The 56,387-nt window shown below is 63.3% G+C and carries 51 protein-coding genes (2 of these 51 cut by a window edge); 32 read left to right on the plus strand and 19 right to left on the minus strand.

Annotated elements, in window-relative coordinates; translation table 11 throughout:
• The 7 genes from ACFSJC_RS03415 to ACFSJC_RS03445 form a co-directional block, all read left to right on the plus strand.
• Positions 1 to 377 carry the 3' portion of an HAD hydrolase-like protein gene (locus ACFSJC_RS03415; RefSeq protein ID WP_386023241.1) on the plus strand. The gene continues 268 nt to the left of window position 1, outside the view, so 377 of the gene's 645 nt are visible here — the last part of the coding sequence; its start codon lies off the left edge, out of view; it ends in the stop codon at positions 375 to 377.
• Positions 378 to 580: 203 nt separating this feature from the next.
• Positions 581 to 1,606, plus strand: coding sequence for an AAA family ATPase (locus tag ACFSJC_RS03420; RefSeq protein ID WP_465324674.1), 1,026 nt, complete (start codon positions 581 to 583; stop codon positions 1,604 to 1,606).
• A 13-nt stretch (positions 1,607 to 1,619) separates the two neighbouring features.
• Positions 1,620 to 2,600: a DUF58 domain-containing protein gene (locus ACFSJC_RS03425; RefSeq protein ID WP_386023244.1), complete on the plus strand. Its 981-nt coding sequence runs from the start codon at positions 1,620 to 1,622 to the stop codon at positions 2,598 to 2,600.
• Positions 2,597 to 3,085, plus strand: coding sequence for a DUF4381 domain-containing protein (locus ACFSJC_RS03430; protein ID WP_386023246.1), 489 nt, complete (start codon positions 2,597 to 2,599; stop codon positions 3,083 to 3,085). Before ACFSJC_RS03425 ends, ACFSJC_RS03430 begins: the two co-directional genes overlap by 4 nt.
• The gene (locus tag ACFSJC_RS03435; RefSeq protein WP_386023249.1) at positions 3,082 to 4,062 is read left to right on the plus strand and encodes a VWA domain-containing protein; all 981 of its coding nucleotides are present in this window, start codon (positions 3,082 to 3,084) and stop codon (positions 4,060 to 4,062) included. The genes ACFSJC_RS03430 and ACFSJC_RS03435 overlap by 4 nt, the downstream gene beginning before the upstream one ends.
• 24 nt (positions 4,063 to 4,086) lie before the next feature.
• A complete protein-coding gene (locus ACFSJC_RS03440) occupies positions 4,087 to 6,162 on the plus strand; it encodes a VWA domain-containing protein (RefSeq protein WP_386023252.1) in 2,076 nt (691 codons plus the stop codon).
• Complete coding sequence (locus tag ACFSJC_RS03445) at positions 6,162 to 7,997, plus strand: BatD family protein (protein ID WP_386023255.1); 1,836 nt, start codon at positions 6,162 to 6,164, stop codon at positions 7,995 to 7,997. Before ACFSJC_RS03440 ends, ACFSJC_RS03445 begins: the two co-directional genes overlap by 1 nt.
• Here the strand turns inward: ACFSJC_RS03445 and folK are convergent.
• Positions 7,945 to 8,481: a 2-amino-4-hydroxy-6-hydroxymethyldihydropteridine diphosphokinase gene (gene folK, locus ACFSJC_RS03450; RefSeq protein WP_386023258.1), complete on the minus strand. Its 537-nt coding sequence runs from the start codon at positions 8,479 to 8,481 to the stop codon at positions 7,945 to 7,947. The genes ACFSJC_RS03445 and folK overlap by 53 nt on opposite strands.
• Positions 8,482 to 8,660: 179 nt before the next feature.
• On the opposite strand from folK, the gene ACFSJC_RS03455 reads away from it, so the two are divergent.
• The 15 genes from ACFSJC_RS03455 (at position 8,661) to ACFSJC_RS03525 (ending at position 21,141) form a co-directional block, all read left to right on the plus strand.
• A complete protein-coding gene (locus tag ACFSJC_RS03455; RefSeq protein ID WP_386023261.1) occupies positions 8,661 to 9,278 on the plus strand; it encodes a response regulator transcription factor in 618 nt (205 codons plus the stop codon).
• Between the two features lie 681 nt (positions 9,279 to 9,959).
• On the plus strand, positions 9,960 to 10,538 hold the full coding sequence (locus tag ACFSJC_RS03460) for a YceD family protein (protein ID WP_386023264.1): 579 nt from the start codon (positions 9,960 to 9,962) through the stop codon (positions 10,536 to 10,538).
• Between the two features lie 116 nt (positions 10,539 to 10,654).
• Complete coding sequence (gene rpmF / locus ACFSJC_RS03465; RefSeq protein ID WP_007039117.1) at positions 10,655 to 10,831, plus strand: 50S ribosomal protein L32; 177 nt, start codon at positions 10,655 to 10,657, stop codon at positions 10,829 to 10,831.
• Positions 10,832 to 10,890: 59 nt separating this feature from the next.
• A complete protein-coding gene (gene plsX, locus ACFSJC_RS03470; protein ID WP_386023268.1) occupies positions 10,891 to 11,919 on the plus strand; it encodes a phosphate acyltransferase PlsX in 1,029 nt (342 codons plus the stop codon).
• The gene (locus ACFSJC_RS03475; RefSeq protein ID WP_386023271.1) at positions 11,919 to 12,875 is read left to right on the plus strand and encodes a beta-ketoacyl-ACP synthase III; all 957 of its coding nucleotides are present in this window, start codon (positions 11,919 to 11,921) and stop codon (positions 12,873 to 12,875) included. Before plsX ends, ACFSJC_RS03475 begins: the two co-directional genes overlap by 1 nt.
• Before the next feature lie 56 nt (positions 12,876 to 12,931).
• On the plus strand, positions 12,932 to 13,876 hold the full coding sequence (fabD, locus tag ACFSJC_RS03480) for an ACP S-malonyltransferase (RefSeq protein ID WP_386023274.1): 945 nt from the start codon (positions 12,932 to 12,934) through the stop codon (positions 13,874 to 13,876).
• Positions 13,869 to 14,609 carry a 3-oxoacyl-ACP reductase FabG gene (gene fabG, locus ACFSJC_RS03485; protein ID WP_386023277.1) on the plus strand — a complete coding sequence of 247 codons (741 nt, stop codon included), beginning with the start codon at positions 13,869 to 13,871 and terminating at the stop codon, positions 14,607 to 14,609. Before fabD ends, fabG begins: the two co-directional genes overlap by 8 nt.
• A gap of 153 nt (positions 14,610 to 14,762) precedes the next feature.
• On the plus strand, positions 14,763 to 14,999 hold the full coding sequence (gene acpP, locus ACFSJC_RS03490; RefSeq protein ID WP_007039112.1) for an acyl carrier protein: 237 nt from the start codon (positions 14,763 to 14,765) through the stop codon (positions 14,997 to 14,999).
• Positions 15,000 to 15,099: 100 nt separating this feature from the next.
• Entirely contained in the window at positions 15,100 to 16,338 is a 1,239-nt protein-coding gene (gene fabF, locus ACFSJC_RS03495; RefSeq protein ID WP_386023280.1) for a beta-ketoacyl-ACP synthase II, read from the plus strand.
• Between the two features lie 33 nt (positions 16,339 to 16,371).
• Positions 16,372 to 17,256: an aminodeoxychorismate lyase gene (pabC, locus tag ACFSJC_RS03500; RefSeq protein ID WP_386023283.1), complete on the plus strand. Its 885-nt coding sequence runs from the start codon at positions 16,372 to 16,374 to the stop codon at positions 17,254 to 17,256.
• A gap of 13 nt (positions 17,257 to 17,269) precedes the next feature.
• The gene (gene mltG / locus ACFSJC_RS03505) at positions 17,270 to 18,277 is read left to right on the plus strand and encodes an endolytic transglycosylase MltG (RefSeq protein ID WP_386023286.1); all 1,008 of its coding nucleotides are present in this window, start codon (positions 17,270 to 17,272) and stop codon (positions 18,275 to 18,277) included.
• On the plus strand, positions 18,274 to 18,936 hold the full coding sequence (gene tmk / locus ACFSJC_RS03510; RefSeq protein ID WP_386023289.1) for a dTMP kinase: 663 nt from the start codon (positions 18,274 to 18,276) through the stop codon (positions 18,934 to 18,936). Before mltG ends, tmk begins: the two co-directional genes overlap by 4 nt.
• A 9-nt stretch (positions 18,937 to 18,945) precedes the next feature.
• The gene (gene holB / locus ACFSJC_RS03515; protein WP_386023292.1) at positions 18,946 to 19,980 is read left to right on the plus strand and encodes a DNA polymerase III subunit delta'; all 1,035 of its coding nucleotides are present in this window, start codon (positions 18,946 to 18,948) and stop codon (positions 19,978 to 19,980) included.
• 3 nt (positions 19,981 to 19,983) lie between these two features.
• On the plus strand, positions 19,984 to 20,355 hold the full coding sequence (locus tag ACFSJC_RS03520; protein WP_386023295.1) for a PilZ domain-containing protein: 372 nt from the start codon (positions 19,984 to 19,986) through the stop codon (positions 20,353 to 20,355).
• Positions 20,356 to 20,364: 9 nt separating this feature from the next.
• Positions 20,365 to 21,141, plus strand: a complete 777-nt coding sequence (locus ACFSJC_RS03525; RefSeq protein WP_386023298.1) for a TatD family hydrolase — start codon at positions 20,365 to 20,367, stop codon at positions 21,139 to 21,141.
• 80 nt (positions 21,142 to 21,221) lie between these two features.
• Here the strand turns inward: ACFSJC_RS03525 and ACFSJC_RS03530 are convergent, their stop codons facing one another.
• Entirely contained in the window at positions 21,222 to 22,088 is an 867-nt protein-coding gene (locus tag ACFSJC_RS03530; RefSeq protein WP_386023301.1) for an ATP-binding protein, read from the minus strand.
• Positions 22,089 to 22,184: 96 nt separating this feature from the next.
• Positions 22,185 to 23,852, minus strand: coding sequence for an energy-dependent translational throttle protein EttA (gene ettA, locus ACFSJC_RS03535; RefSeq protein ID WP_386023304.1), 1,668 nt, complete (start codon positions 23,850 to 23,852; stop codon positions 22,185 to 22,187).
• 239 nt (positions 23,853 to 24,091) lie between these two features.
• Between ettA and ACFSJC_RS03540 the strand changes: the two genes are divergently transcribed.
• On the plus strand, positions 24,092 to 25,324 hold the full coding sequence (locus ACFSJC_RS03540; RefSeq protein WP_386023307.1) for an HDOD domain-containing protein: 1,233 nt from the start codon (positions 24,092 to 24,094) through the stop codon (positions 25,322 to 25,324).
• Between the two features lie 51 nt (positions 25,325 to 25,375).
• Positions 25,376 to 25,909 carry a molybdopterin-guanine dinucleotide biosynthesis protein B gene (gene mobB / locus ACFSJC_RS03545; RefSeq protein WP_386023311.1) on the plus strand — a complete coding sequence of 178 codons (534 nt, stop codon included), beginning with the start codon at positions 25,376 to 25,378 and terminating at the stop codon, positions 25,907 to 25,909.
• A 65-nt stretch (positions 25,910 to 25,974) separates the two neighbouring features.
• Here the strand turns inward: mobB and ACFSJC_RS03550 are convergent, their stop codons facing one another.
• The 10 genes from ACFSJC_RS03550 to def form a co-directional block, all read right to left on the minus strand.
• Positions 25,975 to 28,845, minus strand: a complete 2,871-nt coding sequence (locus ACFSJC_RS03550; protein ID WP_386023314.1) for an EAL domain-containing protein — start codon at positions 28,843 to 28,845, stop codon at positions 25,975 to 25,977.
• Positions 28,846 to 29,164: 319 nt separating this feature from the next.
• Positions 29,165 to 30,805 carry a methyl-accepting chemotaxis protein gene (locus tag ACFSJC_RS03555; protein ID WP_386023317.1) on the minus strand — a complete coding sequence of 547 codons (1,641 nt, stop codon included), beginning with the start codon at positions 30,803 to 30,805 and terminating at the stop codon, positions 29,165 to 29,167.
• Positions 30,806 to 31,000: 195 nt separating this feature from the next.
• A complete protein-coding gene (locus tag ACFSJC_RS03560; protein WP_386023320.1) occupies positions 31,001 to 32,452 on the minus strand; it encodes a TrkH family potassium uptake protein in 1,452 nt (483 codons plus the stop codon).
• 31 nt (positions 32,453 to 32,483) lie between these two features.
• On the minus strand, positions 32,484 to 33,857 hold the full coding sequence (gene trkA, locus ACFSJC_RS03565) for a Trk system potassium transporter TrkA (RefSeq protein WP_386023323.1): 1,374 nt from the start codon (positions 33,855 to 33,857) through the stop codon (positions 32,484 to 32,486).
• Positions 33,858 to 34,017: 160 nt separating this feature from the next.
• The gene (locus ACFSJC_RS03570) at positions 34,018 to 35,385 is read right to left on the minus strand and encodes a sigma-54-dependent transcriptional regulator (RefSeq protein ID WP_007039096.1); all 1,368 of its coding nucleotides are present in this window, start codon (positions 35,383 to 35,385) and stop codon (positions 34,018 to 34,020) included.
• The gene (locus tag ACFSJC_RS03575) at positions 35,382 to 37,583 is read right to left on the minus strand and encodes a sensor histidine kinase (RefSeq protein ID WP_386023326.1); all 2,202 of its coding nucleotides are present in this window, start codon (positions 37,581 to 37,583) and stop codon (positions 35,382 to 35,384) included. The genes ACFSJC_RS03570 and ACFSJC_RS03575 overlap by 4 nt, the downstream gene beginning before the upstream one ends.
• On the minus strand, positions 37,565 to 38,149 hold the full coding sequence (locus ACFSJC_RS03580; protein WP_386023329.1) for a DUF4390 domain-containing protein: 585 nt from the start codon (positions 38,147 to 38,149) through the stop codon (positions 37,565 to 37,567). The genes ACFSJC_RS03575 and ACFSJC_RS03580 overlap by 19 nt, the downstream gene beginning before the upstream one ends.
• Entirely contained in the window at positions 38,146 to 39,513 is a 1,368-nt protein-coding gene (gene rsmB / locus ACFSJC_RS03585; RefSeq protein WP_386023332.1) for a 16S rRNA (cytosine(967)-C(5))-methyltransferase RsmB, read from the minus strand. Before rsmB ends, ACFSJC_RS03580 begins: the two co-directional genes overlap by 4 nt.
• The gene (gene fmt / locus ACFSJC_RS03590; RefSeq protein WP_386023335.1) at positions 39,479 to 40,417 is read right to left on the minus strand and encodes a methionyl-tRNA formyltransferase; all 939 of its coding nucleotides are present in this window, start codon (positions 40,415 to 40,417) and stop codon (positions 39,479 to 39,481) included. The genes rsmB and fmt overlap by 35 nt, the downstream gene beginning before the upstream one ends.
• A 97-nt stretch (positions 40,418 to 40,514) precedes the next feature.
• On the minus strand, positions 40,515 to 41,045 hold the full coding sequence (gene def, locus ACFSJC_RS03595; protein WP_386023338.1) for a peptide deformylase: 531 nt from the start codon (positions 41,043 to 41,045) through the stop codon (positions 40,515 to 40,517).
• Positions 41,046 to 41,243: 198 nt separating this feature from the next.
• Here def and ACFSJC_RS03600 point away from each other — a divergent pair, with 198 nt between their 5' ends.
• The 4 genes from ACFSJC_RS03600 (at position 41,244) to topA (ending at position 46,647) form a co-directional block, all read left to right on the plus strand.
• Positions 41,244 to 42,437 (plus strand): LysM peptidoglycan-binding domain-containing protein, encoded by a 1,194-nt coding sequence (locus ACFSJC_RS03600; protein WP_386023341.1) that lies wholly within the window; start codon positions 41,244 to 41,246, stop codon positions 42,435 to 42,437.
• A gap of 19 nt (positions 42,438 to 42,456) precedes the next feature.
• Positions 42,457 to 43,581: a DNA-processing protein DprA gene (gene dprA, locus ACFSJC_RS03605; protein WP_386023344.1), complete on the plus strand. Its 1,125-nt coding sequence runs from the start codon at positions 42,457 to 42,459 to the stop codon at positions 43,579 to 43,581.
• A 75-nt stretch (positions 43,582 to 43,656) separates the two neighbouring features.
• Positions 43,657 to 44,133, plus strand: coding sequence for a Smg family protein (locus ACFSJC_RS03610; RefSeq protein WP_386023347.1), 477 nt, complete (start codon positions 43,657 to 43,659; stop codon positions 44,131 to 44,133).
• A 204-nt stretch (positions 44,134 to 44,337) separates the two neighbouring features.
• Positions 44,338 to 46,647: a type I DNA topoisomerase gene (gene topA, locus ACFSJC_RS03615; RefSeq protein WP_386023350.1), complete on the plus strand. Its 2,310-nt coding sequence runs from the start codon at positions 44,338 to 44,340 to the stop codon at positions 46,645 to 46,647.
• A 30-nt stretch (positions 46,648 to 46,677) separates the two neighbouring features.
• Here the strand turns inward: topA and ACFSJC_RS03620 are convergent, their stop codons facing one another.
• Together ACFSJC_RS03620 and ACFSJC_RS03625 are read right to left on the minus strand one after the other, a co-directional pair.
• Positions 46,678 to 47,196, minus strand: a complete 519-nt coding sequence (locus tag ACFSJC_RS03620; RefSeq protein WP_386023352.1) for an N-acetylmuramoyl-L-alanine amidase — start codon at positions 47,194 to 47,196, stop codon at positions 46,678 to 46,680.
• A 52-nt stretch (positions 47,197 to 47,248) separates the two neighbouring features.
• Positions 47,249 to 48,754 carry an HDOD domain-containing protein gene (locus ACFSJC_RS03625; RefSeq protein ID WP_386023355.1) on the minus strand — a complete coding sequence of 502 codons (1,506 nt, stop codon included), beginning with the start codon at positions 48,752 to 48,754 and terminating at the stop codon, positions 47,249 to 47,251.
• A 265-nt stretch (positions 48,755 to 49,019) separates the two neighbouring features.
• On the opposite strand from ACFSJC_RS03625, the gene tsaC reads away from it, so the two are divergent.
• Positions 49,020 to 49,583, plus strand: a complete 564-nt coding sequence (gene tsaC / locus ACFSJC_RS03630; protein ID WP_386023358.1) for an L-threonylcarbamoyladenylate synthase type 1 TsaC — start codon at positions 49,020 to 49,022, stop codon at positions 49,581 to 49,583.
• On the opposite strand, the gene ACFSJC_RS03635 is transcribed toward tsaC, so the two are convergent.
• Together ACFSJC_RS03635 and nhaD are read right to left on the minus strand one after the other, a co-directional pair.
• Entirely contained in the window at positions 49,569 to 49,979 is a 411-nt protein-coding gene (locus ACFSJC_RS03635; RefSeq protein WP_386023361.1) for a thermonuclease family protein, read from the minus strand. The two genes, tsaC and ACFSJC_RS03635, sit on opposite strands and share 15 nt — an antisense overlap.
• Positions 49,980 to 50,119: 140 nt before the next feature.
• A complete protein-coding gene (gene nhaD, locus ACFSJC_RS03640; protein WP_386023364.1) occupies positions 50,120 to 51,523 on the minus strand; it encodes a sodium:proton antiporter NhaD in 1,404 nt (467 codons plus the stop codon).
• 619 nt (positions 51,524 to 52,142) lie between these two features.
• On the opposite strand from nhaD, the gene cobD reads away from it, so the two are divergent.
• Both cobD and ACFSJC_RS03650 read left to right on the plus strand, forming a co-directional pair.
• Positions 52,143 to 53,117: a threonine-phosphate decarboxylase CobD gene (gene cobD, locus ACFSJC_RS03645; RefSeq protein WP_386023367.1), complete on the plus strand. Its 975-nt coding sequence runs from the start codon at positions 52,143 to 52,145 to the stop codon at positions 53,115 to 53,117.
• 503 nt (positions 53,118 to 53,620) lie between these two features.
• A complete protein-coding gene (locus tag ACFSJC_RS03650) occupies positions 53,621 to 53,935 on the plus strand; it encodes a nicotinate-nucleotide--dimethylbenzimidazole phosphoribosyltransferase (RefSeq protein ID WP_386023821.1) in 315 nt (104 codons plus the stop codon).
• On the opposite strand, the gene ACFSJC_RS03655 is transcribed toward ACFSJC_RS03650, so the two are convergent.
• Together ACFSJC_RS03655 and ACFSJC_RS03660 are read right to left on the minus strand one after the other, a co-directional pair.
• On the minus strand, positions 53,875 to 54,183 hold the full coding sequence (locus ACFSJC_RS03655) for a hypothetical protein (RefSeq protein ID WP_386023369.1): 309 nt from the start codon (positions 54,181 to 54,183) through the stop codon (positions 53,875 to 53,877). The genes ACFSJC_RS03650 and ACFSJC_RS03655 overlap by 61 nt on opposite strands.
• 257 nt (positions 54,184 to 54,440) lie before the next feature.
• Complete coding sequence (locus ACFSJC_RS03660; RefSeq protein WP_386023372.1) at positions 54,441 to 55,700, minus strand: ATP-binding protein; 1,260 nt, start codon at positions 55,698 to 55,700, stop codon at positions 54,441 to 54,443.
• 376 nt (positions 55,701 to 56,076) lie between these two features.
• Here ACFSJC_RS03660 and ACFSJC_RS03665 point away from each other — a divergent pair, with 376 nt between their 5' ends.
• A protein-coding gene (locus ACFSJC_RS03665) for a retropepsin-like aspartic protease family protein (protein WP_386023375.1) crosses the window boundary here: on the plus strand, positions 56,077 to 56,387 show its start. The gene runs 457 nt beyond the window's last position; the window shows 311 of its 768 coding nt (coding positions 1-311); the start codon lies at positions 56,077 to 56,079; the stop codon falls past the right edge of the window.

Consider the following 56,387-nt stretch of genomic DNA (forward strand, 5'->3'; position numbering starts at 1 on the left):
TCCGCGAGCTTGATCGACGTGGCTACCGGCTCGGGTTGCTCTCTTCCAACGCCGAATCCAGCCTGCGCGACTATGTCGCCCGTTATGGTCTGAATCAGTTCGATTGCGTCATCGGCGGCACCGGACTCTTCAGCAAGGCGCGGGCCTTGCGTGGCCTGATCCGGCGCGAGGGAATCCAGCCCGCCGATCTGATCTATGTCGGCGATGAGCTGCGCGACCTGGATGCCGCGCGTGATATCGGCGCCGGATTCGTCGCCGTCTCATGGGGCTACACCGCGCCCGAGGGACTCGCCTCGGCAGGGCCTGATCGTTTGCTGGAGCGTCCGGACGACCTGCTCGAACACCTCCTGCGCGTTTGGCCAAGTCCTCACGATTAACAAGATTTAACGGAAATCCGCCGCCGAATCTGGAACTGTATTCCCAGCCGACGGCCGAAGGCGTCGAGTTCGAAATCGGCAATAGACGAGCAGTCATCGGCTTCCAGTCGTCAGCCTTCAGCGAGACTGGAAGGCCCTGCCGCCGCAAGGCTGGCGGCCGGTTGCTGGAGGCTGATAGCTCTTTTGGTACAACGGAGATCGACTTGACCTTGGACGAGACACAGACGACGCAGCCGAATCCCTCGCTGCGGAAACAGACCGGGGCGAGCGGGTTGGCTGAAACCTTTTCCGCGCTACGCGAGCAGATCGGGCGCAACATCCTCGGCCAGCGCGCGCTGGTTGATCGCCTGCTGATCGCGCTGCTGGCCGACGGGCACCTCCTGGTGGAAGGCGCGCCCGGTCTGGCCAAGACGACCGCCGTCAAGCAGTTGGCGCTGGGGTTGGAGGGCGATTTTCACCGCATCCAATTCACCCCGGATCTGCTGCCGGCCGACCTGACCGGGACCGAGATCTACCGTCCAAACGACGGCAGTTTCCGTTTCGATCGCGGCCCCATTTTCCACAACCTGCTGCTGGCGGACGAGGTCAACCGCGCGCCGGCCAAGGTGCAGTCTGCCTTGCTTGAGGCGATGGGCGAGCGTCAGGTCACCGTGGGGCGCGAGACCTATGCCTTGCCGCCGCTCTTCCTGGTGATGGCGACCCAGAACCCGATCGAACAGGAGGGGACCTATCCCTTGCCCGAGGCGCAGCTCGATCGGTTCTTGCTGCATGTGCGGGTCGACTATCCCGATCTCGCGACCGAGCGTGCCATCCTGCATCTGACCCGGGATGAGGCGCGTGGCGAGCCGCCCGAAACGCCCCGGATCGAGGTCTCGCAGTCCGACGTCTTCGCGGCGCGCCAGGCCATTCTGGGGCTCTATATGGCGCCGGAGGTCGAGGACTATCTGGTCCATCTGGTGATGGCGACCCGCAATCCGGGTGCCTATGCGCAGGATCTCGACGGTTGGCTGCGCTTCGGTGCCAGTCCGCGCGCCACCATTGCGCTCGATCGCTGCTCGCGGGCGTTGGCCTGGCTGAGCGGGCGCGACTATGTGTCGCCCGAGGACGTGCAGACGCTGGCGCCCGATGTGCTGCGTCACCGCGTATTGCTGTCCTACGAGGCGGAGGCGGCCGGTCACACCCCGGATGCCTTCATCACCGCGCTCCTGGCGCGGGTCCCGGCCCCTTGATCGATCGCGTCTGATGAGTCTCTTCAGCAGCAATCGTTCCGGTGGCGAGTTCGCGCCGCGCGGGATCCGTATCGGACTCCAAGAGCTGATCGCGCTGCGTGGTCAGGCCCGGCGTTTGGATCTGGCCCCACGTGGCCGGGTGCTCGCCACCCGTAGCGGCGGCCATCTCTCGCGCTTTCGCGGACGCGGGATGGAGTTCGACGAGTCGCGCCGCTATCAGCCCGGAGACGATCCGCGCAACATGGACTGGCGTGTGACGGCACGTGCCGGCGTCCCTCATGTGAAGCTTTTTCGCGAGGAGCGCGAGCGTCCCGTGTGGTTGCTGGTCGACCAGGGGCCGAGCATGCGTTTTGGCACCCGCGTCGCCTTCAAGTCGGTGATCGCCGCCCAGGTCGCCGCATTGCTCGGCTGGGCCGCGTCCGATCGCGGCGACCGGATCGGTGGTCTGGTGTTCGACGAATCGAGCCATCTGGAGCGCCGCCCGGCCGCACGTGGCACTGCGCTGCTGCCGCTGCTCGACCGCCTCGCCGCAACGCCCTGCGTCTCGACTGGTGTCGGGAGTGGTGGCGGCCATGCATCGATCGAATTGGCCGCCGGGCAACTGGTGCGACTGGTGCGTCCAGGCAGCCTGGTGGTCGTCGTCAGCGACTTCGCCGAGCTTTCGGCCGAGGGTGGCGGTTGGGCATCCCAGATCACCGCTGGCAGCGAGCTCATCCTGGTCCAGGTTCAGGATCCGATCGAGTCGAGCGTGCCGCCCCCCGGCCGCTATCCGGTGTGGACCGAGCATGAGCGCGGCATGTTGGATCTGACTGGCGCTGCCGCACGACGCGCCTACGAGGACTATTTCGCCCAGCAGCGCGATCGTTTGGAACGATTGGCACGACGTGAGCGGGTCCATCTCGTCTCGCTCACGACCGAGGATTCGGTCGGTCCGGCATTGGCGCTGGCGTTGGGGGCCGGTCGAGTGGCTGGATCCACAGGGGGGCGGAGATGAATGCCGATCCATTGGCCGGTCTGAGCGACTGGCATCTGCCCGATCCGGTGAGCTGGTGGCCGCCCGCGCCCGGTTGGTGGGCCTTGCTCGTTCTGCTGGTTGCGGTGCTTGCGGTCGTCTCGATCGGGTGGAGGCGCTGGCGGCGAGGTCGCGCCATGCCGCGCGCGGCCCTGGCGCAACTGGCCGAGCTGCGCGCGAACCTGGAGCGTGACGGCGACGAGCGTCGTTTCGTCGCCGAGCTATCGCGTCTGCTTCGGCGTGTGGCACTGGCGCGTTTCCCGCGTGAGCGGGTCGCCGGGCTCAGTGGGCGCGACTGGCTGGGTTTTCTCGACACCACGGGCGGTGAAGGCGGATTCGGCGATGGACCGGGGCGTGCCCTGGTCGAGGTCTCGTTTCGCGGCCGGGGCTTGGAGAAGACCGATTCGGATGCGCTGATTCAGGTCGCCGAGCGCTGGATTCGCGCCAACGCGGAGGCGGCGTCATGATTCAACTGGACTGGCCCTGGGTGCTTGCAGCACTGCCGCTGCCTCTGCTGGCGCGATTTCTGCCGCGCGCGACCGAGGAGGCGGGCGCCGCATTGCGTCTGCCCTTCTATCGTCGGCTCGCCCTGGAGACGGCGCACCGGCCTGGCCGGATGTCGCGCTGGCGGGTTGCTGTCGCCGCATTCGCCTGGGTCTTTCTGGTGCTGGCGGCGGCGCGGCCGCAGTGGGTCGGCGATCCGATCGGTCTGCCGATCGCCGGGCGCGACCTGATGTTGGCGGTCGACATCTCGGGCAGCATGGAGCAGGACGACTATGAGCTGAATGGGCACGCCGTTTCGCGACTGGCGGCGGTCCAGGCGGTGGCCTCGCGCTTCATCGAGCGTCGGGCCGAGGATCGGCTCGGGCTCATCCTCTTCGGTTCCCAGGCCTATCTGCAGACGCCCATGACCTTCGACGCCGAGACGGTCGCCACCATGCTGCGCGAGGCCGTGGTCGGATTGGCGGGTCGCGAGACGGCGATCGGGGATGCCATCGCGCTGGCGGTGAAGCGTCTGCGCGATCAGCCCGAGGGCAATCGCGTGCTGATTCTGCTCACTGACGGCGAGAACACGGCGGGTGCGCTCGACCCGATCGCGGCGGCGAAGCTGGCCGCCCAGGCTGGGGTACGCATCTACACCATCGGCATCGGCGGTGGCGATGTCGGCATCCGCACGCCCTTCGGTATGCGCCTGGTGCGCCAAGGATCGGACTTCGATCCGAGCACGCTCAAGGAGATCGCCAAGATTGGCGGAGGCCGCTTCTTTGCCGCGACCAATCGCGAGCAGTTGGAGTCCATCTATGCCGAACTCGACCGGCTCGAACCCAACCAGCGAGACGAGCGGACCTATCGGCCTCAGCGCGCGCTCTTCGTCTGGCCGGCGGCGCTTGCCCTCATGCTGGCGACCGGGCTGGCGCTGAACGCGGCCGTTCGTCGTGTCTGATTTCTAGGGAGGTCATCGATCCTGATGCCCGACATTCATCTATTGCGACCCGTCTGGCTCCTGGCCTTGGTGCCGATCCTGCTGATCGCCGTTGTGGCCTGGCGCCGCCGATCCGGCGACTCGGTCTGGAGAGGTCTGGTCGACGCCCATCTGTTGCCGCACCTCCTGGTCGGCGCGACGTCGGGTGCGGGACGGCGGCTGCCGCTGCTCTTGTTCATGCTCGCCAGCGCCCTGGTGGTGCTCGCGCTCGCCGGCCCGGTCTGGGAGCGACTGCCTCAGCCGGTCTTCACCACCTCCGCGCAGCGGATCATCTTGCTGGACCTGTCGACGACGATGAACGCGGCCGACCTTGCGCCCTCGCGTCTGGCTCGGGCGCGCTTTGAGATCCAGGATCTGCTCAAGGCGAGCAAGGAGGGGCAGGTGGGTCTGATCGCCTTCGGCCCCGAGCCCTTCGTGGTGTCCCCTCTGACGACGGATGCGCGGACCATCGCCGCTCAGGTGCCCCAGTTGACTACGGACCTGATTCCGGTGCCTGGACCGCGCCGGACCGATCTGGCCCTGAAGCTGGCGGGCGAGATGCTCGATCGCGCCAAGTCGAACGGCGGAACGCTCATCTTGGTGACGGATGACGTGGGGTCGATGGCCGGCGCGCTGGAGCAGGCGCGCGCTCAGGCGGCCAAGGGTCGTCATCTGTCCGTGCTTGCGGTCGGCACCGCCAAGGGCGCGCCGGTGCCGGATCCTCAGGGTGGTTTTCTCAAGGCGTCCGACGGGCGGATCCGCATGGCGAAGCTCGATGCTCAGCGGTTGAAGGAGCTGGCGCGTACCGGTGCCGGACGCTTCCTGGTTGCCAAGGTTGGTGAAGGGGATACGGCGGCACTCATCGACTCTACGCCCGCCTTGAACGCGACGGTGGAGAAGACCGATCTGCTTGCCGACCGTTGGCGCGAGGAGGGGCCTTGGCTGCTGCTGCTCGTCTTGCCGTTGGCGGCGCTGGCCTTCCGTCGCGGTTGGCTGTTGCCGGCGGTGATGCTCGTCTGTTTCCTGCCGCCACAGTCGAGCTACGCCTTCGGCTGGTCGGATCTCTGGTCGCGCCCGGATCAGCAGGCTGCGCACAGGCTCGATGCGGGTGACGCCGCTGGTGCGGCGGAGCGTTTCTCCGACCCGTCCTGGCGCGCGGCGGCGCACTATCGTGCTGGGCACTACGATCAGTCGCTGGAATCGCTGACCGGTCTGCAAGGTCCCGAGGCGGATTACAATCGGGGCAATGCGCTGGCGCGGCTCGGCCGGCTCGACGAGGCGATGAAGTCCTACGAGCGCGCGCTAAAACAGAACCCGGATCACGCCGACGCCAAGCATAATCTCGAACTGGTCAAGCAGCTCCTGAAACAGCGCCAAGATCAGGATTCGAGCCAGCAGGATTCTCAGCAGAAGCAAGACCAGCCGCAGAAGGATCAGTCGCAGAAGGGCGAGTCCAAACAGGATTCCGGCTCTTCTGGAGGCCAGGGGGGCGAAGACGCGCAAGACCAGTCGCAATCGAATCAGTCCGACTCGGGCGAGTCTGGATCGGACCAGAATGCTGGCCAGCATCAGGCTCGGGACGGGAGTGACGGACAGGCTGGGAGTCAGGCACAGACCCAGGAGCCGTCCAAGACTCCGGGGCAGGCTCCACAACCTCCGAATGCGGGCGAGCAGTCCGGTCCGTCGCAACAGGCCGAAGCGGGGCAATCTGGATCGGATGGCGAGAACGCGGCGGATGGCGCCCAGTCTCAGGGTTTCGATCGGCCTGCTGGATCCAAGCCTGGCGCCGAGGATTTCTCTCAGGGCGCGCTGGGTGCGTCGTCGGATGAGTCGGGCGATTCGGATCAAGCCTCGGACGCGAATTCAGCACTCCAGCGCCGATTGCATGCGGCGCAATCCGACCCGGAGTCCGAGCAGGACGCGGCCAAGTCAGGGTCTGGTCTGGATGATCTGACGCCCGCCGAGCGCGAGCGTCAGCAGGCGATGGAGGCTCAACTGCGCAGCGTTCCAGACGATCCGGCCGGATTGTTGCGCCAGCGTTTCTTGTTACAACATCTTCGTCGAGAGGGGCGTTTACCCTGATGCTGAACACACCGCTTTTGCGCGCGGCGTTAGGCGTGCTGCTGCTGTCGATCGGGCTGGCCGTTCAGGCCGCCGATCTGACGGCGCGGGTCGATCGCACGCGGATCAATGCCAACGAGACCCTCAGTCTGCAACTGGTGGCCGAGGGCGATGCCCAGGGCGAGCCGGATCTTTCGCCCCTGAGTGGCGATTTCGACATCCTGAGCCGTGGACAGAGCAAGACGACCAGTATCGTCAACGGCCGGATATCGAGCACGCGTGAGTGGACGATCGAGCTGGCGCCCAAGCATTCGGGCGTGCTGCGGATCCCGTCGCTCGCCCTGGGGCAACGCCAGAGTCAGCCGCTTACGGTCGAGGTGGTGTCGGGCTCGACGGCGACCGCGAGCGCGGGAGACAAACCGCTGTTCCTCAAGGAAGAGGTGAGCGAACGCACGCCCTATGTTCAGCAGATGGTCGATTATCGGATCAAGATCTATTTCCGTCAGCCACCGCAACGCGCCGCGCTGTCCGATCCGAGCGTCGAGGGTGCCACCATCCAACGGGTCGGCGACGACCGCAGCTACGACGAATACGTCGACGGCGTGCTCTATCGGGTGATCGAACGCCGCTACCGGGTTACGCCGCTACAGAGCGGAACCCTGACCATCGCCTCGCCGCGATTGGAGGCCATGGTGCCCGATACAAGTCGCAGTGCGCGGCGCGATCCGTTCGCCGATCTGGACGAGGCCTTCGGCGGAAGCATGTTTCAGGGCTTCCCCAATATCGCCGGGTTCGGTCAGCCGACCCGTCGGATCATCGAGCGGGCGGACGACGTGACGCTCCAGGTGCGCCCCCAGCCTGCGGAGTCGGGCTCCACCTGGTTGCCTGCGACCTCGGTGCAGATCGCCGACGAATGGACGCCGAATCCGCCGGTCTTCAAGGTCGGCGAGCCGGTGACGCGCACCCTGACCTTGACGGTCGAGGGCGCCACCTCGGCCCAGTTGCCCAATCTGGATACTGGAACCCTGGAGGGCGCTCAGGTCTATCCCGACCAGCCCAAGAGCGAGGATTTGGCAGGGACGGCGGCGCCGACCGCCGTCAAGACCTTCAAGACCGCCATCGTGCCGACCCGTGCTGGTACTCTGACCCTACCCGAGATCCGTCTGCCCTGGTGGGATACCAAGGCCGACCTGCCGCGCGTGGCCGTGGTTCCAGCGCGCACGGTCGAGGTCGCCGGCGGGCCGGCTCCCAGCCCGGCGCCAGATGTGCAACCGCCGTCGGCCAGCAGGTCTCAGACGTCCGAGCCGACCACCGCTCCGCCCGAGGCCCAGTCTCCAGCAGCGATGGTTCCGGTTCCGACGCAGCCGTCTGGCTCGGGGATGGGGGCTGGAATCTGGGCCTGGTTGGCCGGAGGTTTTGGTCTCGCCTGGCTCGTAACCCTGGTCTGGTGGCTGCGCGAACGGCGCACCAGGCGGGACTCCGTTCGGGATTCCGCCAAGTTGAGTCCGAGCATCGGTGGGCTGCGCGGTCTCGATCGCTCCGCCGCTCGGCGTCGGATCGAGAAGGCCTGTCTCGACAATGACCCGCGCGCGGCGCGTCAGGCGCTCATACTCTGGGGGCAGGCGATGTGGGGCGATGAGTCGCCGAACGGATTGAATGCGCTCGCGCTACGGCTCGACGACGAGGGCGCGCTCGATGTGCTGACCGAGATCGATCGCGCCATCTATGCGCCGCCCGGTTCGAGCTGGGATGGGAGCGCCGTTTGGAGTCGTCTTGGCCCGCTGCTCGATCGGGCTGGCGCGCTCATGGATGAAGAGGGCGAAGGTCCGCTTCCGGAGCTCTACCCCCGGTCCTGATCGATCCCAGTATCTGGCGATAGACGACCTCGTCGGTCAGCGCGCTCACCTTGCATCCCTGGACCGGGTGCAGGGTGTCCGGGGCGATCTCGATCAGTGGGATCAACATGAAGTCCCGTTGCGCAAGCCCAGGATGCGGAATGCGCAGATCGGCTTCCTCGATCACCCTATCGCCGAAGATCAGAATATCCAGATCGATGGTTCTCGGGCCATTCCTCAGATGACGCACGCGGCCGAGGTCGGACTCGATCCCTTGCGTCTCGTTCAGCAGGGCGCTGGGGCTCAGTTGCGTGCTCAATTCGACCACGAGGTTGACGAAATCCGGCTGCTCCTCGATACCCCAGGCCTTGGTTCGATACCATGAAGAACTGCGCTCGACCCGCGTGCCTGGGAGCGCATTCAGTCGCACGAGGCTCTGCTCGATATGGCGCTCCGGCTCGATGTTCGAGCCGATCGCGATGAAAGCTGTGGTTTGGGATTTCATGGCGCTTCTTATCGTCTGGGGCAACTTTAGATTGGATCGTTCGCTGGTGCGATCATCCTGGCCGCTGGCCGTGTCGAGGGTCACAAGCGTAGCAGTGTTTGCGACAATAGCAGGATGTTTCGATCTTCCTTGCGATAGGATGTGCTTCGCTTGCAGTTTCGCGTCCAGGGGCCAATGGAATGACAGATGTACAGACCGTTTTCATCGTGGATGACGATCAGGGCATGCGCGATTCGCTGACGCTCATTCTCGATCTTGCCGGGTATCGGACCAGGAGCTTCGCCTCCGCCGCCGCCTTCCTCGATGCCTTTTCTCCACAAGACCAAGGCTGTCTGCTGCTCGATCAGCGTATGCCCGAGATGACTGGGCTCGATCTGCAGGGAGCCTTGGTGGAACGCGGCAGCCTGCTGCCCATTATCTTTCTTTCCGCCTTCGGTGACGTGCCGACGACGGTGCGCGCCATCCAGGGTGGCGCCATCGATTTCCTCGAAAAGCCGGCCAGTACCGATATCCTCTTGAAGCGGGTCGAAGCGGCCTTTGCCGAGAATCGCAAGCGGCGCGAGACGGCCGCCTCCGAGGAGGGAATCCTGGAGCGCTTTCGCCAGTTGACCCCGCGTGAGCACGAGGTCCTGCTGCTCACCACCCAGGGGATGACGAACAAGGATATCGCGCGTCACCTGGGGATCAGTCCGCGCACGGTCGAGAATCATCGCGCGCGCATGATGGAGAAGATGCAGGCGTCCAATTTGGCCGAGCTCTGCCGCATGGCGGCGGTCTGTCCGGTTCGCTCACCCTAAAAATGATCTGGAGCCGTCCCAGGCTCCGGCTCCAGGCTCCTCATGGCGATCAGGGCGTCTGGATCCGTGCTTTCGGTATTGCCCCGGTGCCTCCCAATTTCTCTTCGATCTCTAGCGCGAACCGGAAACTGAGTGGTCCTACGGATATCTCGGTTGCCGTTCGTCGATTATTCTGCCTCGCAATTCGAAGGGGATTGCAGAAATGTGATCCCTGCAACTGACAGCTGCCAGGGCGTTGCCGTCAGGCACCTGGTGACCGTGGCGGACACGGCAAGAGATTAACGAGAAGAAGACGAGGAGGAGCATCGGACGATTCGTCGCCGAGCTATTTATTATAAACCGCACGCCGTAGTCGCGTGTCATGCCTCGGGGCCTTCGGGCTTGAGGGGCGCGAAGGTTGCGGATGGATTCAGGTCCAATACTTTAATAGAGTGCGGTAACACTTGAACTTCCCCTCCACTTCGTCATCGACTCCGACGAAGAGGGCGGGGATTTTTTTTGCCCAAAGATAAAGGCCCCCTGCACCTCTGTCGTCCACGTCCTTCGAGCCGCGGTCACGTAGGCTCGATCCCCGTGTCGTGCGAGACGGGTTTGGCTGCATGAGGTGCGCCTCAAAATCTTGTTTGGATTGATGCGCTTCAATTGACTCGGTCAGTCCTGATCGGTTAACTTTGCCGGCTTATGTCGGAATCCCTCCCCGAGCATCTCGACCCCTGGCGCGCGGCGAAAGGCGGCCTCTCGTTCGTTGGCCGTGTCGCCTTGAGCGATCTGCCGCGCGTTGCGGCGGCGGTCGTCGATTTCGAAGACGAGTCGGGTCCTTCGTTGGTCTCCTATCGTCTCGATTTCGGGCGGGATGAGGCGGGGCGGTTTCTGGTCTCTGGCCAGATTCGAGCCCAGCTCAGACTCGTTTGCCAGCGCTGTATGGGGAACCTGTTGGTCGATGTCGAGGTCGCGCCGCGCGTGATCCTGGCGCCTAACGACCATGTGGCGAACGCGCTGGGGGACGAGTTGGATGTATTGGTCGTCGAGGACGATTCGATGCGTCCTCTCGATTTCATCGAGGATGAGCTGCTGCTCTCCATTCCGATCGTTCCTCGGCACGCGCCGGGTTCCTGCCTCCCTCCGGGGCATCCCGTCGATGAGGGTGACGCCTCCGATGTCGGTGAGAAGGCATCTGAGGCGGAGGCGGGCGACGGACGGGATGAGCATCCCTTTGCCGTTCTCGCCGCGCTCAAGCGCGAGTCGGAGAAGCTGAACTGACTTCCTCCGGTCTTTGGGGTAATCCTAGAGTGCCGGCAGGTCGATTTGGATTTTGAATTGAAACCTAATGGGTGAAGCGGCTGAGTCCTGACTTCGCTCAGCCTGTGGAGAGTACGATGGCCGTCCAACAAAACCGCAAGACCCCCTCGAAGCGCGGCATGCGCCGCTCGCACGACGCACTGTCCAAGCCGACCCTCGCGGTCGATCCGACCAGTGGCGAGACGCACCTGCGTCATCATGTGACCCCCGATGGCTTCTATCGCGGCCGCAAGGTTGTGGACAAGTCGGAGTGACCGCGAGCGCTCGCTCCAGTCTCCAACATCCAGCCGGTTCGGGTCGTAAGACTAAGGTCATGAAGCAGAGATGTACCATTGCGCTAGACGCCATGGGTGGCGATCACGGCCCAGGCGTCGTGGTTCCCGCAGCAGTCAAGTTCGCGGCGGCGAATCCTCATGTCGACCTCATTCTGGTCGGCAATGAGGCACGTATCGAGGAGCTTCTGAAGCGAGCGCCGAGGGATCGGATTCGTATCCATCCCGCTTCGCAGGAAGTGGGCATGGACGAGTCGCCCTCCAAGGCGTTGCGGGGGAAGAAGGACTCCTCCATGCGTGTCGCCATCGATCTGGTCAAGGCGGGCGAGGCCCACGCGTGCGTGAGCGCGGGGAACACGGGCGCCCTGATGGCGACGGCGCGCTTCGTGCTGAAAACGCTGCCGAGCGTCGATCGCCCCGGCATCATCACCGCCGTTCCGTCCATGTTCGGCCACACCCACATGCTGGATCTGGGGGCGAACGTCGATTGCACGGCGGAGCATCTGTTCCAGTTCGCGGTCATGGGCAGCGAACTGGTGTCTGCCGTCGATGGGATCGAGAAGCCGCGTGTCGCGCTGCTCAATATCGGTCAGGAAGAGATCAAGGGCAACGAGCAGGTCAAGCAGGCCCATGAGCTTCTGGTGAACAGCGGCCTGAACTACATCGGTTACGTCGAGGGCGACGGCATCTATCTCGAAGATATCGATCTGGTCGTCACCGATGGGTTCATTGGCAACGTGGCACTCAAGTGCAGCGAGGGGGTGGCCAAGTTCATCGGGAACTCGCTGAGCGCCCAGTTCAAGCGCAGCTGGTTCACGAAGCTTTCCGGGTTGGCCGCATTGCCGATTCTCAAGGCATTCAAGCGAACCATGGACCCACGTCGCTACAACGGTGCCAGTCTGCTCGGACTCCGTGGTATCGTCATCAAGAGTCATGGCGGCGCGGATCAGATGGCGTTCGAGAATGCCATCTATATCGCGGAGAAGGAGATTATCGCGAACATCCCGCAGCGCATCGGCGAGCAGGTCGGGCGACATCTGGATCCCACTCAGTACAGGGCAACGGCCTGATGACATATTCCCGCATTCTCGGGACCGGCAGCTATCTGCCGGAGCGCGTGGTGACCAACGCGGATCTGGAGAAGATCGTCGACACGACGGCCGACTGGATCTTGGAGCGCACCGGTATCGAGAAGCGGCACCTCGCAGCGGATGGCGAGACCTGTTGCGATCTGGCCGAGGCCGCCGCCCGTCGGGCGCTGGACGCGGCCGGGATCCGGGCTGCCGATTTGGATCTCATCATCGTTGCGACCACCACGCCGGACCAGGCCTTCCCCAGTACGGCCTGTCTGCTCCAGCAGCGTCTCGACGTCCACGGCTGTCCGGCCTTCGATGTCCAGGCGGTCTGTGCCGGTTTCGTCTACGCGATGAGCGTCGCGGACAAGTTCATTCGCACCGGTTCGGCCAAGCGCGCCCTGGTGGTTGGCGCTGAGACCTTCTCGCGCCTCCTCGATTGGAACGATCGTGCCACTTGCGTGCTGTTCGGCGATGGTGCTGGCGCGGTCGTGCTGGAGGCATCGGACGAGCCCGGCATCATCTCGGCCCATATTCACGCGGACGGCGCCTACAAGGACCTGCTGCAGGTGCCTGCCGGTATCGGTAACGCGCAGACGGGTTCTCCCTATGTCGAAATGAAGGGCAACGAGGTCTTCCGCTTCGCCGTGACCACGCTCGGGCGGATCGTCGAGGAGACGCTTGAGGCCAACGGCATGAGCAAGTCGGATGTCGACTGGCTGATTCCGCATCAGGCGAACATCCGCATCATTCAGGCCACGGCCCGCAAGCTGGGTCTTCCGATGGAGCGGGTGGTGGTGACGGTCGGCGAGCACGGCAACACCTCCTCGGCCTCGATTCCGTTGGCATTCGATCAAGCCGTTCGGGATGGGCGCATTCAACGTGGCGAGCGGCTGCTGATGGAGGCGTTCGGGGGCGGCTTTACCTGGGGGTCCGTGCTGGTTCGTTACTGAGTTCCGAACCTCCGTCGATTCAGAAAACCTCAATAGATCGCAACGCATCCTTTCCAATGGCAAACACTCTCGCAGTCTTCTTTCCCGGTCAGGGCTCGCAGTCCGTCGGCATGCTCGATGCGCTTGCCGAATCCTATACCAGCGTTCGTCACACCTTCGAGGAGGCATCCGACGCGCTCGGCAAGGATCTCTGGCAACTCGTCAGCCAGGGTCCGAAAGAGGATCTCGACCTGACCGAGAACACCCAGCCGGCGATGCTGGCCGCCGGGGTCGCCGTGTGGCGCGCTTGGCTTCAGGCCGGCGGTAGACCCGCGACCCTGATGGCGGGCCACAGCCTCGGTGAATATGCCGCGCTGGTCGCAGCCGAGTCGCTTTCCTTCGCCGATGGCGTGCGTCTTGCCGCAGATCGTGCGCGCTTCATGCAGGAGGCCGTGCCCGCTGGGCAGGGTGCCATGGCGGCCGTACTCGGACTCGCTGACGAGCAGGTGCTCGCTGTCTGCGCGGAGCAGGCGCAGGGCGCGGTTCTGTCGGCGGTCAATTTCAACTCGCCTGGACAGGTCGTTATCGCTGGCGAGAGCGCTGCGGTCGCGCGCGCGATTACGGCCGCCAAGGCGGCTGGTGCCAAGCGCGCGCTTGCCTTGCCGGTTAGCGTGCCCTCTCATTGCGCCCTGATGCAGCCCGCCGCCGAGCGTCTCTCCGAGCGTCTCGCCGATATCGCCCTGTCGGTGCCGGTGGTTCCGGTGCTGCACAATGTCAGCGTGACCTCTGCAGATTCGGTCGAGTCATTGCGGGATCTCCTGGTGCGCCAGCTCTACAGCCCGGTACGCTGGGTCGAGACCGTGCAGACGGTGGCCAAGCAAGGCGTCGAGACCGCTCTGGAGTGCGGACCCGGTAAGGTGCTGGCCGGTCTGTGCAAACGAATCGATGACAACATGAAGACGCTGCCGGTCTTCGATCCCAAGACTCTAGAGGCGGCGCTGGAGGCCACAGCTCATGCTTAAAGGTGAAATCGCGCTCGTAACCGGCGCTTCCCGTGGAATCGGCCGTGCGATCGCCATGGCCCTGGCCGAACAGGGCGCGACCGTTGTCGGGACGGCTACGACCGAGTCGGGCGCGGCTGGAATCGGTCAGGCGCTGACCGAGGCCGGTCACCAAGGCATGGGCCTGGTGCTGAACGTCTCCGACCAGGCCTCCGTCGATGCGGCGCTGGCCCAGATGACCGAGACGTTCGGTGCGCCCAGTATTTTGGTCAACAATGCCGGCATCACGCGCGACAATCTGCTGATGCGGATGAAGGACGATGAGTGGGATGCGGTGATCGACACCAACCTGACCTCCCTGTATCGCCTCTCCAAGGCCTGTCTGCGGGCCATGACCAAGGCGCGCAAGGGGCGCATCATCAATATCGCCTCGGTGGTCGGTGCCATGGGCAATGCCGGTCAGACCAACTACGCGGCGGCCAAGGCCGGCATGATGGGCTTCACCAAGTCGCTGGCACGCGAGGTGGGTTCACGCGGCGTGACCGTCAATTGCGTGGCACCGGGCTTCATCGATACGGATATGACCCGCTCGCTTCCCGATGCGCATCGCGAAACCCTGCTCTCCGCCATCCCTCTCGCTCGACTTGGGCAGCCGGAGGAGATCGCGAGCGCGGTCGCCTTTCTGGCCTCGCCGGGCGGCGCGTACATCACGGGTGAAACCCTGCATGTCAATGGCGGCATGCACATGGCGTGATGCAGGCGGTATTAAATTAAATACTCCTTGTAAATCAGTTTCTTGAATGATGATCGCTATGGCCGATCTTGGCTTTCATCGATCATCGATTGTCACTAGAATACGCCCTGGTCCAGAAAGGGCCATTTCTTTTCATCCAGAGGAATTATTCCTATGAGCAGCGTTGAAGATCGAGTTCGTAAAATCGTTGTCGAGCAATTGGGCGTCAAAGAAGAAGAAGTCAACGCAGAGGCGTCTTTCGTCGACGATCTGGGTGCGGACTCCCTCGACACCGTGGAGTTGGTCATGGCCCTCGAAGAAGAGTTCGAGACCGAAATTCCGGACGAAGACGCAGAGAAGATCACGACGGTCCAGCAGGCCATCGATTACATCAACGCGCATCAGGCCTGAGGCCGGATTCGCGATCAATGCGTACCGCCACGCGCCGTAAATGGATCTGGGCGCGGATCGGGCTCGTCGAAAGTGGCGTTCTGAACGATAGAGGTAAGTAATGGCAGGAAGAAGGGTAGTCGTCACCGGTTTAGGCCTCGTGGCCCCCGTTGGTCTGGATGTCAAATCCTCGTGGGACAGCATTCTGGCTGGCAGAAGCGGGATCAAGCCCATCACCCATTTCGATATCGAACCGTTCAGTACCCGCTTCGGCGGTCCAATCTATGGTTTCGATCCGAGCCAGTACATCTCGGAAAAAGAAGCCAAAAAGATGGACAAGTTCATCCACTACGGCATGGCGGCCGGCTGCCAGGCTATCGCCGACTCCGGGTTGGAGATCGACGAGTCCAACTGCCGTCGGATCGGTGTCGCGATCGGCTCCGGCATCGGTGGAATCACCGGTATCGAGAACAACTACGAGGCGTATCGCGAGAAGGGGCCGCGGCGCATTTCGCCGTTCTTCGTGCCCGCTAACATCATCAACATGGTGGCTGGCAACCTGTCGATCAAATTCGGTCTCAAGGGTCCGAATTATTCGATCGTGTCCGCCTGTAGCACGGGTGCGCACAACATCGGCGAGGCCGCCATCATGATCCGTCACGGCTACGTCGACGTCATGGTCGCGGGCGGTGCCGAAATGGCGACCTCACCGGTCGGTCTGGGTGGATTCGCCGCAGCGCGCGCTCTCTCGACCCGTAACGACGCACCGGAGGCTGCGAGCCGTCCCTTCGACAAAGAACGCGACGGTTTCGTCCTCAGTGACGGTGCTGGCGTGGTGGTGCTCGAAGAGTATGAGCACGCCAAGGCGCGCGGTGCCACCATTTATGCCGAACTGGTGGGTGTTGGCATGAACTCGGATGCCTACCATATGACCGCCCCGTCGGAAGACGGCGAAGGTGCGGCGAACTGTATGCTCATCGCGCTCAATGATGCGGGTCTGAACCTGGAGCAGGTGGACTACATCAACGCCCATGGCACCTCGACCCCGGCGGGCGATGCGGCCGAGACGCGCGCCGTCAAGCGGGCGTTCGGCGATCATGCCTACAAGCTGTGCGTCAGCTCGACCAAGTCCATGACCGGTCACATGCTGGGTGCGGCCGGTGGTGCCGAGGCCATCTTCACCATTCTGGCGCTTCGCGATCAGGTGGCTCCGCCGACGATCAATTATCAGACCCCGGATCCGGCCTGCGATCTCGACTACGTGCCCAATACGGCACGCGAGATGCCCATCGAGGTCGCGCTGTCCAACTCCTTCGGCTTTGGCGGAACCAACGGAACGCTGATTTTCCGGCGCGCCTGATCGGGGTTTCAACGCACGCGTTGAAACTCGGGCATGACGGATGAAAGACTGAAACCACCGGGGACGCTTGATGCGTCCCCGGTGGTTTTTATCGATGGGCGTTCGGCCGACCTCATCGAGGTTCTCGATCGAGGTCTTCAGTATGGCGACGGTCTGTTCGAGACGGTTCTGATCCAGGACGCGCGTCCCTGTCAGTGGCGTCGTCATCTCGATCGCTTGTATGCCGGTGCCCAGCGTTTGGGTATCCCGCTTCCCGCTACGGACGATCTCGGTCGCGAGGTACTGGCTCTCGTTGCCGGACTCGATGCGGCGGTTCTCAAGATCCTCGTCACCCGTGGTCGCGGTGGCCGAGGCTATCGGCCTCCGGCCGAGCCTGAGCCGCATCGTCTGCTCTTGGTCTATCCTCTTGTTTCTGGAACCGATCGGTTCCGAGAAGAAGGGATTCGCGCGCGTTATTGTCGAACACCCGCCTCGATCAACCCCGCGTTGGCCGGGATGAAGCACCTCAATCGGTTGGACTCGGTGCTCGCGCGTCGGGAGTGGGACGACCTGACGGCCGAGCATGGGACGATCGAGGAAGGGCTGATGCTCGATCCGTTCGGGTTCCTGGTCGGCGGAACCATGACCAACGTCTTTCTCTGGGATGGGCGCGTGCTACGGACGCCTCCGGTCGACCGGGCCGGTATCGCCGGGACCTGTCGTGCCCTGCTCCTTGAGAGGGCCGAGGCCGCCGGCATTCCCTGTCGCGTCGAGCCGCTGGGGCCATCGGAGATCGAGCGCTCCCAGGGACTTTTTTTGACCAACGCGCTGGTTGGCGTCTGGCCCGTGCGTGAACTCGACGGATATTCCTATTCCCTGGATGGTCTGCCCTGGACCTTTCTGCGGGAGATCTGGGCGGCCGCTCGAAGGCCTGAATGAGGAGGGACCATCCATGATCTGGCGCATCAGTTTCGGTGTTCTGCTGCTCGCGACCCTGTCCTTGGTTGGCGGTCTCGCGCTTGAATACCAGCATTTTCTGAAGACCCCGCTGTCGGTCTCCGGACCCCGGGCGGTCGTCGAGATCCCGCGCGGGACCTCGCTCAATGCCTTGGCCCATGATCTGGTGCGGCGCGGGATTCTGGCTCGGCCCTACTATTTCGTCGCCCTGGCCTATCAGAAGGGGCAGCAATCGGCTATCAAGGCCGGCGAGTATGCCGTCACCCCGGATATGACTCCCGTGGCGTTCCTCGATCACATCGTCTCAGGGAAGGTGATCCAATACGACCTGACCTTCGTCGAAGGCCGGACCTTCCGTCAGGCGCTGGCTGTCTTGGATGCCCAGGATGCCTTGGATGGCGAGCCGCTCTCTCAACTGTCTGATGATGCCCTGATGGAGCGTCTGGGGCGGCCTGGCACCCATCCCGAGGGACTCTTCTTTCCGGATACCTATCGCTTTCCGCGTCATATGGCACGTCTCGACCTGCTGAGGCAGAGCATGCGCCGTATGGATCGGATCCTGGAGGAGGCGTGGCAGGCGCGCGAACCCAACCTACCGTTCTCGACGCCTTACGAGGCGCTCATCATGGCTTCGATCATCGAGAAGGAGACGGCCGTTGCGGCGGAGCGTCCTCAGATCGGCGGCGTCTTCGTGCGCAGGCTGCGCCTGGGCATGCGGCTACAGACCGATCCGACCGTGATCTACGGGCTCGGCGAACGGTTCGACGGCAACCTGCGTCGGGCCGATCTGCGCGCCGACAATCCGTACAACACCTATGTGATCGATGGGTTGCCGCCGACACCGATTGCTTTGCCCGGGCGCGGCGCAATCCTTGCCGCCGTGCAGCCGGCCGCTGGAGACAGCCTCTATTTCGTCGCCAAGGGTGATGGTACCCACGTCTTCTCCCGGACGCTCGAAGAGCACAATCGCGCGGTCCGGCGCTATATCCTGGGCAAGCCATGAGTTCACATTCTGTTATGCGCGGTCGCTTCATCACCCTGGAAGGGATCGAGGGGGCCGGAAAATCGACTCAGATCGCCAGCCTGGCCGAGTTGCTCCAGGGGCTGGGGTTCCGCGTGGTCACCACTCGCGAGCCAGGCGGCTCGCCGATCGCGGAACGGATGCGCGCGGTGCTGCTGGATTCGCAGAATCGAGGGATGAACGATACCGCCGAGCTGCTGCTGATGTTCGCTGCGCGTGCCGAGCATCTGGAGAAGACCATCCGACCGGCCCTGGAGGTCGGAACCTGGGTCATCTGCGACCGCTTCACCGATGCGACCTATGCCTATCAAGGCGGTGGGCGCGGGGTCGATCCGGGACGCATCGCGACGCTGGAGACCCTGGTCCAGGGCGATCTGCGTCCCGATCTGACGTTGGTGCTCGATCTGCCTCCCGAGATGGGGCTGGCCCGCGCCCGGGTGCGCAATGGCGGCGAGACCGATCGCTTCGAGGCCGAGGATCTGGCGTTCTTCGCGGCGGCGCGGGCGGTCTATCTGGCCCGTGCCGAGGCGTCGCCCGAGCGTTATCGGGTGGTCGACGCGGCGGCCCATCTGGATGAGGTCACCCGTCAGGTGCGATCGCTCGTCGAATCCTTCGTCGGGCAACGGGATGTCGAGGCTTGATGCGGTCCCATGAGCGCAATGACTGATCCCGGCTCGGTCCGACTGCCGCCTTGGCTGGACGGAACCTGGGCGCGCTTGCGGTCCGCGCGCGATTCCCAGAGGCTGGCGCATGCCATGGTCATTACCGGTCCACAGGGGGTCGGTAAGCGCGAACTCGCCGAGGCATTCGCCCGATCGCTGCTCTGTCGGGCGCGCGATGCCGAGGGATACGCCTGCGGACGCTGTCCGGATTGTCTGCTGCTCGCTGCGGGCAGTCATCCGGATCTGACGCGGGTGGGACCGGAACCCGGCGGCAAGTCGAGCGAGATTTCGGTCGGCACGATACGGACCTTTTCCGAGCATGAATCGCTGACTCCGAGTCGTGCGGACTGGAAGATCGCCCTGATCGACCCGGCCGATCGTCTCAATCCGTCCGCCGCCAATGCGCTGCTCAAGACCCTTGAGGAGCCTTCGGGTCAGACGCTTTTGTGTCTGATCGCGGAGCGGCCAGGGCTGCTACCGGCGACCATCCGCAGCCGCTGCCTGCAGATCAATGTGTCGATTCCGGATGAGTCCGTCGCCTTGGAGTGGCTGGGCGTGCGTCTGCCGCAATCGGATATGGATCCGATCATTCCCTTGCGTTTGGCCAACGGCGCGCCCTTACGCGCCTTGGCCGAGTTCGATCAGGACCTCTTCGCCCACAGGCGCCAACGACTCGAAGGCTTTATCGATCTCGCTTCGGGCCGACGCGACCCAGTCGTCGAGGCGGCCGCATGGAATACCCAAGGCCCGGCTCGGATGCTCGACTGGCTGAGCGGCTGGGTCTGCGACCTCTTGCGGTTGAAGGCGGTCCCCGAAGCCGTCAGACTCATCAATCCGGACCAGCGTGAGGCATTCAGTCGGCTGGCCGAGCGGATCGAGCCGGCGGCAGGCCATCGGTTTCTCAAGCGGATCATGGAGAGTCGGGCGCTCGCCGATAGCAACCTGAACCATTCCTTGATGCTGGAAGCGCTGGCAATCGACTGGTTCCGGCTCAACCAGCGCACCGAACCCCGGAGATACTGACTCATGAGCACGCCCTCCAATCCCCTCGGTGGACTCGGGGGACAGCAGCGGATCCTCAGCTTCGCCATCAAGGACAAGAGTGCGCTCTATGCGTCATTCATGCCCTTCATCAAGAACGGCGGACTCTTCATCCCGACCACCAAGAAATATCAGCTCGGCGACGAGATCTTTCTGCTGCTGCAACTGATGGACGAGACGGACCGCATCCCGGTGGCCGGCAAGGTCGTCTGGGTCACCCCGTCCGGGGCGGAGGGCAACCGCTCCATCGGTGTCGGGGTCCAGTTCAGCGATCAGGATAAGGGCATCGCCCGGCGTAAGATCGAGGATTATCTCGCCGGGGCGCTGACCTCGGACCGACCCAATCACACCATGTAAGGACCCTCGATGCTCGTCGATTCGCACTGTCATCTGGACCGCGTCGATCTCAAAACCCATGCCGGCGATTTCGACGTCATGATGCGCGCCTGCCGCGAGGCAGGTATCGGGCGCATGCTCTGTGTCGGCATCGATCTCGAAAGCTATTCCGAGATGCGCCGACTGATCGATCCCTATCCCGAGGTGGATGTATCGGTCGGCGTCCATCCCAATCATGAAGACGGGATCCAGGCGACCTTCGAGCGTCTGGTCGAGTTGGCCGAGGATGCGCGTAATGTAGCGATCGGCGAAACGGGGCTGGATTACTTTCGTAGCGAGGGCGACCTCGTCTGGCAGCATGAGCGTTTCCGCGTCCATATCGCCGCCGCGCGGGCCTGCGGCAAACCGCTCATTATTCATACGCGCGATGCCCGCGAGGATACGGTGCGTATCCTGCGTGAGGAGGGCGCCGACGCGGTCGGCGGCGTGCTGCATTGTTTCACCGAGTCTTGGGAGATGGCCAAGCAGGGGCTCGATCTGGGCTTCTACGTCTCCTTCTCGGGGATTCTCACCTTCCGCAATGCCGCCGATTTGCGTGAGGTGGCGCGCCAGGTGCCGCTGGACCGTCTGCTCATCGAGACCGATTCGCCCTATCTTGCCCCAGTGCCGCATCGCGGCCGACCGAACGAGCCGCGCTATGTTCAGCATGTCGCCGACTGCATCGCCGAGATTCGCGGCATGGATCGGGATGAAGTCGCAGCCCTGACCGCAGAGAATTATCTGAGACTCTTTCGGCCTTCCGTTTGAAGACGGACGTTGAATCGCGCAGGCCCGAAGTCCGCCACGCAAGATCTGCGCGCCCTTCGTGCCTGTGCGGTTCCTTCGCCTCAGTTGACGCGCCCGGCCCAATCCTTGGCGAACTGCCAGGCGGTGCGTCCGCTGCGCGATCCTCGGCGTAGCGCCCATTGCAGGGCGGAACGCTCGATCGCTTCCCAATGCTCCGGCGTTTCGGGTTCGGCGCCCAGGCGTTCGAGCCAGTGGCGCACGACCCCCAAATACTGGGTCTGGTTGAAGGGGTGGAAGGAGACCCAGAGACCGAAACGGTCGGATAGCGAGATCTTTTCCTCGACCGATTCGCCGTGATGCAGCTCGCCGTCTTGGATGCGCGCCTCGCGGTTCTCCGAATGGAACTCGGGCAGCAGATGGCGTCTGTTCGAGGTGGCATAGATGAGCACATTGTCTGGCGTCGCGGCGATGGAGCCGTCGAGCGCCGCCTTGAGCGCCTTGTAGCTCGATTCGTTGGCCTCGAAGGAGAGGTCGTCGCAGAAGAGGATGAAGCGTTCTGGCCGGTCGTGGATGAGGTCCAGGATGTCGGGCAATTGGATGAGATCGTCCTTGTCGACCTCGATGAGACGCAGCCCCTGGTCGCGGTAACGGTTGAAGACCGCCTTGACCAGCGAAGACTTGCCGGTGCCGCGCGAGCCCCACAAGAGGACGTTGTTGGCGCCGCGTCCGGCAATGAATTGGGCGGTGTTGCGGTCGATCTCTTCCTTTTGTCGCTCCAGTCCCAGCAGGTCGGCGAGTTCGAGTCGGTGCGGCGTATGCACCGCTTGCAGCCAACCGCCTCCGGCTTTGGTGCGCCAGCGGAAGGCGTGCGCGCTCCAATCGGGCGTTGCTGTGCCGGAGGGGAGCAGCTGTTCCAGTCGGTCGACGAGCGCGTCGAGTCGGGTCAGGAGTCGATCGGTTTGAGTCATGGTGGAAGCCAATTCAGGTGGTCAACTGCCAGCCATCCGCTTCCAGCTACACGGCTGTGCGCTGGTCGCTGAAAGCTGGCGGCTGACGGTCGGATCTTAGGCAGAGAGCCGGCGGTACTTGATGCGGTGCGGCTGGTCGGCCTCGGTGCCGAGGCGGCGGTGACGGTCGGCCTCGTAGTCGGCATAGTTGCCCTCGAACCAGACCACCTCGGAATCGCCTTCGAACGCCAGGATGTGGGTGGCGATGCGGTCGAGGAACCAGCGGTCGTGGCTGATGACCACGGCGCAGCCCGGGAACACCAGCAGCGCCTCTTCGAGCGCGCGCAGCGTCTCGACGTCCAGGTCGTTGGTGGGCTCGTCGAGCAGCAGCAGGTTGCCGCCGCTCTTCAGCACCTTGGCCAGGTGGACGCGGTTGCGCTCACCGCCCGAGAGGTCGCCGATGCGCTTCTGCTGATCGGTACCCTTGAAGTTGAAACGCCCGCAATAGGCGCGCGACGGCATCTCGTAGCGGCCGACGGTGATGATGTCGGACCCGCCGGAGATCTCTTCCCAGATGGTCTTGCTGTCGTCGAGCGCGTCGCGGCTCTGGTCGACATAGGCGACCTGCACCGTCTCGCCGACCCGCAGGGTTCCTGCGTCGGGTTGTTCCTGGCCGGTGATGATGCGGAAGAGGGTGGTCTTGCCCGCACCGTTGGGGCCGATGACGCCCACGATGCCGCCCGCCGGCAGGTTGAAGGAGAGGTTCTCGTACAGCAGGTTGTCGCCGTAGGCCTTCTTCAGCCCCTCGGCCTCGATCACCAGATCGCCGAGACGCGGACCCGGTGGGATGTAGATCTCGTTGGTCTCGTTGCGGGCCTGGAAATCCTGGGACTGCAACTCGTCGAAGCGAGCGAGACGCGCCTTGCTCTTGGCATGTCGGCCCTTGGGGTTGGAGCGCACCCACTCCAGCTCCTGCTTCATGGCCTTGATACGGGCCTGTTCCTGCTTCTGCTCCAGCTCCAGACGCTTCTCCTTCTGATCGAGCCAGGAGGAATAGTTGCCTTCCCAGGGGATGCCGTGGCCGCGGTCGAGCTCCAGGATCCAGCCGGCGACATTGTCGAGGAAGTAGCGGTCGTGGGTGACGGCCACGACGGTGCCCGGATACTCATGGAGAAAGCGTTCGAGCCAGGCGATGGATTCGGCGTCCAGGTGGTTGGTCGGCTCGTCGAGCAGCAGCATGTCGGGCTTGGACAGCAGCAGACGGCAGAGCGCGACGCGGCGGCGCTCGCCGCCGGAGAGTTTGGTGACGTCGGCATCCCAGGGCGGCAGACGCAACGCATCGGCGGCCACTTCGAGGGTGCGATCGAGGTTGTGTCCGTCGGTCGCCTCGATCAGGTTCTCGAGCTCGGCCTGTTCCTGGGCGAGCGCGTCGAAATCGGCGTCGGGGTCGGCATAGGCGGCATAGACGGCATCAAGACGTGCGAGCGCCTCCTTGATGTGTCCGAGCGCCTCCTCGACGTTGCCGCGTACATCCTTGTCCGGATCCAGCTGTGGCTCCTGGGACAGATAGCCGATCTTGATGCCGGGCTGGGGGCGTGCTTCGCCCTCGATCTCGGTGTCGACACCGGCCATGATGCGCAGAAGCGAAGACTTGCCCGAGCCGTTGAGGCCCAACACGCCGATCTTGGCGCCGGGGTAGAAGGAGAGTGAGATGTCGCGCAGGATGATGCGCTTGGGCGGCACGATCTTGCCGACCCGATTCATCGTGTAAATGTATTGAGCCATTGGGTGCGTGTGCTGAGTCTAATCGTTATGAATGCTTGGGAGCGGTCCGCTCGGCGGACCTGCGGCATATGCCGCAAGGAAGGTATTGCGCCTCCGTGGGGTATGCATTCTGCGCTGTCGTCGCGAGAATGTCCAAAGTCCCCCGTCGGATGGGATGTCCTGGTCGATAGAGACTGGACGGGCTTTCGGCGTTTGGGTCAGTCTATGAGGTGTAGTGGCGAACACTTGGGATGAAGCGCATGAATCACTCGCTTTCGGCATCGACGCTTGACGACCTGGCCCCTGTTCATCAGCTGGCTAAGGAGGATCGCGCACGGCTCGCCCACTCCGGGCAGATCGCCACTGTGGCTGCGGGGCGGAAGATGACGGCGATTCAAGAGTATCCCTGGCTGGGATATCTGCTGTCGGGCAAGGTGTGTCTCTTTAAAGGGGACGACAAAGAGATCCTGGAGGCGGGGACCATGCGGGCCTGTCAGCCGATCTTCTCCGAGAATCGTCTGCGCGACCATGCCGTCTTTCTGACCGACTGCGAGCTCTTGCGGCTCGATCGTCAGTTGTTCCTGGCGCTCGATCCAGATCCGCCGAAACCGGACGAGACGCTTCGGCGGATGCAGCTCAGCGAAACGGAAACCGGTCTGCTCGCCAGTCTGCATCAGGCTTGTCAGGACGGCCGTTTGTCGCTGCCCACGCTGCCTAAGATCGCGCGGGCGATCCAGGATGCGATGAACGATCCGAATATCACATCCTCCCGTCTCGCGCGCATCGTGCAGATGGATCTGGCCGTCACCGGGGGGCTGATCCGCTTGTCCAACAGCCCCATGTACCGGGGCGCCAAGCCGATCGCCGATGTGCGCAACGCCATCATTCGTTTGGGCATGGAGATGACCCGATCGGTGGTCATGAGTCTCTCGATGCAGCAGGTGTTCAAGACCAAATCTCCGCTCATGAAGCATCATATGAAGGCTGCCTGGAACCGCTGCGTGCATATCTCGGCGCTCAGCTTCGTGATCGCGCGACAGTGCGAAGGATTTCATCCCGAACAGGCACTGTTGGCCGGATTGCTTCATGACGTCGGCGTGGTACCCATCATCGATTTCGTCAGCCGCAATTATCGCGAGATCGCGGACGACGAGCTGGAAGCAGCGATGTTGCGGCTCAAGGGCATGGTCGGCGAACTGGTGGTCAACGATTGGGGGCTGGGATCAGAACTGGTGCGGGTGGTCCGTGAGTCCGACCATTGGTACCGGGATCACGACGATGCCCCCGATTATTGCGACATCGTCCTTCTGGCGCGTCTCTATCGCCTGCATCAGTCCGAGCCGCGTGGACCGCTACCGCGTTATTATGACGTTCCAGCCTATTACAAGCTGGATCTAGGGCAGCCGGGGCAGACCGAGGAGGTCGATGTGATCGCGGAGGCGAGCGAGCAGATCTCGGATGTCATGGCCATGCTTCGGGGCGAGAAGGGCTGAGTGCGGACGATGGACGATCGCGAGCAATTCGGTTCCAACTCGGAGAAGAGGATGCCCCCCGTCTTTGGTTTCGTGGCACCCAGCGGCAGCGGCAAGACGACGCTCTTGCGGCGGGTGGTCGCTGCGCTCACCGCCAAGGGGCTGCGGATCGGCTATCTGAAGCATGCCCATCATCGATTCGACCTCGATGTTCCGGGGAAGGATAGCTTTGAGATTCGCGCTGCGGGCGCGGCTCAGACCCTCCTGGCATCGCGGGCCCGCTGGGCGCTCCAGGTCGAGGAGCGCGCGCGCGAGGAGGATCCGAATTTGGACGACATGCTGGCGCGCTTCGAGCGCGAGCGTCTCGATCTGATTCTGGTGGAGGGCTTCAAGCACGCGACCTATCCCAAGATCGAGGTCTATCGCGCGATTCTCGGTCAGCCCCCGCTCTATCCGTCCGACCCCGAGATCATCGCCGTTGCGACACAGGATCCTCTGCCAACCGCTACGCATCCCCAAATCATTCCGCTCGACGATCCGGAGCGTATCGCCGATTTCATCTTGGGTCTGAGCGAGGACGGTGCTCCGATTGAGCTTGGTCGCTGAGGGGCGCTGGATCCGATGTCGCGGTCCGTCTCGCAGGATCGTGCACTCTGGCCCTTCGGGATCGCCTAGGTGCGTCTGAAAAGTGCCTCGATCGATTCCGCCGGAACGGGGCGACTGAAGAGGTATCCCTGATAGCTATCGCAGCCCGAGTCTTGAAGGAATGCGCGCTGCTCCGGCGTCTCGACTCCCTCGGCCAAGACACTGAGTTTCAGGTTGTGCGCCATCGCGATGATGGTGGTGGCGATCTCGGCATCGTTGCGGTCGGTCGGGATGCCATCGACGAAGCTCTTGTCGATCTTGAGCTTGTCGATCGGCAGGCGTTTCAGATAAGCGAGAGAGGAATAGCCGGTTCCGAAATCGTCGATCGCGAGTCCGACCCCCAACTCCTGGAGTTCGTTGAGGATATCGATGCCGTGCGCATCGTTTTGCATGAGCATGCTCTCGGTCAGCTCCAGTTCGAGACAGCTGGAGGGCAGGTCGAACGTCTCGAGGATATCGGCGACCTGAACCGCCAGATCGCGTTGGGCAAACTGTTGGATCGATAGATTGACCGCGAGCGTCATGGGTGGCAGACCGGCGTCGCGCCAGATGCGCATCTGGCGGCAGGATTGTCTCAGCACCCAGGCGCCGAGCGGGACGATGAGCCTGGTTTCCTCGGCGAGAGGGATGAATCGGCCTGGTTGAACGAGTCCTTCCTGCGGATCCTGCCATCGGACCAGCGCCTCGACGCCGAGGATACGTTCGTCCGACATGGAGACCTGCGGCTGGAAATAGACGATGAACTCCTCGTTGTCCAGTGCGTGGCGGAGCTTGGATTCGAGCGTCAGCCGCGCATTGGCCGCTCGCGTGAGCGACTCCATGTAATAGCGATAGGTATTGCGCCCCTGAGCTTTGGCCTGGGACATGGCGGTATCGGCATTGCGCAGCAGGTCGGTGGCATGCTCGCCGTTATCCGGGTAGATGCTGATCCCGATGCTGGCACCGACGTAGATCTCGCGCGCGCCGGTCAGGCGGAAGGGGGGCTGCATGAGACTGATGATCATCTGAGCCACCAGTCCGCACTCGCCGGGTTTGGCGATGGATTCCAGCAGCACGACGAATTCGTCTCCGCCGAGGCGAGCGAGCGTGTCTTCGCTGCGAATGCGGCCGGACAATCTCCGCGCGACCGCCTGCAGCAGTTCGTCCCCGACCGGATGGCCGAGGCTGTCGTTGACGTGCTTGAACCTGTCCAGATCCATGAAGAGCACGGCGACCTTGGTGTTCTTGCGCCGCGCGCGCTGGATTGCGTGCTCCAGACGAGAATTGAGCAGCAGGCGGTTGGGCAGGTTGGTCAAGGGGTCATAGTGGGCCAGGTGCTCCAGCTGGGCCTCGGATTGCTTGATCGTGCTGATGTCCGAGAAGATGGCCACGTAGTTGGTGATCTCGCCCGACGCGTCGCGTACGGTGCTGATGGTCAGCCAGGCCGGAAAGAGTTCGCCGTTCTTGCGGCGATTCCAGATCTCGCCCTGCCAGTGTCCCGAGCGTTTGATCGAGGCCCACATGGCCTGGTAGAAGGCCGGTTCGTGTCGCCCCGATCGCAGCAGTTGGGTGGTGCCCTGGAGCGCCTCGGTTTGCGTGTAGCCCGTGATCTCGGTAAAGGCCGGATTGATGGCGATCACCTTGTCGCCTTGGGCATCCGAGATCATGAGGCCTTCGCGGATGTTCTTGAGAACGGTTGCGGCGAGCCGTAGCTCTTCATGGCTCCGTACGCTCGCGGTGATGTCTTGGCCGACGCCGGCGACGCCGATAATGGTGTCCGCCGCGTTTCGAACGGGAACGCCGTTGTAGCGATAGGTACGGAGTCCATTGACCGTTAGTGCCTGGCACTCGACCTCGCCATAGCCTGTATTCCAGGCATTCTCGAATGCGTCGAGCATCTTTTGGGTGTCATCCTCGACGAAAAAATCCGAGAAGGGACGGTCGCGCAACGACTCGGCCGAGCAGCCGGTCTCTTCCTCGACACGCTTGTTCCACCAGATGAGCCGTCCGCGCCGGTCTACCATGTAGAGGATGTCGTGTACGGCCTCGGTGATGGCGCGGGTCTCGCCGTAGGCCTGCTGCAGCTCTATCTGGGCCTGTTTGGTGTCGCTGATGTCGCGGATCGATTCGATGGCCCCGGCGAGCTCCCGGTCGGTGTTGAACAGTGGCGCAGCGACGATCCACAGGTGGGCGCCTTTTCCGTCGTTGAGCGTGGGACTGTAGATCTCGGCGACGATCTGGTCGCCGTTGCGCTTGATGTAGGCGTAGTCTGCGCTGAAATCGACTTCGGGATTCAGGACCGCGTCCAGCAGCACCGGGTGAGGGGTGTCGTAAAAGGCGGAGTATTGCGTGTGGATGTGTTGCCCGAGCACACGCGCCTTGTTGCGTCCGGTCATGCGCTCCATTGCATGGTTCCAGGCGATGAGATGGCCCTCGCGATCGACCGCCAAGGTCGCATCCGGCAGGAAATCGATGATGTCGATCAGGCGGCGTTCGGACTCCTGCAGCGCTCGCTGTGCCTGCGCGCGTTCGCTGATGTTTCTCCATTCGCGCAGCATCCGCTCGACCAGTCGCGGCATCTGGGCGAAGGTTTCGGGCGACTTGACCGCATAGTCCAGTGCGCCGGCCTTCAATGCCTGCACGGCCATCTGCTCGTCGCCTTGGCTGGTCATGACGAGCAGCGGGAAGTCAGGCTTGGGTTGGTCTTTGATCAGATCATAGGACTTGCCATCGCATAGATTGAGGTCGGCGATGACGGCGTCGGGGAGCGATTCGACGATGCATCGGCGTGCCTCGGCCAGCGAGGCGGCGACACGAATACAGGCGAACCGCCCCTCGGATTCGAGCGAGCGTCGAACGGCTTCGGCGTGGGCTGGATCGTCCTCAATGATGAGAATCTGATGTGTGTCCGGATCCATTAGGGTATCAGTGCGGGTAACCGTTCCCTGTCGATTAGTCACGGCTGAAGGCATCGCGCTAGATGGTGAATGCTTCGACGTCGCGTGGTTTGACGCGATCACTGCTCGTTTTCTCGTATTTTGTGCAGTACCTCCAGTCCCGCGATCTTCGGTAAATGTCGTTCGAGGCGATTTATCTCAACGTCCATACTGCCTTGCAGGCGACCCTCGATCCGGTGTCATCTGGTATGCGCTCGTCCGGTAGTCGCCTTACGCGCCGCCCCCAAATGTGCGAGTGGGGCTGGAGACGCTTAGGGGAGGGCTTGATAAAGTGTACACGTTAGGTCTGTCTGGAACCGACCTTGAAATGGCCGACCATGGTCTGAAGGTCCGCGCTCAGTTGGGAGAGCTCGCGACTGGCTGCGACCGTATGTGCAGAGTGCTGTGCCGAGTCCTCCGATAGCTCCGAGATGCTGACGACGCTACGGTCGATCTCCTGGGCCACGGTCGCCTGCTCCTCGGCGGCGCTGGCGATTTGGGTGTTCATATCGCGGATGTTGCCGATGGATTCCAGAATCTGATCCAGTGCCTCCTGTGCATGAGTCGCCCGTGCCAGGGTATCCGTCGTGATGGACTCGCCCCGTTCGATACGTTCTACCGCCTCTTTGGCCACCGTGCGCAGTGTCTCGATCATGCTATGGATCTCGCTGGTGGACTGTTGGGTTCGGCTGGCCAGCGTGCGCACCTCGTCGGCGACGACGGCGAATCCGCGTCCCTGCTCGCCGGCCCGCGCTGCCTCGATCGCCGCGTTCAGGGCGAGCAGATTGGTCTGCTCGGCGATTTCGCGGATGACGTCGAGCACGCTGCCGATGGACTGGCTCTGCGCGCTGAAGCGATGAATGCTTCCAGCGACCTGCTCGACCTCGGCGGCGAGGTGCCGGTTGGCTTCCAGAACACCCTTGACCGTCTCGCCACCTTCGCGTGCGCTGCTGTCGGCCGCGAAGGCCGAGGCGGCGGCGGCCTCGGCGTTTTGGGCGATGTCCTGAATGGTGGCCGACATCTGGGTGATGGCGGTGGCGACCTGTTGAACCTCGCCGCGCTGGCGCTCCATGCCCTCGCTGCTGGTCTCGGTCACGGCCGTAAGCTCTTCGGCCGCTGCGGCGATCCTGATGGTCGCCTGAGCGACTTGCACAACCATGCCCTCGGTCTTGCATGCGAAGGCGTTGAAACCAGCGGCCAGCTCGGCGACTTCGTCGCGTCCCTCGGTTGCGAGACGCTTGGTGAGGTCGCCCTCGCCGCGTGCGATATCGATCATGGCGTGAGTCGCCTCGCGAACGGGCGTCACGATCGAGCGCCCGGTGAATGCGGTAAGGGTGAGAACGATCAGCAGGACCGTGCCGCCGACGCCCGCGAGAATGACCGCGTTGCTCCGGAAGGAGGCATCGACATCGTCGATATAGATCCCGGTGGCGACGACCCAGCCCCAGGGCTCGAACGTTTGGAAATAGGCGAGCTTTGGCCCGGGTTGCGTCTCGCCGGGCTTTGGCCACGCATAGGACACGGTGCCTCGGCCCTCTGCGTTCGCCTTCTTCCAGATCTCTTCCCAGAAACGCTTGCCGTTGGCGTCGGTCAGGGCGCGGGTGTCGGTTCCGTCGAGTTCCGGTTTGAGCGGGTGCATGACGGCCTGGCCGGAGAGGTCCGTCACCCAAAAATAATTTCCACCCTCGTATCTGAGTGTGGAAAGTTCTTTGAGTGCCGCCTGTTTGGCCTCTGTTTCATCCATGGCGCCTTGGCTCATCGCGCGATGCCGCGCGCTGATGGTGCTGGTTGCCGTCTCCACCAATTTGGCGAGTTGCGTGCTCTTCTCGTCCAGCAGCATGCCTCGTAGCTCCCAGAGGGCCAAACCGAAACCGATGCCGATTCCCAGGGCGACGATCCCCATCAGGATCCATAGACGGCTGTTTACGGTGATTCGACGCATTGGGTTCATTTTTCGGGGGATACCTTATCTTTGCGTGGGTTGTTTATGGACGCGAGGCTGTTCGGGAAGATCACTGGATCTTAGTTGCACGATCTTATCTGATCTCCAGTGTCGATGCGGCACGGCTCTGCTCGGCCTCTTTCGAAAGGTTCCGAGTAGATGGGTGTTGATTCGCTCCGTGCGGAGTCGCCGTGCTCAGCGCTGCCAGAAGGTCGGGCTCAGCAGTACGAGCAGTGTGAATATTTCCAGGCGGCCGAGTAGCATGGCGAAACAGAGGATCCATTTCGCGGGGTCATAGAGGTCGGCGTAATGGGCGCCGACCTGGGACAGACCTGGCCCCAGGTTGTTGATGCAGGCCGCAACGGCGGAGAAGGCCGTGAGCAGGTCCAGTCCGGTTGCCGCCAGCATCAGATACATGAGGATGAAGCAGGCCACGTAGAGGGAGAAAAATCCCCAGACGGCATCCACGACGCGATGGTCGATGCTCTTACCGCCGATCCGCACCGGCAGCTGGGCGTTGGGGTGGATGAGCCGGTCGATTTCGCGCATCCCCTGTTTGATGAGGAGCAGGAAGCGGATCACCTTGATCCCGCCGCCGGTCGATCCGGCACAGCCGCCGATGAAGCTGGCGAACAGCAGCAGGATTTCCAGGAAGGGGGGCCAGAAATAGAACTCGGCGGTCGTGAAACCGGTGGTGGTGCCGATCGACACGGCCTGGAAGAGCCCCTTGGTCAGTGCATCGTCCCAGGTGACATAGGTATCCGTGTAATAGAGTGCCAGTGTCACGACCAGGGTGACAGTCCCCATGATCAGCAGATAGAAGCGAAACTCGCTGTCCTGGAAATAGAGACCGAGATCCTGGCGCCGCACCACCGCGAAGTGGAGCGTGAAGTTCATGCCCGCGAGCAGCATGAAGAAGACCGCGATCATCTCGATCAGGGGGCTGTTGAAATACCCCATGCTCAAGTCGTGGGTCGAGAAGCCGCCGATGGCGACGGTTGAGAAGGCATGCCCGATGGCGTCGAACAGCGTCATCCCTGCGCCCCAGTAGGCGAGGGCGCACGCGACCGTCATCCAGAGATAGATGTACCAAAGCGCCTTCGCCGTCTCCGTGATGCGCGGGGTGAGCTTGGAGTCCTTCATGGGGCCAGGCATCTCGGCCCGATAGAGCTGCATGCCGCCGATACCGAGCATGGGCAGGACGGCGACGGCCAGCACGATGATGCCCATGCCGCCCAGCCACTGAAGTTGCTGGCGGTAGAAGAGGATCGACTTGGGTAGATCGTCGAGTCCGAGAATCACGGTCGCCCCGGTCGTCGTGAGTCCGGACAGCGACTCGAAGACGGCATCGGTCGCCGAGATCGCAGGGTGCGGCGCGAGCAGGAAGGGCAGCGCCCCGGCCAGACCCAGGCTGGTCCAGAAGAGCACCACTACCAGAAAGCCGTCGCGCAATCGCAGCACATGCCGCGATCGGCGAACTGGGAAGAAGATCGCGAGCCCGGCGCAGAGAATGATGGCGAAGGCGATCAGAAAGGGCACGGGAGAGCCCTCCTGGTAGATGAACGCGACCACGACGGGCGGGAGCATTGTGAAACTGAAGACCGTCAGCAACAGCCCCAGGACCTTCCGAACGACGGTGAACTTCATGGATCCGGATCGCGAATATCGGTGGGTCGGGTCAGAGGAAGGTCACGCCGACCTGGAATAGGCGCTCGACCTCGGAGATGCGTTTTTTGTCCTGAAGGAAGAGGATGACATGATCCTCTGACTCGATGATGGTGTCCTTGTGCGCGATGAGCACCGCATCCCCGCGCACCAGCGCCCCGATGGAGGCCCCTTTGGGAAGCTTTAGGTCGCCGACGGCGCGTCCGACCACCTTGCTCGACATCTTGTCGCCGTGGGCGATGGCCTCGATCGCCTCGGCCGCGCCGCGCCGCAGCGAATGGACCATGACCACGTCGCCGCGCCGCACGTGCTTGAGCAGGCTGCCGATGGTCGCCTGCTGGGGCGAGATGGCGATGTCGATGGTGCCAGACTGAACCAGGTCGACGTAGGAGGCGCGATTGATCAGCGCCATCACCTTGCGTGCGCCGAGCCGCTTGGCCAGCATGGCTGAGAGGATGTTGGCCTCGTCGTCGTTGGTGACGGCGCAGAAGACGTCGGTGCTCTCGATGTTTTCCTCCAGGAGCAGGTCCTGATCGGCCGCGTCGCCATGCAGCACGATGGTCTTCTCCAGCGTCTCGGCGATGCGTTTGCAGTGCCCCAGCTTGCGCTCGATGATCTTGACCCGGAAGCTCTGTTCCAGTGCCTTGGCCAGCCGGGTGCCGATGTTGCCGCCTCCAGCGATGATGAGTCGCTTGTAGGATTCGTCGAGTCGTCGAAGCTCCCCCATGACGGCGCGGATATGCACCGGCGCGGCGAGGAAGAAGACCTCGTCGTCCACCTCGATGACGGTATCGCCCTCGGGCTGGATGGCGCGGTCCTGGCGGTAGATGGCGGCCACCCGCGCTTCGACCTGTGGCATGCGTTCCTGCAGCGTGCGCAACTCCTGACCGACCAAGGGGCCACCGTAATAGGCCTTGACCGCCACCAGTCGGATGCGTCCGCCGGCGAAGTCCAGTACCTGAAGCGTTCCGGGATTCTCGATCAGTCGGATGATGTAATCGGTGACCAGCGCCTCCGGGCTGATGGCGACATCGATCGGCAGTGCGTCGGAGCTGAACAGCTTGGGTTGTTCCAAAAAGCTCGGCGCGCGTACCCGGGCGATCTTGGTCGGCGTGTGGAAGAGCGTGTAGGCGACCTGGCAGGCCACCATGTTGGTCTCATCGCTGTTGGTCACGGCGATGATCATGTCCGCGTCCTCTGCCCCCGCGCGCAGCAATACGTCCGGATGGGCGCCGTGGCCCATCACGGTGCGCAGGTCGAATCGATCCTGCAGCTCGCGCAACAGATCGGGGTTGTGGTCGACGACCGTGATGTCGTTGGCCTCGCTGACCAGATTGGCGGCCACCGAGGTGCCGACCTGGCCGGCTCCGAGAATGATGATTTTCATGCGGGCCTCCAGCTTCCAGCTTCCAGCTTCCAGCTAGAAGAGGGGCGCCCAAGGCGCTCCAGGGGCGATGGCCATGGAGCTTGCATAAGGCGATGGTCGGCTGCCGAGCGTGCCGATTGCTCCGCTGGAAGCTGGCTGCTGGAAGCTGGAAGCTGATCCCTCATCGTCGTTCTTTGATCTCGATGCCGAGCGAGCGCAGCTTGCGGTAGAGATGGGTGCGCTCCATCCCCGCCTCCTTGGCCATCTTGCTGACGTTGCCGGCGTGCTTTTCGAGCTGATAGTCGAGATAGGCCTTCTCGAACTGTTCGCGCGCCTGGCGCAGCGGCTGGTCGAAGGAGACGAGCCCCTCCAGTGCCTGAGCCTGGACCGGTGGTGGCGCGCCCAGGGCGCTCTCGACCTCTTTCTGGCTGATCTCGTCGCCGGCACCCAGGATGAGGACGCGCTGGACCAGGTTCTTCAGCTCGCGGACGTTGCCTGGCCAGGGGTAGTTGCGCAGGAAATTCTGGGCGCCGACGCTGAAGCGGCGATAGGGCAGCTTCTCGTGGGTGGCAAAATAGTCGAGATAGAAATTCAGCAGATCGGGAACGTCCTCGGCATGCTCCTGAAGCGACGGGATGTTCAGCGGGACCACGTTGAGGTGGTAGAAGAGATCCTCGCGAAAGCGTCCGGCCCGGACCTCGTCCTCTAGATTGCGTTGGGTCACCGCGACGATGCGCACGTCGATGCGGACCGGCTCGTTGCCGCTCACCCGGAGGAAGGATCCGCTGTCGAGCGCGCCCAGGAGCTTGGATTGCGCCTCCCACTCCATGTCGGCGACTTCGTCGAGCAGCAGCGTGCCGCCCGCCGCCTTTTCGAGACTGCCGTAATGGGTGTGTTCGCCGTCCTCGGTGCCGAAGAGCTCGCGGGAGGCATTGCCGCCGGCCAGCGAGGAGACGCTGAGATCGACGAAGGGCCGCTCGCGCCGGGCGCTCTGCGAGTGCAGATAACGGGCGAAGGTTTCGCGACCGCTGCCCGATTCGCCGGTGATCAGCACCCAGGTGTCGTGCTGGGCGATGCGCTTGACCTGCTCGCGCAGGCGCTGCATGACGGCGCTGCGCCCGACCGGTTCGTGAACCTGCGGGGCGCGGCGCTTGAGTCCGATGTTCTCCTGCTGGAGCTTGTCCGCTTCGAGCGCGCGCTCGACGGTCAGCAGGAGCTTGGCCATCGAAAGGGGCTTTTCGAGGAAGTCGTAGGCGCCCAGGCGGGTCGCCTCCACGGCCGTCTCGACCGTGCCATGGCCGGACATCATGATGACGGGACAGGGGAGATCGTCCTCTTCCGACCATTCCTTGAGCAGTGTGATGCCATCGATGTCGGGCATCCAGATATCCAGCAGGATCAGATCTGGACGTCGGTCGCGCAGGGCGTGACGCGCGGCCTCGCCGTTCTCGGCGATGGCGACGGTGTAGCCTTCGTCTTCGAGGATGTCTTTGACCAGGCCGCGAATGTCGGGTTCGTCGTCGACGACCAGTATATGGGTTGCGCTCATGAGTCTGTGTGTTGCTCCTGACCTTGGGTCGCCGGCGAGGCGGCTTGCCAGACCGGCAGCTTAACCCTGATGAGGGCGCCTTCACCGGTGTTTTCGACCGTGATCATACCGCCGTGCTCCTCAATAATCTTCTTGACGATCGCCAGACCGAGCCCGGTGCCCTTGGCCTTGGTGGTCACATAGGGCTCGAATAGACGATCCATGAGCTGAAAATCGAACCCCGGTCCATTGTCGGCGACCACGAATTGGATGAAGGGTCCTTCCTCCCGTTCTAGGCGTTGCGTGGAGACCTGGATGCGTGCGGCCTCATGCCCGTCCAACGCCTCCTGGGCGTTCTTGATCAGGTTGTGGATGACTTGACGTAGGCGCAACGGATCGCCCCGCACCAAGAGCCCCGGTGTGCCGAGTTGGATATCGAGCGAGGTCGTGCCGGCGCTGCGATAGAGATCCAAAACCTCCTGCGCCAGCGTGTCGAAGACGAGCGGTGTCTGCTGAATCTGCGGCGTCCTGGCATAGTCGGAGAAGTCGTTCACCATGGCCTTCATGGCCTCGACCTGCTGGATGATGGTGCGCGTGGAGCGGTCGATGAAGTCGGCGCTCGCCTCCTCTGCCTTGGGTAGCAGTTTATGGCGCAGGCGTTCGGCCGAGAGCTGGATCGGGGTGAGCGGATTCTTGATCTCGTGCGCCAGACGTCGCGCGACCTCGCCCCAGGCGGCGTTGCGCTGGGCGGTGATGAGCGAGGTGATGTCGTCGAAGACCACCACGTGACCGCGATGCTTGGAGTCCGAGAGCGGCAAGGGACTGCCTCGACACATGAGGGTTTGATTGCCCTCGGCGCGTTGCAGCGTCACCTCGGCCCGCCAGGCCTGGCCGGCAGCGAGGTGCTTGCGCACCGTCTCGGTCCAGGGTGTTATCCAGGGTTGGCCGCGCTCGATCCGCTCCAGCGTGGGGCCGGCGTCCTCGGCGAACTCCAGTGCCAGGATGCTGCGCGCGGCCGGGTTGGCGGTGCGCATGCGCTGGTTGTCGTCGAAGGCGACCACGCCGGAGGACAGTCGCCCGAGGACGGTCTCCAGATAGTTGCGCTGGGTCTCGACCGCCTGTTTGCTGCGCGCGGCGGCGTCGCGTGCCTGGCTGATGCGGCGAGACATGGCGTTGAAGGAGGCGACCAGGAAGGTGAGCTCGTCGTCGTGGCTCGGCAGCGGGATTTGCTGCTCGTATTCGCCTTCGGCGATCGAGCGCGTGCCTCGGGCGATATCGGCGATGGGCGCGACCAGCCTGCGCGCGGTGTGGAAGGCCGCGATCAGTGCCGCCATGAGTCCGAACAGAAGCACCAGCGAGAGGGTCAGCGAGAAGCTGAACTTGAGCGACTGGCGCAGATAGGCGAGTTCGGTGTAGCGGTTGTAGGCGTCTTCGAGTCGGGTCGAGAGTTCGCTGATGCGCGCCGAGGTCGGGAAGATCGCCTGCATCTGCATCGGGCGTCCGCGCGGGTCCTGCACCAGGACGCGCACCACCAGGTCGTCGCCGGAGCCGCTTTCGAGACCAACGTAGTTGGTCCCTGCGCGCACGCTCTGCTGGATCTCGCGCTCGGCATGATTGGGGACCAATTGGGTGGGATCCTCGTTGGAGGTTCCCAGTACCATCCCGCCCTGGCCGTAGACGGTCAGCTCGATTGCGCCGGCCTGACGGCGCAGATTGTTGAGGCTGAGCGCGATCGCGGTCGAGGAGCGATCCTCGATGCTGTCCAGGAGCTGCTCGGTGTACTTGGTCAGGACCCGTTGATTGAGATCCAGCGACGCCTGATTGAGCACCAGGGCGTCCTGCATCGCCCGGCCGATGGCGACGTCGAACCAGCTGTCGATCCCGCGCAGCAGGAAACCGAGCGAAAAGTAGTAGACCACGCCCACCGGCAGCAGCGAGATGAGCGCGAAGAGCACGACGATACGCGCGGTCAGACGCGATCCGGCCGCCTGGCGTCGGTAGCGCCGAACCAGCTTCACCACGTTGACGATCACCAGCACCACGAGCACGGCCAGTCCGACAAGGACCAGCGCGAGCAGTGGGACGAAGGCGCGGCTCAGGGTCTCGGAGTTCTGTACGGCGTCCCGCATCAGGACCAGGACGACGAACAGACCCACGATCAGGAGGGCGACCGGCAGGGTGCCGAGTCCGCGCCTCCAGTTCAGTGTGTTATCGGCCATTTGGTCCACCCGCTGGCGAGTTTCCAGGATGGCATCAGATAGGCGAGGGGGCGCAGGGGCAGGGGCAGCTGTTCGATGTCGAGGAAGACCTTGATCTGGACCTCGTAGTCCTCGTTCGGGTCGAGAGCCTTCTGGTCGACGAGTTGCAGATCGGTCAACTCGCCGAGCGCCCGAATCGCCGCCTCGCGGGTGACGAAGCTGCGGCCGGTCGAGCCGGGAAGGCGGTACACCTCGTAGTTCTCCGAGAGCGGTTTGTAGCGGATGGCGTTGCGGATCTGCAGGTCGAGCAGGCTATCCTCCCACATCCATGCCTCGGTGCGGCGGACCTGGATATGGGTCACGATGGTCAGCGGCACACCGTTGTCGAGCGCCTCCAAGGCATTGTCGCTGAGGTCGAAATCGACTTGGGCGCTCAGGCGATAGAGACCATCGACGAGCCGGATCTGCGCCTGCCGCACCTCGAAGTCGTCCTTGGCGAAGATCGGCGAGGCGAGCGCGACCGCGAGGCAGAGCGCGATTCCGAGCTGGAGAGAGGTTCTGAGTCCGATCGGATGCGGAGACCTCATGCGGCGTCCTTCTCGATCAGTGCGTAATAGAAACCGTCGTTTCCGCCCATTGTCGGCAGAAGCTGACGGCCATGTTGCAGCGCACGTCCGCTCGGCGTTTCCAGTGCGATTTCGCGCGCCTCGGGTCGGCGCGACAGAAAGGCGGCGACCTGAGACTGATTTTCCTCCGGCAGCAGCGAGCAGGTGGCGTAGAGCAGGCGTCCTCCCGGCGCGAGGAGCGGCCAGATGGCGTCGAGAATGCGTCGCTGGGTCTCGCGGAGCGTTTCGATGTCGCTCTCGCGTCTGAGCCATTTGATGTCGGGGTGGCGGCGGATGACGCCGGTGGCAGAGCAGGGGACGTCGAGCAGGATGCGGTCGTAACGGCGCTCGGTCCAGTCTCCGGACGGAGCGCTGGCGTCGCCGACCGCGACCTCGGCGCTCAATCCCAATCGGCTCAAGAGGGTTTGGACCGAGGCGAGACGCGCCGGATCCTGATCGATCGCGGTCAGCTCCACCTGGTTGTCCACGCGTTCGAGGATCGCGGCGGTCTTGCCGCCTGGTGCGGCGCAGGCATCCAACACCCGGTGTCCGGGCTGGGCGTCGAGCAGCTGGGCGGCGAGTTGTGCACCGGCGTCCTGGACCGAGACCCAGCCACGGTCGAACTCGGGTAGCTCGCGCGTCGGTCGCGGTCGGTTCAGCATCAGACCGGCCTCGCAGCCCGGTATGGGCGACGAGCCGATGTCTGACGCAGCCAGGCGTTCGGCGTATTGCTGCGGGTCGAGGTGCATGCGATTGACGCGCAGGCTCATGGGGGCCCGGTCGTTGCTGGCCTCGACGATCCGCTGCCAATCGTCCGGCCAGGCCGTGCGCAGACGATTGAGCAGCCAGGCTGGGAAGAGCCATCGCAGATCCGGATCGCGGTCGACGGATGCCTCCAATGCCTCGCGTTCGCGTTGGAAGCGTCGCAGCAGTGCGTTGACCAGCGGTGCCTTGTTGGCCTTTCCGAGCAATCTGGCGGCATCGACCGTGGCCGACACGGCCGCGTGCGGCGGTGTGCTCATGGCGCTCAGCTGATAGAGCCCGACCAGAATGAGCGCGTCGAGATCGCGGTCGCCGTGCTTGAGTGCGCGGTTCAGCAGACGCGCAGAGATGGCCTCCAGACGCGGCAGCAGACGCAGCGTGCCATAGCTCATCTCCTGTATCAGGGCATGATCCGCGCTCGATTCGGTCGAGTGGGCGTTTGGGATGACCCGAGTCAGCGATTCGCCACGGTCGCGGACCCGATAGACGGCGCGTGCCGCTGTGGCGCGTGCCTGCGCACCCGCCGGAGTGGCCTTGGTTCTAGCGGATTCAACCAAAGCGAGCGCCATCCAGATTGCGTGCATTCAGATAGTCCGCCGCGCGCATAGGTTTTTTTCCCGATGGCTGGAGGCGGGTGATGCGCAGGTGTCCCGCGCCGGTTGCAACCCGGATGCCGGTCTTGCCGGTTTCCAGCACGGTGCCGGGCGGTGCGCTGTTGGTGTCGGTTTCCGCCTCGGCGTCCCAGATGCGCAGCGTTTCGCCATCGAGCTGGGTCTGTGCGACCGGCCAGGGGTCGAAGGCACGGATCTGGCGCTCGATGGCCGTCGCGCTCAAGGACCAGTCGATCGCGGCCTCTTCCTTGCTCAGCTTGTGGGCGTAGGTGGCGGCCGTGTCGTCCTGCGGTTCGGGTTCGGTCGAGCCGTCGGCGATCCCGGGCAAGGCCGCGACCAGCGCCTCCGCGCCCAGAGTCGAGAGGCGATCATGCAGCGATCCGCCGGTCTCGCGCGGTGCGATCGGCGTTTCGACCCGATGGTAGACCGGACCCGTGTCGAGTCCGGCCTCCATGCGCATGATGCAGACGCCGGTGGTGGCGTCGCCGTCCAGGACCGCGCGTTGGATGGGTGCGGCGCCGCGCCAGCGCGGCAGGAGCGAGGCATGGACGTTGACGCAGCCGAGCCGGGGTGCGTCCAGCACATCCGTGGGCAGCAGCAGCCCATAGGCCACGACCACCATAAGATCGGCGCCGAGCGCTTGCAGCTGGGCGACCGCGTCCGGATCGCGCTTCAGGCTCAGTGGTTGGAACACCGGAATGGAGGCGCTGAGCGCCAACTCCTTGACCGGGCTCATCTGTAGTTTTCTGCCACGTCCGGCCGGGCGGTCCGGCTGGGTATAGACCGCGACCACATCTAGATCGGCGGCGATCAACGCGGCGAGGCTCGGGACCGCGAATTCTGGCGTTCCCGCGAAGATGACCTTCAGCCGGTTCATGGGCGATCCTTGCGTTGCAGTCGGTGGGACGGGCTCTGATCGAACGATGATCTGGCGCTTGGTGTCGTGGGGCGACGGGAGACGAGGATGCGATGCACTAGATGGCACCCCGGCGCGGCTCTGCGGCCTGCGTTTGGCGCTGATCCTTTTCGAGTTTGCGGCGAATACGCTGACGCTTGAGCATGGAGATGTGATCGACGAACAGCTTGCCGTCCAGGTGGTCGAGTTCGTGCTGGATGCAGACGGCCAGCAGTCCGTCTGCATCCAGGGTGAAGGGGTCGCCGTTGCGGTCGAGCGCGCTGACCGTGACCGTCTCGGCGCGCGTGACCGGCTCGAAGAAGCCGGGCACCGAGAGGCAGCCCTCGTCCATCTGCGTCTTGCCCTCTTTCGAGAGAATTTCGGGGTTGATCAGGCAGATCGGCGTATCGTGATTCTCGGAGGTGTCGATCACCACGAGCCGGAGCTGCACGTCGACCTGGTTTGCGGCCAAGCCGATGCCGGGCGCGGCGTACATGGTCTCGAGCATGTCGTCGACCAGCTCGCGGACCGAGTCGTCGACCTGAGTCACGGGCAGCGCCTTCAAGCGCAGTCTGGGGTCGGGAAAGGTGAGGATATCGAGCTTGGCCATCTTTAGATGTCGGAATGCAATATGTTTCGGGGAGTCTCCACCTCGTGCGCGACGAGCCGGAACCCTAAGGCCCGGACAGGATGTCTCTCAGGAGATCGAACGGGTGGAAGTCATGAAGTCGTGTGCGCTACTATCGCTAAGATACTACACCCCTTAGTAGGGGCGGGTGAATCCCGTTTCGACCATCGTGGAGGGTCCATGCGCGTCGCCATTCGCCATTTCATTCGAACGTCGCTCCTCTTGGGGTCAATGATTCTGCTGGTTCCGATCGCCTCCGGGGCCGAGCTTGCGCCGGATGCTCCTCAAACCTATGTAGTTCGCTCGGGTGACACGCTCTGGGATATCGCTGGACGATTCCTGAGAGATCCTTGGCTCTGGCCGGAGGTCTGGCAGGCTAATCCTGGCGTCGGGGATCCCGATCTCATCTACCCGGGCGACGTGCTGGAGCTGACCATGGTTGGCGGCGAGCCGCGTATTCGGGCCAGACGCGGTGCCGGGCCGCGCGTGGTGCGTCTGACTCCGCATGTGCGCTCCTCGCCGCTTTCGGAGGCGGTGCCGACGATTCGGATCTCAAGTATCGGACCCTTTCTGACCCGGCCCTACGTCGCCGATGCGCAGGACATCAAGCGCGCGCCCTATGTCGTCGGTTTCCCGGACGAGCATCTGATCGCCGGGGTCGGCGATTCGATCTATGTCCGTCGCATCACCACCAATACCCAGACGGCATTCCAGATCCTGCGTCCTGGCGACGAGCTGAGGGATCCGGATAGCAACGAGTTGCTCGGTTACGAGGCTGTGTTCGTCGCCGACGCGCAGTTGGAGCGGATCGGTGATCCGGCCAAGCTGAAGGTCGTGAGCATGGAGCGCCAGGTCTCGATCGGGGATCGCGTCATCCCGGGCGATGCGGAGCGTCGGTTGGAGAACTTCTTCCCGCACCCGGCGCCCGAGGGGCTGCGCGGACGCATCATCTCCGTGCTCAACGGGGTGTCCCAGATCGGACCCTACGATGTCGTCGTGATCAATCGAGGCACGCGTGACGGAATCGAGCCGGGACATGTCTTCGAGACCTACATCGGTGGCACCAAGGAGCGGGATATGGTCAAGAGCGGCGCCCACGATCCGAACTGGCGCGGTCCGGGCCCTCTCTCCAGCGAGTTCTGGTTCGGCAGCGATTACGAGAAAAAAGGCTGGCGGGCGGATGAGCCGGACTCCAATGCCCCCTTCCCGTTGCACATGGACTTTCGCCGTAACAACCAGAAGTATTTCAAACCGTTCGAGCAGTCAGGCGTCCTGATGGTCTTTCGATCCTTTGAACGAGTCAGCTTCGGCGTGATTCTGAAGGCGAGCCATTTCATCAACGTCGGCGATTGGATTGCCTCCCCCCCATCCTGATTCCTCGTCGGGTGGATCGTTGCGCGATGTTCGACGATCCACCCGCGACTGGCTCATTCTACTCTCGGCGCCCGGGATCGGTCCGCGCACCGCCGTGCGTCTCTGCGAGCATTTCGGCGATCCGGCCGGCGTGCTCGCCGCGTCCCGATCGGCGCTGTCCGAGCTGGGGCTCAAACCGGCCTGCGTGGACGCGCTCAAACAGCCGGATACCGAATCCGTCGAGGCTATCCTGAACTGGGGCGAGCGCCCCGATGCGCACCTGATCACCATTGACGGTCCGTCCTATCCGCCGCAGTTGATGGAGATCGCGGATCCGCCTCCGCTGCTCTATGTCCGGGGCAATCCCGCACTGCTTCGCGAGCCTCAGATCGCCGTCGTCGGCAGTCGCAACCCGACCCCGGGCGGGCGCGAGATCACCGCCGAGCTGGTCCGCGAGTTGGCGGGCTTCGGGCTGGTCGTCACCAGTGGGCTTGCGGTCGGAATCGACGGTGCGGCCCATGCCGCCGCGCTCGAATCCGGTCAAACCATCGCCGTGATGGGGACGGGGCCGGATCTGGTCTACCCGGCCTCCCATCTGGATTTGGCCTGCCGCATCGCCGAGAACGGTGCCCTGGTCAGTGAGTTTCCGCCGGGATGTGGGCCGCTGGCGCGCAACTTCCCGCGCCGCAACCGACTCATCAGTGGATTGAGTCTCGGGGTGCTGGTCACGGAGGCGGCGCTCAAGAGCGGTTCGCTCATTACGGCGCGTTGTGCCCTGGAGCAGGGACGGGAGGTCTTCGCCGTTCCCGGCTCGATCCGCAATCCCTTGGCGCGAGGGTGTCATGGTCTCATCCGCGACGGTGCCAGGCTGGTCGAGAGCGCCGCCGATATCCTGGCCGAATTGGCGCCGCTGTTGAACGCAGCTTTGGCGTCCGCCAGCCAGTCGCCAGCCTCGTCGGGAGATGATGCGATGCCCGTCGAGGCTCTGCGAGGGGATGAGCGGCGCCTTCTGGATGCATTGGCGTTCGATCCGATGGCCCCGGACGAATTGATCGCGCGCACGGGTCTGCCGGCGGATCAGGTGATGTCCATGTTGTTGCTCCTGGAATTGAATGGTCATGTATCATCGGTTCCGGGTGGACGCTACTGCCGTTCTTCCGGCTAGCGAAGTCCCGTTTTGGCGCCGATCGGCGCGCGTTTGCTTCGATCTTCGGATCGAAGATGCCATCGAGGTTGGCTGATGTACGAAAATATGGTCGATGTCCTGATCTATCTTTACGAGAACTACATGGATGGCGATGGTCAGCCGCCCGTCGAGCAAAGCGAGCTTGAGGACGAGCTGGCTCAGGCCGGCTTCAGTCAGACCGAGATCGATAAGGCGTTGCGCTGGCTCGACGAACTCGCTGTTGGCGTCGAGGCAACCGAGGGACATCTCCATCCGGTCGGCTCCATCCGTGTCTACAGCGATCTCGAATGCAGCAAGCTGGATCCCGAGGTGCGGGGGCTGCTGATGTCGTTGGAGCATGGTGGGATCCTGGACCCGGTCAGTCGCGAACTCGTGATCGATCGTCTGCTGGCGATCGATCATCCTCAGGTCCTGGCGGACGAGGTCAAGTGGGTGGCGCTGCTGGTCCTGATGAATCGTCCGGGGCAAGAGGATGCCTTCACCCAGATGGAAGACATGCTCTACAACGAAGATCCCGTCTATCTGCACTGATCTCGAACTCGGTTCGGCACCTTCCGTTCAGCGAGTGCTGATGCTCTGGTGTCGAATCGCCCCGCGTCTTGCATCCGCAAGAGACGCATTGCATAGGCATTCGACTGCATCTACGCATCGGCGATTCCTCCAAAGGTTCTTGACGTCGAGCTTCGTCCTGGGTTTAACCTAAAAGAAACGACGCAAAATCCAATAGAATCCCGCATGAACCTCGTCATCGTCGAATCGCCGGCCAAGGCCAAGACCATCAAGAAGTACCTCGGAGCCGACTTCGAGGTGATCGCCTCCTATGGACACGTCCGCGACCTGGTTCCTAAGGAGGGCGCGGTCGATCCGGATCATGGCTTCGCCATGAAGTACCAGATCATCGATCGCAACGAGAAGCACGTCCAGGCGATCGCGAAGAAGCTCAAGGAAGCCGACACCCTCTATCTCGCGACCGACCCGGACCGCGAAGGCGAGGCCATTTCCTGGCACCTCTACGAGCTGCTCAAGAGCCGCAAGCAGCTTGGCAAGCGTCCCGTGTACCGCGTGGTCTTCAACGAGATCACCAAGCGGGCCGTGCAGGATGCGATCGCCAATCCGCGCGAGCTTTCCTACGATCTAGTCAATGCCCAGCAGGCGCGCCGTGCGCTCGACTATCTGGTCGGCTTCAATCTGTCGCCCCTGCTGTGGAAGAAGATCCGTCGCGGATTGTCCGCCGGACGGGTCCAGAGTCCGGCGCTGCGTCTGATCTGCGAGCGCGAGAACGAGGTCGAGGCCTTCGTCCGCCAGGAGTACTGGACCATCGAGGCGGATGCGAGCAAGGACGCGAAGTCCTTCGGCGCCAAGCTGACGACCTTCGGCGGCGAGAAGGTCGAGCAGTTCAGCATCACTGACGAGGGGCGCGCGGCCGAGGTCAAGGCGACGCTCGAACAGGCTGCCGATGGCACGCTCAAGGTCGAAAAGGTCGAGCGCAAACAGCGCAAGCGCTTCCCCGCGCCGCCCTTCATCACCTCGACCCTGCAGCAGGAAGCGGCCCGCAAGTTGGGGTTCACGGCCCAGCGCACCATGCGCGTGGCCCAGCAGCTCTATGAGGGTGTCGACGTCGGTGGCGGCGCCGTGGGTCTCATCACCTACATGCGTACCGATTCGGTCAATCTGGCCGAGGAGGCGCTGACCGAGATCCGCTCCCATATCGCCGAGCGTTACGGGGCGGGCGATCTTCCCGATCAGGCCCGGCACTACAAGACCAAGTCTAAGAACGCCCAGGAGGCTCACGAGGCCATTCGTCCGACCTCCATTCTGCGTGAGCCGTCGGTCATCAAGGCCCATCTGACGGTGGAGCAGGCCAAGCTCTACGAGCTCATCTGGAAGCGTACCCTGGCCTGCCAGATGAACCATGCGCTCATCAATCAGGTGGCGATCGATCTGAGCGCCGGGGAGGGCAATTTGCTGCGCGCGACCGGGTCGGTGGTCGCCGAGCCCGGCTTCATGCGGGTCTACCTGGAAGGCCGTGACGACGCCAAGAGCGCCGATGACGACGAGGAGCGCATGCTGCCCGATCTGAAGGAGGGCGATCTGGTCGATCTGCTTCAGATCCGCGCCGAGCAGCATTTCACCGAGCCCCCGCCTCGGTATTCCGAGGCGTCGCTGGTCAAGGCGTTGGAGGAGTTCGGTATCGGCCGTCCCTCGACCTATGCCTCCATCATCTCGACGCTACAGGACCGCGAATACGTGGTGCTCGACAAGAAGCGCTTCTCGCCGACCGATGTCGGGCGGGTGGTCAACAAGTTCCTGACCGAGTACTTCACCTCGTATGTCGACTACGATTTCACCGCACGGCTCGAAGACGATCTGGATGCCGTTTCGCGCGGCGAGGGGGAATGGATTCCGCTCCTGGAGCGGTTCTGGCGACCCTTCAAAGATCAGGTCGATCACACCCAGGAGCACGTCAAACGCAGCGATGTGACCCAAGAGCGTATCGACGAGACCTGCCCCAAATGCGGTGGCCAGCTCTCGATCCGGCTCGGTCGCAACGGGCGCTTTATCGGTTGCACCAACTATCCGGATTGCGACTACACGCGCGACCTGAACGCCGACAAGGCGGAGCAGGAGGCCCCGGAAATCATCGAGGGACGATCCTGTCCGCTGTGCGGTTCGGTGCTGGAGGTCAAGCGCGGGCGTTACGGCAAGTTCATCGGTTGCAGCGCCTATCCCGACTGCAAGCACATCGAGCCGTTGGAAAAGCCCGAGGACACGGGCGTTGCCTGCCCCAAATGCGGTGGCAAGGGGACGCTGCAGAAGAAGAAGTCGCGGCGCGGCAAGATCTTCTATTCCTGCTCGACCTATCCGACTTGCGATTATGCCGTTTGGGATGCGCCGATCGCCGAGCCTTGCCCCAAATGCAGTTGGCCCATCCTGACCCTCAAGGTCACCAAGACCAAGGGTGCGGCCAAGGTGTGTCCTCAAAAGGAATGCGGCTATCGCGAGGCCATCGAGCCATCGGAGGAGCAGCCGCTCGAATCCGAGTGAGAGTGACGATGCGGCGTTCTGGCTGCGCGATCAGCGCAGTGCCTCTCTGACACGCTTCCAGGGGAAATTTCCGCGCGATCCCGGGTACTCGCCGCCGGGATCGATCTTGAGTTTGTAGCGTTTCCCGCCGCAGACGAAGTCGCGCCGATCCACCTCGCTGTGACCCAGTATCCGATCCGGGGTCAGGTCGTATCGATGCAGCAGACGCGCGAGCAGATCGATCAGCGCATTGATCTGAGCGGGAGGGAAGGGATCCTTGCCGTTGCCGTCGTTGACCAGCTCGATGCCGATCGAGGCGGTGTTGTGTCCCCGTGCATGAAAGGCGACCTGCGCCTCTGGGGTGCCGGCGACCGTTTCGCCGTCGCGGCCGATGAGATAGTGATAGCCGATATTGGGGTGGGCGGCGAAATGTCGCAGGTTGGATTCGAGGGTTCCGCCCGGCGCGTGCCATAGCCGTCCGTTCTTGCATCCAGGTCCGCCGGTGGCGTGGATGACGATGGAATCGATCGGGCGTGCGCTCGGTCCGGGTGCTGGAATGAGCACGAGCATACAGGCCAGTGCCAGGGATAGAGACGGCTTTCGTTCCGCTCCTCGCACGATATCACCCCCTTTGACGCGATCGGATCTGGGTCAGCCCCATGTTGGCCTGATGCGCGAAATGCTTGAAATCTTGGAAGCTCGTCGGATCGAGCGTCCGTTTGCTCGGACTCCGATCCGCGTAGAGCACTCCGATGCATTGATTGCTGACGATGATAGGCGCCAGCATGAAGGTTGCCGAGTTGGCAAGATGTTCGAGACTCTCCGGTACGGCGGCGCCGCTCTCCTGATCGCGGGCATTCACCAGTCGTGGCAGCTTGCGGTCCAGAGTCTCGAACAGAATGTTGGTCTGACCGGGGGCGCGCACGAACTGGAATTCCTGCATCAGGCGCTCGTTGTCCACTCCCAGGGCATACTTGGCCTTGACGATGCGTTTGTCGGGGGTGGTCAGTGCGAATAGGACCCGGTCCATTCCAATGCCGCGATAGATGCCTTCCAGCACCAGTTCCATGATGACATTGAGGTCGCAGCGTTCCTCGGCCAGCAGGGTCGCGAGTTCGCGCAGGATCTTCATCTGTGTCAGATGGTCCGAAGGCAGTCCTCCAGCCGGTGGCGGAGCGGGCTTGCTTGCGAGAACGGACGTATCGACCCCAGCCGACCCCTGGTTGCGGTCGCGCGAAGACGCAGGTTGCGGGATGTATGGGGCGGCGAACTCGGCTCCGTAATCGGCCGCCATGATGCATGCCTGTTTGGCCTCTTCGTGCAGCATGCTGCGCGCGTCGTTCTTCGAGAGTGCGGCGAGGATTGCGGATTTGTTCACCAACTTCTCCATGTCTGCCGATTGCCAACCCTTTTCCTCGGCGCAGCGCGCGATCTGATGGCCGAGCGCGAGTGTCAGAACGCGGTCGTTTCTCTTGGTTGGATGATCGACGGTATCCTGGAGAAGTTCGGTCAGGTGCCACTCGTGGATGAGTTGGCGGCTGAGCTGGCTCAGGCGGAAGCCGAGGAGGCGTTCTTGCGCCTGCTCGGGAGAGAGGCCCGGAGTGTTGCTCAGTCGTTCGAGCTGTTCCCCGAGTTCGCCACCGAAGCACCAGAAGGCCAGTTCGCCGATGCGTGTCAGAAGGGTGGCGATGAAGACCTCTTCCGGCGATTTGTCGCCGCGCACCATGGCGAGTCTGCGCGCCTGTACGGCTGCGTGCATGGCCCGCCCGAGTTCGCGGGCGAAGCGCTGCTTTGCGGCGCCCTCGATCGTGGCTTCGACTAGCGAAAGGGTCAGTGAGATGTTGCAGACGGCGTTGATTCCGAGCACGATCACGGCCCTGGTGATGGTGCTGATGGCCGTGCTCGAAGGGTTGTAATGGATGGAGTTGGCGAGCTTGAGCACGCGCGCCGTGAAGGCCGGGTCGTGCAGGATGATACCGGCCAGGTCCGACAGGGGGGCCTTGTCGTCGCGTGAGAGTCTGAATATCTTCTGCACCGTCGCGTCGAAGACGGGCATCTTCTGCTGGCGGATGAGGTCCATCCAGGTGTCGAGCTTGGTCTTCGGTTTTGGGGGCTGTGGTTTATTCACGTTGACAACCGTGGACGGCGCAGCCCGAAACTATAGGTGAGAGCTCTGCGTATTTCCATCTCTTAAGGTCGGCTTTGCGTGTGCGTCTTGGCGGCGTGCGAGCGTTGCTCCAGGTCCTGACTCTTGGGTTTGCCTTGCTCTGTAAGCCGATTCTGTTTGCTGGTTGCGTCCGCCTCTATTGCTTTTGTGTTCGCCTGTTCGCTCCGTTGTAACGGTGGTCTGTCCGCAGACAGTGTCCGGTTGATCGCCTTGATGAGTATCCGCCATGTCAGTCATTTCGTCGCATCGTCTCCGTCTCGCTGTTCAGTTCCTCCGCTCGGGCGGGGTGATCGCCTATCCGACCGAGGCGGTTTTCGGTCTGGGCTGCGATCCCTGGGACGGCGAGGCGGTGGAACGCCTGCTGACGCTTAAGCAGCGAGCGGTTTCCAAGGGGCTGATCCTCATCGCCTCGCATCAGGATCAGCTGCAGCCCTTCGTGGCCCCGCTGCCCGAAGAGCGTCTACGGGAGATCTGGTCTTCTTGGCCTGGGCCCAATACCTGGCTCTTTCCCGCCAGCGCTCAGACGCCAGCCTGGCTCACGGGGCGCTTCGATACGCTGGCGGTTCGGGTGACGGCGCACCCGATCGCGGCCGCGATCTGTCGCGCCTATGGTGGTCCTATCGTCTCGACCAGCGCGAATCGGGCTCGGCGTCGACCGGCGCGAACCGCACTCCAGGTACGCATGGGCTTGGGGAATGGACCGGACTATGTGCTGGCCGGGGCCTGTTCGGGAGCGGATCGCCCCTCGCGGATCCGCGATGGTTTGAGCGGACGGCTACTGCGGGTTTGATCTAGCGCGGTGTCGGTCGTGCCGGAAACGCCAGGGCGTTTGATGCAGTCCGGGCGTGCTCCAGATCCCTCGTTCTGCCTCTCGCGCCTTGCGCTCGGCCTGCTGGAATTTAGGGTTGCTGCAATAGCGCCGATAAACGGCGGCATTGCCGCTGACGACCTGTTCCAGATTGATGAATTGCGGCTTGGGGGTGTCGCTGTAGAGGTCGGCGACGAGACGACCGAAACGGTCGCGTTCGATGGGGATCATCTCGACTCGATCCGGCAGGATGCGGCGCAGATGGTTCCTTGAGCGATCCGCCCAAGGGCGCTGGTCCTTCTCCGGTGCGTCGATGCAATGCAGCCGGACCTCGATCCGTTTCCGCGAGCAACTCAGTACGACTGAATCGCCGTCCAAGACCTTCAGCACTCGGCAATGCCGAGTCTTGGTATCCGGCGAGCCAGCGCCGGTCGCCACACAGCCCCAGGTTAGGAGCAGCGTGATGGCCAGCGCTGCGAGGGAAGGGTGTCTTCCCTCGCGTGGGCGGTCGGTCGCCGTCAATTGATCCAGAGGTGGACCGCGATGCTCGCCAGATAGCCCAGGGCGATCGCCGGGGTCCAGCTGAGATGGGCGAAGAAGGTGTAGGTTCCTCGCGCCTGGCCCATGAGTGCCACGCCGGCTGCCGAGCCGATGGAGAGCAAGGAGCCGCCGACACCCGCAGTGAGGGTGACCAGGAGCCATTGGGTCTCGTTCATGTCTGGATTCATGGTCAGGACCGCGAACATGACCGGGATGTTGTCGACGATGGCCGAGAGCACGCCGACGGTGACGTTTGCGAGGGTCGGCCCCCATTGCTCGTACATGACCTCGGAGGCCATGGAGAGATAGCCGAGCTGGCCGAGACCGCCGACGCAGAGCACCACGCCGTAGAAGAACAGCAAGGTATCCCATTCGGCGCGGGCGACCTTGTTGAAGACGTCGAAGGGGGTCATATCGCCGACCAGGGTCGCCTTGTCCTGGTTGCGCAGATGCCAGCTGTCGTGGGTTTCGCGCAGGTAGTAGCCGAAGAACTGCAGGTATCCCAGGCCGGTCAGCATACCGATGACGGGCGGCAGGTGCAGGAAGTTGTGGAAGCACACTGCGGTGGTGATGGTCGCCAGGAACAGCAGGATGATGCGGCGCGCGCCACGGCGCATGTGCACGTCTTCGTCGGCTGCGTCCGGCTTGAGGTTGGGGACCGCCAGAAACATGATGGTTGCGGGGACGACGAAGTTGACGATCGAGGGGACCAGCAGCTTGAAGAAGCCGAAGAAGTCGACGATGCCCTTCTGCCAGACCATCAGCGTGGTGATGTCGCCAAAGGGACTGAAAGCGCCGCCGGCGTTGGCTGCGACCACGATGTTGATGCAGGCGAGGGTGACGAAGCGCTTATTGTCGCCGCCGACGGCCATGACCACGGCGCACATGAGCAGAGCGGTGGTGAGATTGTCGGCGATCGGCGAGATGCAGAAGGCGAGGATACCGGTCATCCAGAACAGCGAGCGGAACCCGAACCCCTTGCGGATGAGCCAGGCGCGCAGCGCATCGAAGACGAGACGCTCCTCCAGGGCGTTGATGTAGGTCATGGCGACCAGTAGGAAGAGCATCAGCTCGGCATATTCGAGCAGATTGTGCCGGACCGCCTCGCCGGCCAGATGCGGCTCGCCATGCAGCGCATAGACGTAGGCGATGAGGCACCAGATGACGCCCGCCGCGATGATGACCGGTTTGGACTTGCGCAGATGCAGGAATTCCTCGGCCATGACCAGCGCATAGGCCAGGCCGAAGATGATGAGTGCGGTGTAGCCGACCCAATGGGCCGTCAGATTGAGGTCGAGATGCTCGGTCGTTCCGGATGCGAAGACCCCAAAAGGGGCGAGCAACGCCAGTAGTCCGATGAAAAGGGTTCGTGCGGAGGGCATGTGGTTTCCTCTAGATAGGATCTCGATCCGGACCCGAAATGCAAGGGGTGCCGCAAATACATCATGGCCAGTCGAGCCTCGTCGTTGCCGGGTGGCCCGCGCCAAAGGCGATTAGTGGTCGGTCGTCAACGAATCGGGTTCTGCGCTGGCGAGAAATGACATTTGCAACAAGACCTCTTCTGCTGGGAAAGTCTCGAATCCGTGTCTGATGATAAGGCAGCGGAGGAAGATACCTGCTGAGCGCAGTGTCGCCAAGTCGTGAAGATCGAATCCTCGTCGAGGTTCACGTCATTTCATGAGAAATTGCATCCAAATTGCACCCAATGCGATATGGTCCGGTTCCTTGGTGACGATTGATTCATTTGTTTCTTGGTTCGGGGAGTGATGAGAAGGGTACACGTTAAGTTTTTGCGGCGCCCGATGATCTGGTCCCATTTCCAGCGCCGGCTGGTCCACCGCACTTGCGGTGATGGCTCGCGAATGGCAGATTGACTGGCTTCATCCGAGAATCTCGTTGGCTCGGATTTCCGTTGCCCGATCCCGTTGCAGGGGGGGCGTTTCTATTCGCGTTGGAGATCTTCCTCTGATCGATCTGGCACCACCCGAGCATGGCGGGCGTTTGCGCCAAGCCGTCGAGCGTTATTGCATTCCAGTCGCCGATTGGCTCGACCTCTCCACCGGCATCAATCCCGTGCCTTGGCCTGTGCCGCCGCTTGCGGCGGCCTGCTGGGGACGCCTTCCCGAGGACGAGGACGATTTGGAGTCGGCCGCAGCCGACTACTATGGCGCCTCGAACCCCTTGCCGCTGGCCGGCTCGCAGGCGGCCATTCAGGCCCTGCCCATGCTGCGCGATCCGGGGCGGGCCGGGATCCCGCGTATCGGCTATCGCGAGCATGCCCATGCCTGGCGCCGTGCCGGGCACACAGTGGTCGAGCTCGACGATGCCGAGATCGAAGAGCGTTTGATCGATGGGGCCGGGGAGCTGGATGTGCTGGTCGTCATCAATCCCAACAACCCGAGCGGTCGGCGCTGGCCGGTCGAGCGATTGCTCGATTGGCATGCGCGTCTCGCCGAGCGCGGTGGCTGGCTGGTGGTCGACGAGGCATTTATGGACACGACTCCCGAGTCGAGCCTGCTGCCTTATGCCGGCCGAGAGGGACTGGTGGTGCTGCGCTCGCTTGGCAAATTCTTTGGGTTGGCCGGTGCGCGGGTCGGCTTTCTCTTCGCCGACCTCGGTTTGCGCGAGCGTGTGAGACGGCTGCTCGGGCCCTGGACCCTGGCGGGTCCGGCGCGCGAGGTCGCGCGTCTGGCCTTGTCGGATCGAGCCTGGCAGGAGACGGAGCGCCGGTCTCTGCATCGGCGCGCAGCGCGTCTCGTCGATCTGCTCGATGGACATGGCCTGCCGCCCGCCGGTGGTACGGCGCTCTTTCAGTGGGTCAGAACCCATGAGGCCGAGCGGATTCAGGACGTCTTGGCGCGACAGGCCATTTTGGTGCGTCGTTTCGATGCCCCGAACAGTCTGCGTTTCGGTCTGCCGGGCGATGAATCGGGCTGGGCGCGTCTGGACGCCGCTTTGACGCGTGCGTGTCGATGACTGCTGTCAGTGCGCGCGTCGAGTCATTGCATGAGGCATCACTTCTCTGGCGAAGCGCTGTGCGGGAATCCGATGTGCGGAGGCCCGACTGGTTGAGCGTTCCGGCTGCGCCGAGGTGCGTCGGGCCGTTTGGCGATTCGCCGGCTCCACTGCGGTTTGTGGTGTTCGCCGATGGACAGGATCCGAGGGTCGTCCAGGATCGTATCGATAGGGTCTGGAGTCCGAGGCTGCGTGTCTTCGCGGGATCCATGCGTCAAGCGATCGAGTGCCCCGAGACCGAGGTGTGCGATCTGGGGGCGGCGGAGGGATTCGGAGCCGGATCCTTCGGCGATGTCTCGGGCGGCCGGGCATCGATCGAACCGGGTCCGCTGAGCAAGCATGTCCTCGATGTCGCATTGAGTCGAGGTCGCCATGCCGTGGAGCGTGCCAAATTGGCGGGCTGTGGGTTGTTCGTCGGGGTGGCGTGCGAGTGGGAAGCGGGGGGCATGAGGGCGCGTTCCCATATGGGCGACAGCGACCCTTATCGGCGTCTCGCCCGCTGCGGCTGCCGCGAATTCGCCGCGCTTGTTGGGGCGGCCATCGCCGCCGGTCAGATTGGGATTCCCATGCTGTGTCTCGGGCGGGGCGGGGATGCGGCCTTCTCTCTGATCCGGCGGCTTCACCCTGGCGTTTTGACGTGGCTTGCGCCGAGCCACTTGGCCGATATGCCCCGCCCTGAGGCGCGCGGGCGGCAGGGGGCTGATTCGTCTGTTCGAACTCAGCTGAGCCCCGCCTCGGAAGGCTCGTGCTTGATCGGCGCGAGATCCTGTTCGATCTGATCGTCGCTTGCTTGTCGTTCGTGTTTCAATCGGTGGCGGAGTAGATTGAATTCCCACATCCGTTCGGCGAGGGTGCGGCGAAGATCGGCACGCTCAAGTTCGGTACTCAGGAGTTTGCGCCCGAGCCATTCGATCCGAATCCCGACGACGTCGAGTTTGGTTCGGGTGACGCTGATCGCTTCTTCCAACCGCCGTAACCGGTGATCGTCCAAGCTCACGATTCGGCAGCGATTGTGGTGTGTTTCCATGTTTCAGAGACTCCTTTTCATCCGGTTTGGTCGAGAAGGAGCGAGCCGAATTGGCCTTCGGACCGCGCTTCGGATCGTTCCTCCGTCAGCAGGTCGATCGCGTTCGGTGAATGTGCCCGATTACGTTTTTCATTTTCGTATGTCTTTATTTCTCAAGCGCCTTTCAGAAAAGGTTGCCCGATTCGACGTGGAGTCGCAACCGTAATCTTGCTGGTTATGCTAATCCGCTTGTCGGTTGGATGAATCCGGGATAACACTTAATCGCAGGGGTCGGAGCCGACATCGGCGACGAACGGGCCTTCGAGGATCTTGCGCTTGCCTTCGAGGATGAATCCGATGGCGCGCTCGAAATCAGCGAGTGTCACGATTCTGGATTCGCAGGGACGCATCGAGGCATAGGATGCGGCGAGCAGGACGGCGTTCAGGATGTCGCCGCCCGCTGCGCCCTTCGAGTAGCGAGCGAGAGTCTCGAAGTCCACGTCCTTGGCGAGCGGGAGTTCGGCCGGGATGTGGCTGCGCCAGATGCGTGCGCGCTGCTCGGTCGCGGGGAGCTTGAATTCGACATGGGCGAGCATCCGGCGCAGGAATGCGGTGTCGTAGTTGCTCACCAGATTGGAGGCAAAGATGACCGCGCCCTCGAAGTTGTCGAGTTCGATCAAGGTGGTGCTGCGGGCGACGTTGATGCTGTTGTCGGCCGACTGGGAGACGTCGACGAGACGCTTTCCGAGTATGGAGTCGGCCTCGTCGAAAAAGAGCAGGGCATCCGTCTCGCGCGCCTTGGCGAAGGCCGCCTTGATGTTCTTGGGGGTCTCGCCGACGTATTTGGACTCCAATTCGGCATAGCTGATCTTGAGGATCCGCTTGTCCAGCAGGTCGGCGACGGCGTCGGCAGCCAGGGTCTTGCCCGTGCCGGGCGGTCCGTAGAAGTTGAGTGCGACCCGGCGCCCGGTTCGGGCGACCGAGGCGAGGTTCCAGGTCTCGTAGAGCAGATCGCGCGAGAGCAGCACGTTGGTGGCCTCGCGGATTTGCTGCAGGGTTTCCGGGTCGAGGATCAGCTGGTCGAGCCTGTGGCGCGGTGCTACCGGGTCGATTCCTGTCAGACGTTGCGGGTCTTGCTCCGGGGCGGCGGGTGCGGCGGGCGGCGCGGCGACATCTTCCTGGATCGCGTCCTCGAAGGGGCGCTTGAAACCGCCTCCGGGGACCAGGTCGATGATGGTCTTGGTCGGGTTGAAGTCGACCCGGATCTTGGGCTTGGAAAGCAGCCCCGGGAATGTGCTCTTGTCCAGCAGCCGGACCAGCTGCTTCAGAAAGGCCATGGAGGCTGCGGGTTCGACCTCGACCGAGGTGTGCTGGCCAGTCTCCAGACACTGCGGGCAATAGAGCAGCGGGGTGTTCACCACCTCGATCAGATAATGATAGGGATTCGGCTTGGTGCCATGGTTGGACAGGACCAGCTCGCAGCCATGGGTGGGGCAGGTCGGTTGTTTGCGTAGCAGTGGGATGATGGATGTCGGCATGGGGTCGAGTCAGTTCGTGCTGAAGTCCAAGTTTGGCATCAGTCGGGAAATGATGAGGGGCAGCATGCTTACGATGCCGCCCGCGCACATGAAACCGGACAGGCTTGGACGGTATGCGGAAGGCGTGGAGCCGGTGTGTTCCTGTGTTGGTGGGGCTTATCCTTTACGGGGTACCTGTCGCAGGATGGTGGCGGTCGCGCCGGAATTCGGTGCCGAATGTGCCAATTGTCCATAATGCGTAAAGGCATTTCGACTGTTCTTGCCCTTTTTCGTCCTATCGTATGCGGTGGCGCGAAGGTGGTTGTGCGGGGCTTTCGACCCATGGCCACGTTTCCTCGAAATCCGCTTTCATATCCGTTTTCGGAGTCTGGACACGATGAAATCCATGGTCCACTGGTATTGGGTGACGTCCCTCCTGCTGTTCGGGGGGATGGTCTATGCGCAGGGTGCTCCGTCCCGCTCGGGACAGGTCGAGGTGGCGGTCGAACTCGAGCATTTGATGTCCGAGCACGGGTTCAAGGTGCGCGGAATCGAGCAGACTCAGGGCGCACTCGGTCATATCGCTGGGGACGAACTGCGGGCGCGGCTCGATACGCTTCTGGAGGCGTTCGATCACATCATTGTCCAGGCGCCGGGCGGCGGTGTCGAGCGGGTGATCATCTTGGGCGAAAAGTCGGCCTACGTTCC

The organism is Thiorhodococcus fuscus, from assembly GCF_042682685.1.
GTDB classification, from domain to species: Bacteria; Pseudomonadota; Gammaproteobacteria; order Chromatiales; family Chromatiaceae; genus Imhoffiella; species Imhoffiella fuscus.

What these genes read in the sequence shown, in the direction of transcription:
- ACFSJC_RS03540 (WP_386023307.1), top strand. Translation starts at nt 24,092, where the DNA reads ATGAATCACTCGCTTTCGGCATCGACGCTTGACGACCTGGCCCCTGTT.
- tmk (WP_386023289.1), top strand. Translation starts at nt 18,274, where the DNA reads ATGAGTTCACATTCTGTTATGCGCGGTCGCTTCATCACCCTGGAAGGG.
- ACFSJC_RS03455 (WP_386023261.1), top strand. Translation starts at nt 8,661, where the DNA reads ATGACAGATGTACAGACCGTTTTCATCGTGGATGACGATCAGGGCATG.
- acpP (WP_007039112.1), top strand. Translation starts at nt 14,763, where the DNA reads ATGAGCAGCGTTGAAGATCGAGTTCGTAAAATCGTTGTCGAGCAATTG.
- ACFSJC_RS03530 (WP_386023301.1), bottom strand. Translation starts at nt 22,088, where the DNA reads ATGACTCAAACCGATCGACTCCTGACCCGACTCGACGCGCTCGTCGAC.
- ACFSJC_RS03525 (WP_386023298.1), top strand. Translation starts at nt 20,365, where the DNA reads ATGCTCGTCGATTCGCACTGTCATCTGGACCGCGTCGATCTCAAAACC.
- nhaD (WP_386023364.1), bottom strand. Translation starts at nt 51,523, where the DNA reads ATGCCCTCCGCACGAACCCTTTTCATCGGACTACTGGCGTTGCTCGCC.
- ACFSJC_RS03600 (WP_386023341.1), top strand. Translation starts at nt 41,244, where the DNA reads ATGCGCGTCGCCATTCGCCATTTCATTCGAACGTCGCTCCTCTTGGGG.
- fabG (WP_386023277.1), top strand. Translation starts at nt 13,869, where the DNA reads ATGCTTAAAGGTGAAATCGCGCTCGTAACCGGCGCTTCCCGTGGAATC.
- ACFSJC_RS03660 (WP_386023372.1), bottom strand. Translation starts at nt 55,700, where the DNA reads ATGCCGACATCCATCATCCCACTGCTACGCAAACAACCGACCTGCCCC.
- ACFSJC_RS03570 (WP_007039096.1), bottom strand. Translation starts at nt 35,385, where the DNA reads ATGAGCGCAACCCATATACTGGTCGTCGACGACGAACCCGACATTCGC.
- ACFSJC_RS03475 (WP_386023271.1), top strand. Translation starts at nt 11,919, where the DNA reads ATGACATATTCCCGCATTCTCGGGACCGGCAGCTATCTGCCGGAGCGC.
- ettA (WP_386023304.1), bottom strand. Translation starts at nt 23,852, where the DNA reads ATGGCTCAATACATTTACACGATGAATCGGGTCGGCAAGATCGTGCCG.
- ACFSJC_RS03550 (WP_386023314.1), bottom strand. Translation starts at nt 28,845, where the DNA reads ATGGATCCGGACACACATCAGATTCTCATCATTGAGGACGATCCAGCC.
- fmt (WP_386023335.1), bottom strand. Translation starts at nt 40,417, where the DNA reads ATGAACCGGCTGAAGGTCATCTTCGCGGGAACGCCAGAATTCGCGGTC.
- topA (WP_386023350.1), top strand. Translation starts at nt 44,338, where the DNA reads ATGAACCTCGTCATCGTCGAATCGCCGGCCAAGGCCAAGACCATCAAG.
- ACFSJC_RS03460 (WP_386023264.1), top strand. Translation starts at nt 9,960, where the DNA reads ATGTCGGAATCCCTCCCCGAGCATCTCGACCCCTGGCGCGCGGCGAAA.
- trkA (WP_386023323.1), bottom strand. Translation starts at nt 33,857, where the DNA reads ATGAAAATCATCATTCTCGGAGCCGGCCAGGTCGGCACCTCGGTGGCC.
- holB (WP_386023292.1), top strand. Translation starts at nt 18,946, where the DNA reads ATGAGCGCAATGACTGATCCCGGCTCGGTCCGACTGCCGCCTTGGCTG.
- ACFSJC_RS03425 (WP_386023244.1), top strand. Translation starts at nt 1,620, where the DNA reads ATGAGTCTCTTCAGCAGCAATCGTTCCGGTGGCGAGTTCGCGCCGCGC.
- rpmF (WP_007039117.1), top strand. Translation starts at nt 10,655, where the DNA reads ATGGCCGTCCAACAAAACCGCAAGACCCCCTCGAAGCGCGGCATGCGC.
- def (WP_386023338.1), bottom strand. Translation starts at nt 41,045, where the DNA reads ATGGCCAAGCTCGATATCCTCACCTTTCCCGACCCCAGACTGCGCTTG.
- ACFSJC_RS03650 (WP_386023821.1), top strand. Translation starts at nt 53,621, where the DNA reads ATGGGCGACAGCGACCCTTATCGGCGTCTCGCCCGCTGCGGCTGCCGC.
- ACFSJC_RS03440 (WP_386023252.1), top strand. Translation starts at nt 4,087, where the DNA reads ATGCCCGACATTCATCTATTGCGACCCGTCTGGCTCCTGGCCTTGGTG.
- ACFSJC_RS03520 (WP_386023295.1), top strand. Translation starts at nt 19,984, where the DNA reads ATGAGCACGCCCTCCAATCCCCTCGGTGGACTCGGGGGACAGCAGCGG.
- rsmB (WP_386023332.1), bottom strand. Translation starts at nt 39,513, where the DNA reads ATGCACGCAATCTGGATGGCGCTCGCTTTGGTTGAATCCGCTAGAACC.
- fabD (WP_386023274.1), top strand. Translation starts at nt 12,932, where the DNA reads ATGGCAAACACTCTCGCAGTCTTCTTTCCCGGTCAGGGCTCGCAGTCC.
- ACFSJC_RS03580 (WP_386023329.1), bottom strand. Translation starts at nt 38,149, where the DNA reads ATGAGGTCTCCGCATCCGATCGGACTCAGAACCTCTCTCCAGCTCGGA.
- tsaC (WP_386023358.1), top strand. Translation starts at nt 49,020, where the DNA reads ATGTCAGTCATTTCGTCGCATCGTCTCCGTCTCGCTGTTCAGTTCCTC.
- ACFSJC_RS03620 (WP_386023352.1), bottom strand. Translation starts at nt 47,196, where the DNA reads ATGCTCGTGCTCATTCCAGCACCCGGACCGAGCGCACGCCCGATCGAT.
- folK (WP_386023258.1), bottom strand. Translation starts at nt 8,481, where the DNA reads ATGAAATCCCAAACCACAGCTTTCATCGCGATCGGCTCGAACATCGAG.
- mltG (WP_386023286.1), top strand. Translation starts at nt 17,270, where the DNA reads ATGATCTGGCGCATCAGTTTCGGTGTTCTGCTGCTCGCGACCCTGTCC.
- ACFSJC_RS03655 (WP_386023369.1), bottom strand. Translation starts at nt 54,183, where the DNA reads ATGGAAACACACCACAATCGCTGCCGAATCGTGAGCTTGGACGATCAC.
- pabC (WP_386023283.1), top strand. Translation starts at nt 16,372, where the DNA reads ATGACGGATGAAAGACTGAAACCACCGGGGACGCTTGATGCGTCCCCG.
- ACFSJC_RS03575 (WP_386023326.1), bottom strand. Translation starts at nt 37,583, where the DNA reads ATGGCCGATAACACACTGAACTGGAGGCGCGGACTCGGCACCCTGCCG.
- ACFSJC_RS03560 (WP_386023320.1), bottom strand. Translation starts at nt 32,452, where the DNA reads ATGAAGTTCACCGTCGTTCGGAAGGTCCTGGGGCTGTTGCTGACGGTC.
- ACFSJC_RS03555 (WP_386023317.1), bottom strand. Translation starts at nt 30,805, where the DNA reads ATGCGTCGAATCACCGTAAACAGCCGTCTATGGATCCTGATGGGGATC.
- ACFSJC_RS03430 (WP_386023246.1), top strand. Translation starts at nt 2,597, where the DNA reads ATGAATGCCGATCCATTGGCCGGTCTGAGCGACTGGCATCTGCCCGAT.
- fabF (WP_386023280.1), top strand. Translation starts at nt 15,100, where the DNA reads ATGGCAGGAAGAAGGGTAGTCGTCACCGGTTTAGGCCTCGTGGCCCCC.
- ACFSJC_RS03610 (WP_386023347.1), top strand. Translation starts at nt 43,657, where the DNA reads ATGTACGAAAATATGGTCGATGTCCTGATCTATCTTTACGAGAACTAC.
- ACFSJC_RS03435 (WP_386023249.1), top strand. Translation starts at nt 3,082, where the DNA reads ATGATTCAACTGGACTGGCCCTGGGTGCTTGCAGCACTGCCGCTGCCT.
- plsX (WP_386023268.1), top strand. Translation starts at nt 10,891, where the DNA reads ATGAAGCAGAGATGTACCATTGCGCTAGACGCCATGGGTGGCGATCAC.
- mobB (WP_386023311.1), top strand. Translation starts at nt 25,376, where the DNA reads ATGCCCCCCGTCTTTGGTTTCGTGGCACCCAGCGGCAGCGGCAAGACG.
- ACFSJC_RS03445 (WP_386023255.1), top strand. Translation starts at nt 6,162, where the DNA reads ATGCTGAACACACCGCTTTTGCGCGCGGCGTTAGGCGTGCTGCTGCTG.